General features: G+C 52.5%; 65 protein-coding genes, 9 tRNA genes and 1 pseudogene (1 of these 75 running past the window's edge). 11 read left to right on the top strand and 64 right to left on the bottom strand.

Going from position 1 to position 55,303, the window contains the following annotated elements; translation table 11 throughout:
* Positions 1–109: 109 nt before the first annotated feature.
* The 5 genes from dprA to CIG75_RS12130 all read right to left on the bottom strand — a co-directional run bounded on the left by dprA (position 110) and on the right by CIG75_RS12130 (position 3,972).
* Complete coding sequence (gene dprA / locus CIG75_RS12115; protein ID WP_094236903.1) at positions 110–1,222, bottom strand: DNA-processing protein DprA; 1,113 nt, start codon at positions 1,220–1,222, stop codon at positions 110–112.
* A gap of 73 nt (positions 1,223–1,295) precedes the next feature.
* A complete protein-coding gene (gene sucD / locus CIG75_RS12120; RefSeq protein WP_094236904.1) occupies positions 1,296–2,198 on the bottom strand; it encodes a succinate--CoA ligase subunit alpha in 903 nt (300 codons plus the stop codon).
* Positions 2,199–2,222: 24 nt separating this feature from the next.
* Entirely contained in the window at positions 2,223–3,380 is a 1,158-nt protein-coding gene (gene sucC, locus CIG75_RS12125) for an ADP-forming succinate--CoA ligase subunit beta (RefSeq protein ID WP_094236905.1), read from the bottom strand.
* Between the two features lie 113 nt (positions 3,381–3,493).
* Positions 3,494–3,658, bottom strand: a complete 165-nt coding sequence (locus tag CIG75_RS20745; RefSeq protein WP_157729530.1) for a DUF2197 domain-containing protein — start codon at positions 3,656–3,658, stop codon at positions 3,494–3,496.
* A 77-nt stretch (positions 3,659–3,735) separates the two neighbouring features.
* Entirely contained in the window at positions 3,736–3,972 is a 237-nt protein-coding gene (locus CIG75_RS12130; RefSeq protein ID WP_094236906.1) for a hypothetical protein, read from the bottom strand.
* Positions 3,973–4,130: 158 nt separating this feature from the next.
* Here CIG75_RS12130 and CIG75_RS12135 point away from each other — a divergent pair, with 158 nt between their 5' ends.
* Positions 4,131–4,619 (top strand): nitroreductase family protein, encoded by a 489-nt coding sequence (locus CIG75_RS12135; RefSeq protein WP_322348588.1) that lies wholly within the window; start codon positions 4,131–4,133, stop codon positions 4,617–4,619.
* Between the two features lie 67 nt (positions 4,620–4,686).
* Here the strand turns inward: CIG75_RS12135 and CIG75_RS12140 are convergent, their stop codons facing one another.
* Both CIG75_RS12140 and CIG75_RS12145 read right to left on the bottom strand, forming a co-directional pair.
* Positions 4,687–5,130, bottom strand: coding sequence for a hypothetical protein (locus CIG75_RS12140; protein ID WP_094236908.1), 444 nt, complete (start codon positions 5,128–5,130; stop codon positions 4,687–4,689).
* Between the two features lie 2 nt (positions 5,131–5,132).
* A complete protein-coding gene (locus tag CIG75_RS12145) occupies positions 5,133–6,362 on the bottom strand; it encodes an MFS transporter (protein ID WP_094236909.1) in 1,230 nt (409 codons plus the stop codon).
* A 68-nt stretch (positions 6,363–6,430) separates the two neighbouring features.
* Between CIG75_RS12145 and CIG75_RS12150 the strand changes: the two genes are divergently transcribed.
* From CIG75_RS12150 to CIG75_RS12160, 3 genes are read left to right on the top strand one after another with little or no spacing between them, the layout of a single operon-like run.
* Complete coding sequence (locus CIG75_RS12150; RefSeq protein WP_094236910.1) at positions 6,431–6,874, top strand: molybdopterin-dependent oxidoreductase; 444 nt, start codon at positions 6,431–6,433, stop codon at positions 6,872–6,874.
* 56 nt (positions 6,875–6,930) lie between these two features.
* Positions 6,931–7,272, top strand: coding sequence for a hypothetical protein (locus CIG75_RS12155; protein ID WP_094236911.1), 342 nt, complete (start codon positions 6,931–6,933; stop codon positions 7,270–7,272).
* Between the two features lie 48 nt (positions 7,273–7,320).
* Positions 7,321–7,740, top strand: a complete 420-nt coding sequence (locus CIG75_RS12160) for a hypothetical protein (RefSeq protein WP_094236912.1) — start codon at positions 7,321–7,323, stop codon at positions 7,738–7,740.
* A gap of 1 nt (position 7,741) precedes the next feature.
* Here CIG75_RS12160 and CIG75_RS12165 read toward each other — a convergent pair whose 3' ends face one another.
* The gene (locus CIG75_RS12165; RefSeq protein ID WP_094236913.1) at positions 7,742–7,957 is read right to left on the bottom strand and encodes a hypothetical protein; all 216 of its coding nucleotides are present in this window, start codon (positions 7,955–7,957) and stop codon (positions 7,742–7,744) included.
* A gap of 514 nt (positions 7,958–8,471) precedes the next feature.
* Between CIG75_RS12165 and CIG75_RS12170 the strand changes: the two are divergent.
* A pseudogene (locus CIG75_RS12170) lies at positions 8,472–9,961 on the top strand (YifB family Mg chelatase-like AAA ATPase).
* A gap of 51 nt (positions 9,962–10,012) precedes the next feature.
* Here CIG75_RS12170 and CIG75_RS12175 read toward each other — a convergent pair.
* The 12 genes from CIG75_RS12175 to CIG75_RS12235 form a co-directional block, all read right to left on the bottom strand.
* On the bottom strand, positions 10,013–10,408 hold the full coding sequence (locus CIG75_RS12175) for a hypothetical protein (protein ID WP_094236914.1): 396 nt from the start codon (positions 10,406–10,408) through the stop codon (positions 10,013–10,015).
* A 276-nt stretch (positions 10,409–10,684) separates the two neighbouring features.
* Positions 10,685–11,176 (bottom strand): hypothetical protein, encoded by a 492-nt coding sequence (locus CIG75_RS12180; RefSeq protein WP_094236915.1) that lies wholly within the window; start codon positions 11,174–11,176, stop codon positions 10,685–10,687.
* A 485-nt stretch (positions 11,177–11,661) separates the two neighbouring features.
* Complete coding sequence (locus CIG75_RS12190) at positions 11,662–11,895, bottom strand: YneF family protein (protein WP_094236917.1); 234 nt, start codon at positions 11,893–11,895, stop codon at positions 11,662–11,664.
* A gap of 58 nt (positions 11,896–11,953) precedes the next feature.
* The gene (locus CIG75_RS12195; RefSeq protein WP_094236918.1) at positions 11,954–12,322 is read right to left on the bottom strand and encodes a YraN family protein; all 369 of its coding nucleotides are present in this window, start codon (positions 12,320–12,322) and stop codon (positions 11,954–11,956) included.
* The gene (locus CIG75_RS12200; protein WP_094236919.1) at positions 12,322–12,597 is read right to left on the bottom strand and encodes an EscU/YscU/HrcU family type III secretion system export apparatus switch protein; all 276 of its coding nucleotides are present in this window, start codon (positions 12,595–12,597) and stop codon (positions 12,322–12,324) included. Before CIG75_RS12200 ends, CIG75_RS12195 begins: the two co-directional genes overlap by 1 nt.
* Positions 12,598–12,621: 24 nt before the next feature.
* Positions 12,622–14,640, bottom strand: coding sequence for a flagellar hook-length control protein FliK (locus CIG75_RS12205; protein WP_094236920.1), 2,019 nt, complete (start codon positions 14,638–14,640; stop codon positions 12,622–12,624).
* Positions 14,641–14,661: 21 nt separating this feature from the next.
* Positions 14,662–15,489, bottom strand: a complete 828-nt coding sequence (locus tag CIG75_RS12210; protein WP_094236921.1) for a ribonuclease HII — start codon at positions 15,487–15,489, stop codon at positions 14,662–14,664.
* A gap of 93 nt (positions 15,490–15,582) precedes the next feature.
* A complete protein-coding gene (gene ylqF, locus CIG75_RS12215; RefSeq protein WP_094236922.1) occupies positions 15,583–16,491 on the bottom strand; it encodes a ribosome biogenesis GTPase YlqF in 909 nt (302 codons plus the stop codon).
* 36 nt (positions 16,492–16,527) lie between these two features.
* Entirely contained in the window at positions 16,528–17,106 is a 579-nt protein-coding gene (gene lepB / locus CIG75_RS12220) for a signal peptidase I (protein WP_094236923.1), read from the bottom strand.
* A 79-nt stretch (positions 17,107–17,185) separates the two neighbouring features.
* Positions 17,186–17,533: a 50S ribosomal protein L19 gene (gene rplS, locus CIG75_RS12225; protein WP_094236924.1), complete on the bottom strand. Its 348-nt coding sequence runs from the start codon at positions 17,531–17,533 to the stop codon at positions 17,186–17,188.
* Positions 17,534–17,671: 138 nt separating this feature from the next.
* Positions 17,672–18,799, bottom strand: a complete 1,128-nt coding sequence (locus CIG75_RS12230; RefSeq protein ID WP_094236925.1) for a C40 family peptidase — start codon at positions 18,797–18,799, stop codon at positions 17,672–17,674.
* Between the two features lie 125 nt (positions 18,800–18,924).
* The gene (locus CIG75_RS12235) at positions 18,925–19,755 is read right to left on the bottom strand and encodes a deoxyribonuclease IV (protein ID WP_094236926.1); all 831 of its coding nucleotides are present in this window, start codon (positions 19,753–19,755) and stop codon (positions 18,925–18,927) included.
* A gap of 125 nt (positions 19,756–19,880) precedes the next feature.
* Between CIG75_RS12235 and CIG75_RS12240 the strand changes: the two genes are divergently transcribed.
* Positions 19,881–20,237 (top strand): L,D-transpeptidase, encoded by a 357-nt coding sequence (locus CIG75_RS12240; protein WP_094236927.1) that lies wholly within the window; start codon positions 19,881–19,883, stop codon positions 20,235–20,237.
* 49 nt (positions 20,238–20,286) lie between these two features.
* Here the strand turns inward: CIG75_RS12240 and CIG75_RS12245 are convergent.
* The 18 genes from CIG75_RS12245 to smc all read right to left on the bottom strand — a co-directional run bounded on the left by CIG75_RS12245 (position 20,287) and on the right by smc (position 30,317).
* A tRNA-Leu gene (locus CIG75_RS12245) sits at positions 20,287–20,372 on the bottom strand.
* Positions 20,373–20,393: 21 nt separating this feature from the next.
* Positions 20,394–20,467 (bottom strand) — tRNA-Cys (locus CIG75_RS12250).
* Positions 20,468–20,473: 6 nt separating this feature from the next.
* A tRNA-Gly gene (locus CIG75_RS12255) sits at positions 20,474–20,548 on the bottom strand.
* 200 nt (positions 20,549–20,748) lie between these two features.
* Positions 20,749–20,824 (bottom strand) — tRNA-Phe (locus CIG75_RS12260).
* 20 nt (positions 20,825–20,844) lie between these two features.
* Positions 20,845–20,921: transfer RNA gene (locus CIG75_RS12265), tRNA-Glu, on the bottom strand.
* 6 nt (positions 20,922–20,927) lie between these two features.
* A tRNA-Thr gene (locus CIG75_RS12270) sits at positions 20,928–21,003 on the bottom strand.
* Positions 21,004–21,008: 5 nt separating this feature from the next.
* Positions 21,009–21,084 (bottom strand) — tRNA-Asn (locus CIG75_RS12275).
* An 85-nt stretch (positions 21,085–21,169) separates the two neighbouring features.
* Positions 21,170–21,246: transfer RNA gene (locus tag CIG75_RS12285), tRNA-Leu, on the bottom strand.
* 3 nt (positions 21,247–21,249) lie between these two features.
* Positions 21,250–21,324 (bottom strand) — tRNA-Gln (locus CIG75_RS12290).
* Between the two features lie 258 nt (positions 21,325–21,582).
* Entirely contained in the window at positions 21,583–22,323 is a 741-nt protein-coding gene (gene trmD, locus CIG75_RS12295) for a tRNA (guanosine(37)-N1)-methyltransferase TrmD (RefSeq protein WP_094236928.1), read from the bottom strand.
* Between the two features lie 18 nt (positions 22,324–22,341).
* Positions 22,342–22,851, bottom strand: coding sequence for a ribosome maturation factor RimM (rimM, locus tag CIG75_RS12300; protein WP_094238430.1), 510 nt, complete (start codon positions 22,849–22,851; stop codon positions 22,342–22,344).
* A 14-nt stretch (positions 22,852–22,865) separates the two neighbouring features.
* Positions 22,866–23,285 carry a YlqD family protein gene (locus CIG75_RS12305; RefSeq protein WP_157729531.1) on the bottom strand — a complete coding sequence of 140 codons (420 nt, stop codon included), beginning with the start codon at positions 23,283–23,285 and terminating at the stop codon, positions 22,866–22,868.
* 78 nt (positions 23,286–23,363) lie between these two features.
* Positions 23,364–23,591 (bottom strand): KH domain-containing protein, encoded by a 228-nt coding sequence (locus tag CIG75_RS12310; protein WP_094236930.1) that lies wholly within the window; start codon positions 23,589–23,591, stop codon positions 23,364–23,366.
* Positions 23,592–23,614: 23 nt separating this feature from the next.
* On the bottom strand, positions 23,615–23,887 hold the full coding sequence (gene rpsP, locus CIG75_RS12315) for a 30S ribosomal protein S16 (RefSeq protein ID WP_094236931.1): 273 nt from the start codon (positions 23,885–23,887) through the stop codon (positions 23,615–23,617).
* A gap of 90 nt (positions 23,888–23,977) precedes the next feature.
* Positions 23,978–25,333: a signal recognition particle protein gene (gene ffh / locus CIG75_RS12320; protein WP_094236932.1), complete on the bottom strand. Its 1,356-nt coding sequence runs from the start codon at positions 25,331–25,333 to the stop codon at positions 23,978–23,980.
* 33 nt (positions 25,334–25,366) lie between these two features.
* Positions 25,367–25,678 carry a YlxM family DNA-binding protein gene (ylxM, locus tag CIG75_RS12325; protein ID WP_407701292.1) on the bottom strand — a complete coding sequence of 104 codons (312 nt, stop codon included), beginning with the start codon at positions 25,676–25,678 and terminating at the stop codon, positions 25,367–25,369.
* A 112-nt stretch (positions 25,679–25,790) separates the two neighbouring features.
* The gene (gene ftsY / locus CIG75_RS12330; RefSeq protein ID WP_094236934.1) at positions 25,791–26,726 is read right to left on the bottom strand and encodes a signal recognition particle-docking protein FtsY; all 936 of its coding nucleotides are present in this window, start codon (positions 26,724–26,726) and stop codon (positions 25,791–25,793) included.
* Between the two features lie 18 nt (positions 26,727–26,744).
* The gene (gene smc, locus CIG75_RS12335) at positions 26,745–30,317 is read right to left on the bottom strand and encodes a chromosome segregation protein SMC (RefSeq protein ID WP_094236935.1); all 3,573 of its coding nucleotides are present in this window, start codon (positions 30,315–30,317) and stop codon (positions 26,745–26,747) included.
* Between the two features lie 448 nt (positions 30,318–30,765).
* Here smc and CIG75_RS12340 point away from each other — a divergent pair, with 448 nt between their 5' ends.
* Entirely contained in the window at positions 30,766–31,467 is a 702-nt protein-coding gene (locus tag CIG75_RS12340) for a type II toxin-antitoxin system PemK/MazF family toxin (protein WP_094236936.1), read from the top strand.
* Positions 31,468–31,530: 63 nt separating this feature from the next.
* Here CIG75_RS12340 and rnc read toward each other — a convergent pair whose 3' ends face one another.
* The 10 genes from rnc to CIG75_RS12390 form a co-directional block, all read right to left on the bottom strand.
* Entirely contained in the window at positions 31,531–32,226 is a 696-nt protein-coding gene (rnc, locus tag CIG75_RS12345) for a ribonuclease III (RefSeq protein WP_094236937.1), read from the bottom strand.
* Positions 32,227–32,297: 71 nt separating this feature from the next.
* Positions 32,298–33,539 carry a beta-ketoacyl-ACP synthase II gene (fabF, locus tag CIG75_RS12350; protein WP_094236938.1) on the bottom strand — a complete coding sequence of 414 codons (1,242 nt, stop codon included), beginning with the start codon at positions 33,537–33,539 and terminating at the stop codon, positions 32,298–32,300.
* 102 nt (positions 33,540–33,641) lie between these two features.
* Complete coding sequence (gene acpP, locus CIG75_RS12355; RefSeq protein WP_094236939.1) at positions 33,642–33,878, bottom strand: acyl carrier protein; 237 nt, start codon at positions 33,876–33,878, stop codon at positions 33,642–33,644.
* A 33-nt stretch (positions 33,879–33,911) separates the two neighbouring features.
* Positions 33,912–34,652, bottom strand: a complete 741-nt coding sequence (gene fabG, locus CIG75_RS12360; RefSeq protein ID WP_094236940.1) for a 3-oxoacyl-[acyl-carrier-protein] reductase — start codon at positions 34,650–34,652, stop codon at positions 33,912–33,914.
* Positions 34,646–35,599 carry an ACP S-malonyltransferase gene (gene fabD / locus CIG75_RS12365; RefSeq protein WP_094236941.1) on the bottom strand — a complete coding sequence of 318 codons (954 nt, stop codon included), beginning with the start codon at positions 35,597–35,599 and terminating at the stop codon, positions 34,646–34,648. The genes fabG and fabD overlap by 7 nt, the downstream gene beginning before the upstream one ends.
* 29 nt (positions 35,600–35,628) lie before the next feature.
* On the bottom strand, positions 35,629–36,615 hold the full coding sequence (locus tag CIG75_RS12370) for a beta-ketoacyl-ACP synthase III (RefSeq protein WP_094236942.1): 987 nt from the start codon (positions 36,613–36,615) through the stop codon (positions 35,629–35,631).
* A complete protein-coding gene (gene plsX, locus CIG75_RS12375) occupies positions 36,612–37,616 on the bottom strand; it encodes a phosphate acyltransferase PlsX (protein ID WP_094236943.1) in 1,005 nt (334 codons plus the stop codon). Before plsX ends, CIG75_RS12370 begins: the two co-directional genes overlap by 4 nt.
* A 24-nt stretch (positions 37,617–37,640) precedes the next feature.
* Positions 37,641–38,192, bottom strand: coding sequence for a transcription factor FapR (gene fapR, locus CIG75_RS12380; RefSeq protein WP_094236944.1), 552 nt, complete (start codon positions 38,190–38,192; stop codon positions 37,641–37,643).
* A 177-nt stretch (positions 38,193–38,369) separates the two neighbouring features.
* The gene (gene rpmF / locus CIG75_RS12385) at positions 38,370–38,546 is read right to left on the bottom strand and encodes a 50S ribosomal protein L32 (protein ID WP_094236945.1); all 177 of its coding nucleotides are present in this window, start codon (positions 38,544–38,546) and stop codon (positions 38,370–38,372) included.
* Positions 38,547–38,581: 35 nt separating this feature from the next.
* Positions 38,582–39,109: a YceD family protein gene (locus tag CIG75_RS12390; protein WP_157729533.1), complete on the bottom strand. Its 528-nt coding sequence runs from the start codon at positions 39,107–39,109 to the stop codon at positions 38,582–38,584.
* Positions 39,110–39,220: 111 nt separating this feature from the next.
* On the opposite strand from CIG75_RS12390, the gene CIG75_RS12395 reads away from it, so the two are divergent.
* Complete coding sequence (locus CIG75_RS12395) at positions 39,221–40,444, top strand: nucleotidyltransferase (RefSeq protein ID WP_094236947.1); 1,224 nt, start codon at positions 39,221–39,223, stop codon at positions 40,442–40,444.
* 45 nt (positions 40,445–40,489) lie between these two features.
* On the opposite strand, the gene CIG75_RS12400 is transcribed toward CIG75_RS12395, so the two are convergent.
* The 4 genes from CIG75_RS12400 to rsmD all read right to left on the bottom strand — a co-directional run bounded on the left by CIG75_RS12400 (position 40,490) and on the right by rsmD (position 43,480).
* On the bottom strand, positions 40,490–41,563 hold the full coding sequence (locus tag CIG75_RS12400) for a SepM family pheromone-processing serine protease (RefSeq protein ID WP_094236948.1): 1,074 nt from the start codon (positions 41,561–41,563) through the stop codon (positions 40,490–40,492).
* Positions 41,547–42,356, bottom strand: coding sequence for a patatin-like phospholipase family protein (locus tag CIG75_RS12405; protein ID WP_094236949.1), 810 nt, complete (start codon positions 42,354–42,356; stop codon positions 41,547–41,549). Before CIG75_RS12405 ends, CIG75_RS12400 begins: the two co-directional genes overlap by 17 nt.
* A gap of 66 nt (positions 42,357–42,422) precedes the next feature.
* Positions 42,423–42,908 carry a pantetheine-phosphate adenylyltransferase gene (gene coaD, locus CIG75_RS12410; RefSeq protein WP_094236950.1) on the bottom strand — a complete coding sequence of 162 codons (486 nt, stop codon included), beginning with the start codon at positions 42,906–42,908 and terminating at the stop codon, positions 42,423–42,425.
* The gene (gene rsmD, locus CIG75_RS12415; RefSeq protein WP_094236951.1) at positions 42,905–43,480 is read right to left on the bottom strand and encodes a 16S rRNA (guanine(966)-N(2))-methyltransferase RsmD; all 576 of its coding nucleotides are present in this window, start codon (positions 43,478–43,480) and stop codon (positions 42,905–42,907) included. The genes coaD and rsmD overlap by 4 nt, the downstream gene beginning before the upstream one ends.
* Before the next feature lie 322 nt (positions 43,481–43,802).
* Between rsmD and CIG75_RS12420 the strand changes: the two genes are divergently transcribed.
* Positions 43,803–44,090 carry a hypothetical protein gene (locus tag CIG75_RS12420; protein WP_094236952.1) on the top strand — a complete coding sequence of 96 codons (288 nt, stop codon included), beginning with the start codon at positions 43,803–43,805 and terminating at the stop codon, positions 44,088–44,090.
* Between the two features lie 26 nt (positions 44,091–44,116).
* Positions 44,117–44,239 (top strand): hypothetical protein, encoded by a 123-nt coding sequence (locus tag CIG75_RS21450; RefSeq protein WP_265415032.1) that lies wholly within the window; start codon positions 44,117–44,119, stop codon positions 44,237–44,239.
* Between the two features lie 21 nt (positions 44,240–44,260).
* Here CIG75_RS21450 and CIG75_RS12425 read toward each other — a convergent pair whose 3' ends face one another.
* The 8 genes from CIG75_RS12425 to CIG75_RS12460 all read right to left on the bottom strand — a co-directional run bounded on the left by CIG75_RS12425 (position 44,261) and on the right by CIG75_RS12460 (position 51,386).
* Complete coding sequence (locus CIG75_RS12425) at positions 44,261–44,977, bottom strand: S-layer homology domain-containing protein (RefSeq protein WP_227874215.1); 717 nt, start codon at positions 44,975–44,977, stop codon at positions 44,261–44,263.
* A 42-nt stretch (positions 44,978–45,019) separates the two neighbouring features.
* Complete coding sequence (locus tag CIG75_RS12430; protein ID WP_227874216.1) at positions 45,020–45,226, bottom strand: aspartyl-phosphate phosphatase Spo0E family protein; 207 nt, start codon at positions 45,224–45,226, stop codon at positions 45,020–45,022.
* Positions 45,227–45,352: 126 nt separating this feature from the next.
* The gene (locus CIG75_RS12435) at positions 45,353–45,550 is read right to left on the bottom strand and encodes a small, acid-soluble spore protein, alpha/beta type (RefSeq protein WP_094236955.1); all 198 of its coding nucleotides are present in this window, start codon (positions 45,548–45,550) and stop codon (positions 45,353–45,355) included.
* A 57-nt stretch (positions 45,551–45,607) separates the two neighbouring features.
* A complete protein-coding gene (recG, locus tag CIG75_RS12440) occupies positions 45,608–47,665 on the bottom strand; it encodes an ATP-dependent DNA helicase RecG (protein ID WP_094236956.1) in 2,058 nt (685 codons plus the stop codon).
* Positions 47,662–48,552: an L-serine ammonia-lyase, iron-sulfur-dependent, subunit alpha gene (gene sdaAA, locus CIG75_RS12445; RefSeq protein ID WP_094236957.1), complete on the bottom strand. Its 891-nt coding sequence runs from the start codon at positions 48,550–48,552 to the stop codon at positions 47,662–47,664. Before sdaAA ends, recG begins: the two co-directional genes overlap by 4 nt.
* A gap of 12 nt (positions 48,553–48,564) precedes the next feature.
* Positions 48,565–49,236 (bottom strand): L-serine ammonia-lyase, iron-sulfur-dependent subunit beta, encoded by a 672-nt coding sequence (gene sdaAB / locus CIG75_RS12450; RefSeq protein ID WP_094236958.1) that lies wholly within the window; start codon positions 49,234–49,236, stop codon positions 48,565–48,567.
* 86 nt (positions 49,237–49,322) lie between these two features.
* Positions 49,323–51,002: a DAK2 domain-containing protein gene (locus CIG75_RS12455; protein ID WP_227874217.1), complete on the bottom strand. Its 1,680-nt coding sequence runs from the start codon at positions 51,000–51,002 to the stop codon at positions 49,323–49,325.
* A gap of 18 nt (positions 51,003–51,020) precedes the next feature.
* Entirely contained in the window at positions 51,021–51,386 is a 366-nt protein-coding gene (locus CIG75_RS12460) for an Asp23/Gls24 family envelope stress response protein (RefSeq protein WP_094236959.1), read from the bottom strand.
* Positions 51,387–51,874: 488 nt separating this feature from the next.
* Between CIG75_RS12460 and rpmB the strand changes: the two genes are divergently transcribed.
* A complete protein-coding gene (rpmB, locus tag CIG75_RS12465) occupies positions 51,875–52,066 on the top strand; it encodes a 50S ribosomal protein L28 (protein WP_087457747.1) in 192 nt (63 codons plus the stop codon).
* A 54-nt stretch (positions 52,067–52,120) separates the two neighbouring features.
* Here rpmB and spoVM read toward each other — a convergent pair whose 3' ends face one another.
* From spoVM to pknB, 4 genes are all read right to left on the bottom strand, one after another.
* Entirely contained in the window at positions 52,121–52,204 is an 84-nt protein-coding gene (gene spoVM, locus CIG75_RS12470) for a stage V sporulation protein SpoVM (RefSeq protein WP_157729682.1), read from the bottom strand.
* A 452-nt stretch (positions 52,205–52,656) separates the two neighbouring features.
* Entirely contained in the window at positions 52,657–53,307 is a 651-nt protein-coding gene (rpe, locus tag CIG75_RS12475) for a ribulose-phosphate 3-epimerase (protein WP_094238432.1), read from the bottom strand.
* 5 nt (positions 53,308–53,312) lie between these two features.
* Entirely contained in the window at positions 53,313–54,194 is an 882-nt protein-coding gene (gene rsgA / locus CIG75_RS12480; protein WP_094236961.1) for a ribosome small subunit-dependent GTPase A, read from the bottom strand.
* A 25-nt stretch (positions 54,195–54,219) separates the two neighbouring features.
* A protein-coding gene (gene pknB / locus CIG75_RS12485) for a Stk1 family PASTA domain-containing Ser/Thr kinase (protein ID WP_094236962.1) crosses the window boundary here: on the bottom strand, positions 54,220–55,303 show its 3' portion. The gene runs 893 nt beyond the window's last position; only the last 1,084 of its 1,977 coding nucleotides appear in the window; the start codon falls outside the window, past its right edge; its stop codon occupies positions 54,220–54,222.

The raw sequence follows: 55,303 nt of genomic DNA on the forward strand, positions 1-55,303 counted from the left end.
TTTTCTCGGGGTCCAATATGAACAGCAACCGGCTTCGAAAATGTGACAAACAACTGAATCGATGCGCTCACATCAAATCAAATCGATTGTCCCACCGCTTCAGGTGGGATTATTTTAGGATCGAAAGATAGCGGTTGCCAGGCAAAGCTGCAATTTTTCCTTGCAATTGCAAGCGAAGTAACGCGGTGTGGAGAGCGCCTTGGGGCATGCCAGTGCGGTGTAAAAGGACATCGAGATGAACTTCTTCGTGGCCGAGAATTTGTAGCAGGAGTTTGGCATCGGGGTCAAGAGTTTGTCGATCGGATGTTGAAGAGATGGTTGACGAGGTGATTGCACTGGAGGAAGCAGCACAGAGGAGTTCGTAGTCTTCGAGGATGTCCGAAGCCGCGAGGACAGGTTTCGCCCCGTGCTGGATCAGACGATTCGTACCGATGCTCATAGGGGAGGTGATCGGGCCTGGGACAGCGTATACGTCACGGCCTTGTTCAAGCGCTTGATCGGCGGTGATCAGCGATCCGCTCTTTTCTCCTGCTTCAATGACCAGTGTCGCTTGCGTGAGACCTGAGATGATGCGGTTGCGTATCGGGAAGTTTTGCGGCCGACCTGGAGTTAAGGGCGCCCATTCTGAGATGACCGCTCCGTGCCCATCAGCAATACGATGCGCTAAACGCATGTTTTCACGAGGATATATCTGTAAGAGTCCACTGCCAAGCACAGCGATCGTCTGACCGCCCGCTTTCAGCGTCGCGCCATGCGCCGCCGTATCGATACCCCTCGCTAGACCTGAGACGATCGTCAACCCGCTCTGCACCAACTCGGTCACAAGTTTTTCTGTGACGAGCCTACCGTATGCGCTCAACGTTCTTGCCCCTACTACAGCAAGCGCATGACTGCCCGTTTTTGGAAGGTTGCCCATGACGAACAGCCCTGCAGGCGGGTCGTACAAAGCGCGGAGCATTTCAGGATACTCAGCATCCATCTGGGAAATGTAGCGAATCCCATCCCGTTCAAACTGTTTGCGCATCGCCACTGGGTCAAATTGGGCTCGGGTCGATGCGAGTTCCCTCACGCTTTTGATTCGTACTCCTCCCTGTTGCAGCTCGCTTACATCAGCTTCCCAGACGCGCTGCCAACTGCCAAAATGATCGTGGAGTTTTCGAACGCTGACTGCGCCAACGCCTGGGCTGCACGACAACCAGAGCAATATATCTTCAGCACGCACAAACGTTCCCCCTTTCGGATAAAAAAGAGAGACTCGCTATGAGTCTCTCTTGCATGAATGGCTGATTCAAGCCTTATTTCACGGTCACTTTCTCAAGCATACCTTTTTCGTTGAGCAGTTCGACCATGGTGGAACCGAGATCGGACGGGGTCGGAGCAACTTTGATGCCGGCTGCTTCCATCGCGGCGATCTTTTCAGCTGCGGTGCCTTTACCACCAGAGATAATTGCGCCCGCATGGCCCATGCGCTTGCCCGGAGGTGCAGTTGCACCTGCGATGAAGCCCACAACCGGCTTGGTGCAGTTAGCTGCGATCCATTCAGCCGCTTCTTCTTCAGCGGTACCACCGATTTCACCGATCATGATGATCGCATCGGTATCTGGATCGTTTTGGAACAGTTCCAGCACGTCGATGAAGTTCGTTCCGTTGATCGGGTCGCCGCCGATACCGACTGCGGTAGATTGACCGATGTTCAGCGTGCTCAATTGGAACACCGCTTCATAGGTCAAGGTGCCGGAGCGAGAAACAACGCCCACGCGGCCCGGGGTGTGGATGTAGCCCGGCATGATGCCGATCTTGCACTCGCCCGGCGTGATGACGCCCGGGCAGTTCGGACCGATCAGGCGGGTGCGCTTTCCTTCCATAAAGCGGCGCACTTTGATCATGTCCAAAACCGGAATGCCTTCGGTGATGCAGATGACAAGATCGAGGTCAGCGTCAACCGCTTCCATGATCGAGTCAGCCGCAAAAGCCGGCGGAACGTAGACGACAGACACGTTTGCGCCAGTCGCATTTTTAGCATCCAACACGGTATCGAATACCGGAATGCCTTCGATTTCGGTGCCGCCCTTGCCCGGCGTTACACCTGCAACCATGTTCGTTCCATATTCAATCGCTTGCTTCGTATGGAAAAGGCCCGTTTTACCCGTGATGCCTTGGGTCATGACCTTCGTATCTTTGTTAATCAAGATAGACATTTGGGTTACCCTCCTCCGCTCGTATTACTTCACCAATGCGACGATCTTTTGAGCTGCGTCAGCCAAGCTGTCCGCCGCGACAATGTTCAGACCGGACTCGTTCAAGATCTTCTTACCAAGCTCAACGTTGGTGCCTTCAAGACGAACGACGAGCGGGTGGCTGAGACCGATTTCTTTAGCAGCTGCAATAACACCTTCTGCGATGGTGTCACACTTCATGATGCCGCCGAAAATGTTGACCAGAATCCCTTTGACGTTTTCGTCAGACAGGATGATTTTGAACGCAGCGGTAACTTTCTCAGTGGTCGCACCGCCCCCTACATCAAGGAAGTTCGCCGGGGTGCCGCCAAAGTGTTGGATGGTGTCCATCGTCGCCATCGCAAGACCTGCACCGTTTACCATGCAGCCGATGTTACCATCAAGTGCGATGTAGGTCAGGTCGAACTTGGAAGCCTCGATCTCTTTCGGATCTTCTTCTTCGAAGTCGCGCAGATCGAGGATGTCGCTGTGGCGGAACAGTGCGTTAGAATCGAAGTTCAACTTCGCATCCAATGCTACAACACGGCCATCGCCAGTGACGACCAGCGGGTTGATTTCAGCGATCGAGCAGTCGTTGTCAACAAATGCGTTGTAAAGCCCGGTCATGAATTTAACCGCTTGCTTGACCAGTTCTTTCGGAATGTTGATCGCGTACGCAAGCTTTTGCGCTTGGAACGGAGCCAGACCTACAGCCGGGTCGATCGCTTCTTTAAAGATCTTCTCCGGAGTCGCTGCTGCCACTTCTTCGATCTCGGTGCCGCCTTCTTCAGACGCCATCATGACGACGCGCTGTGTCGCACGGTCAACGACCAGACCGATGTAGTATTCTTTCTTGATGTCGGAGAGCTCCTCGATCAGAAGACGGTTCACCACTTTGCCTTCCGGACCTGTTTGGTGGGTGACGAGGGTCATGCCGAGAATTTGCTCTGCATATGTACGTACTTCATCAACGCTCTTGCCAAGCTTAACGCCGCCTGCCTTACCGCGACCGCCAGCGTGGATCTGTGCTTTTACTACAGCTTTGCCGCCCAGTTCTTCAGCGATCTGTGCTGCTTCATCTACCGTAAAGGCCACGCGGCCGTTCGGAACCGCGACGCCATACTTTTTCAAGACAGCTTTGCCTTGATACTCATGGATGTTCATTCCGCTTCCTCCTCCACTTGATTCGTGAAAAATGGTACATCGTCAAACAAAACTTCTATATTCGACCTATTTCGCGTGAATCCTGCAAGAAACGACAAAACGATGACAAATTCTTAGCGGAATTTCTGATCGCTCTCGTACTGTACCTTGCGTTCGCAAAGACCACAGATATAAGTGGTATTGCCTTCCTTGGCAGTTTGTAACTGCTCGGCAGACGTTGCGTCCGCTTCATGGGTCGTACCGCACAACGAACAGCGAAGCATATACTCCTGATTCATCTGACGTCACTCCTTTGAATTCGATACAGATGAGCCTAGTATGCTGCTCCTCATCCTCTGAGATGCTCGCACCTTGACTAGTTCAGTTTCTTGACAGGTTTATCGATCAGGCCGGACTTGTCGCTGGACCACTCATGGTCGTCCATGATGTCGAGGATGCGGGCGACCACTTCTGCGATCGTATCGCGTCCATACAGGTCATCGCCCAGTTCCTTCTCCATCGCGTCAATCTGCTCGGTGACAAACTTTTCATCAAGATACAGTTCGTCAACGACTTTCTTGATCACCATAGCGCGAACGGAAGCTTTATCCATCCCGCGTAGCCCCTTCCACACACATCTATCTTAGGATAATCCAACCTACTAGAAAATACAAACCTGATTCCACTGCTGAATTAAATTCGGAATACTAAAACTTCTGTATGACGGAATATACAAATAGAGATACTTTGGATACTTGGAAAGGGGAGTTTATGATGAATGTGACAGGCGCGATTCTTACACGGCGTACGATCAAACAATTTAAACCGGACCCCGTGCCGATGGAGAACGTGCTGGCGTGGCTATCGACAGCCGCCTATGCTCCGAACCACCGCATGACGGAGCCTTGGGAGGTCTATGTGGTCGGTCCCAGCACACGAGCAAACTTGAAACACAAGAATGATTTCGGCGGTGCACCGCTTTTGTTGGCGGTGGCATCAACACCCGCGAAAACGTCGGTCGATCGCGATGAACACCTGGTTGCGACCGCTTGCTTCATTCAAAATTTCATGCTGGCCGCGCACGCCGAAGGCGTCGGCACCGGCTGGTCATCGCTTGGCGCCTCACCTCGCGTGCGCGAATTGCTCGCCTTGCCACAGGGACAAGAGATCATCGGCTTCCTTCCCGTCGGGTATCCGCTGGAGGTACCAGAACCCAAGCTGCGTACACCAATTGAGCAAAAACTGCACGACTTGCCGTAACAAACGTTGTTCCCCTCCATACAAAAAGACAGCCGCGCCGATCTAGACGGGTGTCTTTTTGTGCTTACTATTTGATCTCGTTGATCGCGGCGTAGGTCCGGTCCGGTGCAGTATCGAGCAGATACCAGTTGCCTTGTAACTCAAAGCGATCCGCGTAGACGTTGATGCTGATCTTTTCGGTTCCTACGTCAAAAATGAATGTGACCATCGGCACTGTTTTCTGGACGAGACGTCCCTCCTCGGCAGGCAATGCTTTGCCTTCCTTTAACACCGGGACGAGGTTTGCCACTTTCGCCTTCGCGTCCGCGCCTTCGAATCTCCATGTCTTCGGCAGGTCTGATCCTGCCTTGGTAGTCATGACAAACTTTGTCGTTTGAAGCAGGTCGTCAAACGTGACCGCCTCCCCTACCGCCTGTTCCTGATGGGCCGGCTTCGGCTGCTCGGCAGTCATCGGCGCACATCCGGTCAACATCAGTCCTGCGCAAAGTCCCGCTGCGATCAATCGTTTCATTGCTATGCCCTCCGTTCTGTCGCTTCGCTCGTTGCCGTGCTATGGTCGGTGTCCTTGACGGCAAATTTCAACCACAACGCGTTACCTAGCATTGTACACGTTGCAATAAGAAAGAGCGAGCTAATCCCGAACACTCCTCCGATAAAACCGCCCACATTCGGCCCGCACAGATTCCCTAGAAACATGGCCGATGTGTTGTAACCGAACATTCGCCCCTGCACTTCGGTCGGCACCCGCGAACGGATCAAGGAATTGACTTGCGGCAACAGACCGCCAATACACATGCCAAGTCCGAAACGGCAGAGCATCAGTTGCCACGGTGAGGTGACGAACGCTTGCGGGATATAGAACAGAGCGGCTCCGCACATCGCGATCAGCAATACTTTTTTGTAGCCGATCCGATCGCCTAGCTTGCCAAGACGCGGTGAGAAAATGATGTTGGCAATCCCTGTACAAGCGGTGATCAACCCGGCGATCAGCGCAACGTTTTCTGCGCTCGGTGCAAGCTGTGACACATAGATCGACATCATCGGATCGACCATCATCATCGAAAATGAGATCAAAAACGAAACGATCAGCACCGGCCAGACCATCTTCAGATGACCGAGCATTTCAAAGTGCTTGCGCTCCCCTTTGATCTTTTTGGCAGCCGGTTCTGGTTTTTTGAACTCCTCTTTTACAAATACGGTCACGATGATCGTCGCGCAGATCAGCAGACCTGCGGTGAACCAAAATACACTTCGGAACCCTAAAAAATGGGCTAACACTCCGCCGACGAGCGGACCGATGATCTGGCCGGACACCGCACCGGTCTGTAACGTGCCGAGCGCATAACCGACATGCTCCTTTGGCGTGTTCGTCGCCATCAGCGCTATCGCTGCCGGGATAAATCCAGAGATGATCCCCATCGCCAAACGCAGTGAGAACAATTGCTCAACCGATGTGACAAACCCCATCAGCGCCATGACGATCGACATCCCCACCGCACTGCGCAACAACATCACCTTGCGTCCCGTCCGATCGGACAGCGCTCCCCAGATCGGTGCAAAGATCGCTGAGGTCATAAATGTGCCGGAGAAGACTAACCCTGCCCATCGCGTCAAATCCTGCGGATCGGTGATCCCCAGATCCCCAATGTACAAGGGCAAAAATGGCATGACCAAACTCATACCCATCATCACGGTAAAGTTAGCAAACCACAACACGACCAGGTTGCGTTTCCAAAGTTGCATGGACTTTCCTTCTTTCTATGATGTACAATCACCTCAGAAGACTACTTATAAAGGAGTGAAAATTTCAGATGGCAAAAGATGCATTTCAGGTAGTCATTCGCGGGCTTGTTACACACGAATTCGACTTGGAATATTCTGACTTTACCAGTGGGAAATTGGGTCCTCACCTTGAGGTTACTCCTATTGTACCAGCCTTCACAGGAAAAGCGACCCCAATTTCTTCGCTTCTCGAAATAATACAGCCGTCTGTCGATTATACACATGCCGTATTTCACGCAAGCGACGATTTCCAAGCGGTGCTTCCGAAAAATGAGTTGTACAGCGCCTTACTCTTGTTTCAACAAGAGGACAAACCTTTGAAAAAGGGGTTCCCTGTTCGCCTGTTGGTACCGGACGGTCACAGCGATTGCTTGAATGTCAAATCGGTCGTGAAGATCGAATTTATTAAAACTACAGCACAGCAGCCCGCAGAGTTTGGATTTAAAAACACCGTATCGCCTGAAGAATTGTAGCGCAAGGTATCTATTGGGAATACCTTATCGATACGCTTATGAAAAGAGGAGAGACGATGTATACGCTGGTGCTTGAATATAAGATCCGTAAATTTATCACCACCAAGATCCTCGCCAACAACGAGTACGCGGAGGACCAACTTGAAAAAGGTGATGGTTATTTGCACAAGTTGCTACAAGTTGTGCCAGCTTTTGTGGAAGGCGGGCAGATTCTTGGCAGCCGATTTTCGGAAGACGGTTCGCAGATCGTGGTACAGGCAGAACTTGCAGTCCCTGCGATTACAAAAGAAGCTGCACTGCGCTATTTCGAATCGTTTCGCAAGGAAATCCCCGATCAGGAATCGCTTTGTGTGATCGAAGTCAAAGAAGATACACCCCCGTCCAACGGGGATCTATGATACGCTAAAGGCACGATTTCAATTCTTTTCGTTAAGGGGGAACGCCCGATGAGCAAGGATACGCTCTGTTGTGGATTGACGATGGTTGCCGTCATGAGAAGTGTCTACTCCGAAGGCGGAGTATTGATCCATGACGTGCCGATGCTCGTCTGCCCTACCTGCCATCATCATCATCTCGCCCCCGAGTTGGAACTCGATTTCATCATGCTGGCACACCATGCGGAAACGGATGGTGTGAAGATCGCCTCACTACTCGAAGCGATCGGGGACGAAAAAGTCACACGCGTGCTCAATGCTTACCCAGAAGACGAGCGTTACCGAACGGGACGCCGCGTGCTGCCAGAGCAAGTCGACTCGCTGCTCGACATGATCAACATGGCCAAATCGCTTGGTGACGATGCATGGTATCGTGAACTGCTCGACACACTCAAGCAGTTCACAAGTTGGTCGCAAGTTCGGACACGCTAAGTTAGAGCACGGTAAATTCACCACAGATCTGACCATCGTGATAGGTTTTCAGATGATTACGAATGGTGATCATATCGTTTTCCTTCAAAAACTCGTCAAATTCGCTTTCTGACATCCTACATTCCAACACCGCGCTGTTTTTTGGGAAAAACTGATGCAGTGACTTGTCATGGTCGAGCTTGGCATACTGATCATGATAAAGCTGTACGGAGATCATCGAGACACCCCCTCCCCTCTAACTGGACACCTCTAGGATATGTAAATGCCGAGCATGCTAAACGCCCCCATCGTTTGCACGAACGGGGGCGCTTAACTCAACTTCTTATGGTCAACGGTAGCCATGACTCTCTCCTTGTTCGTCATCTGAAGCAACACCCTCGCATGACTCACAACGATTCTTCGACCGGCGGACTTCGTCTCCCTCGAAGAAACCTCCACATTCGAGGCACACAAATTCCAACCCCTTTCACCTCCTTCATCAAATCTCACTCACACCTTTATTATAAACCAATGTGTAAAAAAGAACAGTAAATCCAAGATCGTATTCATCATTTGTTGTGAATCATTGTTCCTTATTCTTGACGACCTTGCTCTATGATATGCAAAAAAAGCCAATCCTGAACTAAGTAAAATCAAATTCTGATCGAATGCTGTCTAAAAATGCGATCTGAGGAGGATTCTCTTTCATGTACGCACAAATGACCGGGCTTGCTTTATTCGGATTGCAAGGAATGATCGTGCAAGTTGAGGTCGATCTGGCCAACGGACTTCCCAACTTTGATCTGGTGGGGTTGCCAGACAGCTCCGTACGCGAGGCCAAAGACCGAGTACGGGCCGCATTACGAAACAGCGGCTTTGATTTTCCACTCCAGCGCATCACTGCCAATCTTGCCCCTGCTGGTTTGCGCAAAGAAGGCGCGGGCTATGATCTCAGTTTGGCGCTCGGCATCTTAGCCGCGGGCGGGATGATTCCCCAAGGCTTGCCCGATTCATTTGCAGCCGTCGGGGAACTCGCGCTTGATGGAACCTTACGTCCGGTGCATGGGATGTTATCGCTTGCTTTAGCCGCAAGAGAGCACGGCTTGAAAAAATTGCTGGTCGCGCAGAACAATGCGCGCGAAGCGGCGCTGGTCAGCGGTATTGAAGTGTATGGGGTCGCTTCGCTCCGTCAAGCCTACGAGTATGTAACTGGCAAACGAACTCTGGAACCGTATGTGGCAGAACCATCAGATCGTGGTCGTCAGGAAATCAGCGACAAAGAGGATTTTGCGGAGATCAAAGGCCAACCCCATGTGAAGAGAGCCTTGGAGATAGCGGCTGCTGGGTCTCACAATGTGCTTTTGATCGGCCCGCCTGGCAGTGGGAAAACGATGCTGATCCGCAGACTACCCTCGATCTTGCCACCGCTGACCGATGCCGAATCGTTGGAAGTGACACAAGTTTACAGCGTGTCGGGACTTTTGTCCCAGAACGGGCCGTTGCTTCGAACAAGGCCCTATCGCTCCCCCATCACACGATCTCCAACGGTGGTCTGATCGGTGGTGGAACGATTCCGAAGCCAGGCGAAGCGACGTTGGCTCACGGTGGGGTGTTGTTTTTGGACGAACTGCCCGAGTTTAAAAAATCGGTTTTGGAAGTCCTGCGACAACCGCTGGAAGATGCCAAAGTAACGATTGCTAGGTCGCAAGCCACTTATACATTTCCCAGTCGCTTCTTGCTGGCTGCGGCGATGAACCCCTGCCCGTGCGGTTATTTTGGGTCTGACTACAAGCCATGTACCTGCACACCTTTGCAAATCTCCCGCTACCGAAGCAAAATCTCCGGCCCGCTCCTCGATCGCATCGATCTGCACATCGAAGTGCCCCGTGTCAGATACCACGACCTCAAAAGCACTTCCCGCGAAGAAACGTCTGCCCTAATCCGCGACCGTGTCATTCGCGCACGCACTCGCCAACAAAATCGCCTGCCTGACCGCCCTATCCCTTGGAATGCCACCATGAATTCACGCGATCTTTCAACGTACTGCACGCTCAGCCCTGAAGCGGCTCAGTTGCTGGAAGACAGCTTTGAGCATCTTGGTCTATCGGCACGTGCCTATGATCGGATCTTAAAAGTGGCGCGCACGATTGCCGATCTGGAGGGGGTTGCAAATCTTGAGCTCTCTCATATCGCCGAAGCCATTCAGTATCGCAGCTTGGATCGCAAGTTTTGGGGTGATTGATCATTTCCGGGATCGGAATGAAGGCAGCCCGTTCCACAGAACGGGCTGCTCTTATTGAAATGGAATTCGATTGCGTTTACAAAAGGCGCGCACCGCCTCTTTTAGTTCCTTCACTTGTTCTTTTTTCAACGGCACCATCAATTGCTGCGGCTTGCCCTTATTGTCATACGCGAGGATCACCTGCTCTTCGATGACCACTTTTTGTATGTCACTAGAGCTGAACTGGCGTCGCTTGAACATGCTTTGCAGTTCGATCGTGTTGTGACCGACTTCGATGTATTGTTTACGCAGTAAAAACACGAGCAGCATCACCGCCAACACGCTAAAGCCAGCTGCGATCGACACTGTGAGCGGTTCCGTTTTTTGTAAAGCGTTGTTGATCCAAATGTACGGTGATACGGCCGCAATGGTAATAAACATCCAGTTGCGTTCCCCAACAAATTTCATAGCTCTTCTCCCCTGCTCCATAGATTGTCCTTCATCAGTATACCAAAAAAGTCCGCTTGTCAGAGGGCATACGATCATAAGACAACGATTTGCTTCGAGATCGTTGCACTCTATTTCTCAGATACGACCCAATATCGCCCTGCTGATTGCTGTCATAGTTGTGATCAACACAGCAAGATCGAAAAGCTGGCCCAATGCCAACCTTTCAACACGTTGATCGATAGTACCTAAAGATTTTCGATCAAGGATTGAGTAATGTTCGACACCCCACACCGATTAACGAGGCCAGCGCCGCGGTTTCCAACTCGGGAGCGATGTGGACAAGTGATTTGAGGAGATGGGAGAAGTCGGGATGCGGAGACGGCCCAGTATAAAACCAAAAACTCCGCTACCAATCGCCCACCAGACGGTGGGAGGCACGGAGTGGGTAGAAGGTGTGGAATCGATTTGAAGCTCCAGCGTGTTGGAAGTAGCACGGGTGATGTGTAGCGTGTTTCCATTTAGTTTGACTTCCGTGCTGCCTTGAGGTAGGAGTACAACCTGATCTCCCTGACGGAAGATAAGATTGCCAGACGAATCGAAACCACCGTACAGCCAGCCATCAAGAACTGACTGGCCGACCGTTACGGTTTCGCCTTCCCCTCCCCCGCCGAGCAGGGCGCAACTGCCGATGAAAAGGATGATCACAAGTAGCAAGGGTATCAACAACAGCCACGGTTGGCGACGGGTCCTGTAGCGAAATCTCCACAGAGGAGATCCCATTTTCATAGCGCTCACCTCCCTCTCCCTTCCATTGTATGCAGGAGGTGATCTGTCTATCTTTAGTTTGTCCTCCGCTACTGCCGTGAACCTGTATACCATCCGTACATAAGCTGATCACGAGCATACCTGAGAGGGGGTTTTCTTGATGTGCCGTTATCACGCTTCAAATTGTCGACCGTACGTCGGAAGAATGGTGCAAATTCAAACACGCAACGGTTTCCACCGCGGCATGGTGGACCGTGTGTCCAACAAGGGGATCTATCTACGGCCGGTCGGTCTCGCCTCCGGGGAGAAGGAGTCCTCTTTTCAAACACTTGACTCCGGTACTTCCGCACTACAAGCCGACCACGTTTTTTATGGGGGCGGGTTTGGCTATCGGTATAACCCGGCAGTATTTTTAGTCCCGTTTTTGTCGATTCTTGCACTATCGAGCCTGCTGTTCTGGTAGACATGAAAAAAGAGAGGGCTACTCGGCCCTCTCTTTTTGCGTATTATTTCTTCTTTTTCGACGACTTATTGTTGTTCGCAGACTGCATGCGCTTGGAAACTTGCATCAACTGCTTTTGGTTGAGATTCATGCCCATGGAACGTGCCATCGATTGGATCTCCTTGTCTGACATCTGCATGTTCTGCATTTTGTTCTTCAGGTAGTAAACACCGCCGAGGGCGCCAAGAACCAAGCCTAACACAAAGGTACCGATTGCAATAAGAGTGGGAACTAGCATGAGTATGTATCCTCCTACGTCTTTCTTTCTCACCCATGATACCATAAGCAACATGATTTTAAAAAGCGTTTCGTAGGTGGCGAATTTGCAAGATTTGCTCGGAATCTCGCTGGAGATAGACGACGATGACATCGAAACGAAAGCGTTTGTATCGAAATTGTTCTGTGGAGAGGTAGTGGACGGCGAGTTGGCGGACTTGGCGCTGCTTGCGCCAATCGACCGATTCTTCGGCAGTGCCGAATCGAGTGAATGTCGTGCGGGTGCGAACTTCGAGGAAGAGGAGTGTATCGCCTTCAGCGGCGATAATATCAAGTTCGCCCGCTTGGCATCGCCAATTGCGGGCGATCAAGTGATAGCCTTGCTGTGTCAGCCAGTCACTGGCAATCTGTTCACCGAGATCACCAATTTGTTTTCGGGAGCGAACCATCAGTCTCGCTCCCTTTTGTCAAGACGTTGAACAAAAGCCAGGACTTCTGCCACCACTTGATAGAGATCGACTGGAATCTCTTTCCCAATGTCGAAGGCAAGCAGCGTTTCCACAAGCGCGCGGTCTTCATGCAAAGGCACATCATTCTCAGAAGCTACCGATAGGATTTGCTCGGCAACCGCCCCACGCCCGCTCGCGACGATGCGAGGCGCAGAATCTTTATTTTGATCATAGTGGATCGCGACCGCCTTTTTGGTGGTCGTTGGTTCGGTCATGATTCCGCCTCCTCTCGTTTGCGCTTATATTTTGAGGTCAAATTGCTTGTGAGTGAGGATCGGTGGCAAGAGAGGTTGGTGCTCCCCCGGTTCTCGTTGTTTTTTGTCCTCGACTTTGCACACCCCGAGGTGGAAGCCAACTTTTTGCATGGCATTGCGGAGGTCTCGTTGATCGGACGGTGTGAGCGTCAGGCTGGCGTAGTTTTCGGAAAGAAAACGGACTCCGACCACTTTGTCTACAATGTGCAGATGGATGTCCAGTTCTCCCAAGTTGGGCATGTCTAAACGAAACAGCACATAGCAATTGGCCGCATCGATCGCTTTTTGACCGGGACCTTTACGTGCCATTACGTGTAGTTCGACCGTTTGTTCATCTTTACCATGGCGAATCGGGACGGCTGCAAATTGGTAAAGCAGGTCGGTACGGTCACTGCCCGCCATTTGCATCATTTGCTGGCCTGTCACATGTTTCAACAACGTGCTCACGTCTTGCAACAGAAAACCGAGTCCTGCCGCATCCAATTCGGCCGAAGTAGCTTGGCTGAGCAGCAAAGCGTGTTTTAAACTGGTGCCTTGCTCGGAAGCCATTTTCAGCGCCTGCTGGAACGCATTTTTGATCTGAGCAGGATCACTGTCTGCTGGAAGTCTGCGCAATGCATGGGCAAGTTGTTCCTCGAAGTTCAGCCCGAGCTGCTTGGCTTTATCGGCCAAATGTGCTGCCGTTGGGGCAGCGTCGTCTGGACTGTTTAACAGCTGGTCAGTTACATGCAAAAGCTGTTCCAGATTGGCACGGGTCGAGGCAGAGAGGGCATGACTACCTGGATGTGCTATGCTGACTGCGCGACTATTTTCCGGGAAATGATTCACCACTTCCCCGTTCTGCAGTGCCGTTTGGGTCATTACACGCTCTGCTTGCGGAACTGCGCCAGACGTTTGATTTGGCAGTTGCGCCACAGCTGATGTGGTCGTGTTGGTTATGCCTGTAGACAGAAGCGTACCAATTTGCGTCTGCAGGGCACTCGTTGCCGTGGTTCCTGTTTGGGTAGCCGATTGGTTCGCACCTGTTTGTAGAGAAGTTGCACCGCCAGTACGTACATCGGTGTTCGATGGAACAGTGGGCGCACCTGTTCCGGCAGACATCGAGTTGCCCACTGGAATTTTGGCTGACGTCGCCGTTTGTTGCCCATCGGTTGAATTAGAAACGGCAGTAGATCCCGTCTGAGCAGTGGCCGTTTTTAGCATGACCGATTCAGGCTGCCCTGTCATCGCTGTAGCTGTCGGAGATGCGGTTTGCCCTGAAGCAGCGCCCGGCCCAGCAGTCTCTCCACCGATCTGGACTGGACCTGCTGGCGTCTGTCCGCCCCATTGACTCGCAGTGCGGATCGATGCCCCCACTTGCGTTGTGGTGCCTGCCCCTTTGCCAGCTAACGAATCCGCTTCTGGTAGCAGGGCAAGCAGTGTGCTTTGAATTTTGGTGAGCAACTCATGTAGCTTAGGTCCATTTTCTAGGGTGTGCATCGCTTCAAACGAACTAGGAAGGATTGGGATGCCCAATTCGGCCATTTTTCCAAGCGTCGCGATGTGCGATGGCGTAACCTGCGGCAAACTGCGCAACACGGCCAGCGCCGCACGAACCGTATCCGGCTTCAAAGGGACACCTCGATTGACAAACTCTTGAACCAGTGCCTTTGACTCCTCTGTGTCTGGCAAGTTCAGCATCCGAACAAGACCTGAGATGTCGAGTTGTTTTCCTCCTTCGCCCCCACGGATGGGTTGCCCAACCACTTTCAATTCCATCGCACCTTGCTTCTGCTCTCCCGTCACCAGCAAGTCCACCTGATCGCCCGGCTTTACGCTGGCATCGAGGCGAGCACGGAGGGTTTTGCCCTCGATTTGCAGGAGCACCTCATCTTTTCCAGTGTGCTGCATCAGCGTAGCCCGCACCACACTGCCCACTTTCAACTCTAATTTGCCGTCTAATTCCTTTGCTCCTTGCAATGTAGAAAGGACAACCTGACCCACTTGTCCGGCTTGAATTCGCATGTCAAACCCACCCTTCTGACCTTACAGGTCTGCAAAATCGAACAGTGTTCCTTGCAAAAGTTTCTGCACTGGCGCAAACGAAGTGCGATGAATCGGACATGGGCCGTGCATTTCTAAAGCTTGCATATGCTCCGGCGAAGAGTATCCTTTGTGCCGCTCAAATCCATACTGCGGGTACTCTTTTCCATATGCCTCCATGCAACGGTCCCGCGTCACTTTTGCCAGAATGGAGGCCGCAGCGATCGAAAAGGAATTCGCATCTCCTTTTACAATCGCCTGATAGGGCAGTGCAACCCCCGGGATTTTCAAATAGTCGGTCAAAAGGTAGTCGGGAACCCGATCAAATTGCTGCTCCATTTGGCGTAGCGCTCGACGTGCCGCCTCGAACGTTCCTTGTAGAATATTGTGCTTGTCGATATACTCCGTATCCACGACGCCGATCCCATATGCAACCGACTTGGTACAAATGAGATCGAACAATTGATTTCGCGTCTCTTCCGCCACTTGTTTCGAGTCATTGAGACCTTGTAGTTCGATCCCAGGTGGCAAGATTACTGCGGCCGCCACAACCGGCCCCGCTAACGGGCCGCGACCCGCTTCGTCAATACCCGCCACAGCATGATACCCTTGTTGCTTAGCCGCCCGTTCATACTTCCACATCCCATCGCGCCAAGCAGCGTACGCTGCTGCTTTCTCCCGTTCGCGCACATAGGATTCGATCAGTTTGCGGACGCCACTTCGCGAGTCGGTCCGCAATTGCTGTTCCTGCCTGCTATTCGGCACCGTGCCTTGCAGCCAGTCGCGAATCTCCCCGACTGTCCAAGCGCCAAAATCCAGCTTGCTTTTCATCCGAAGAACCCCTTTCCCTTACTCCTTTCGCCGTTCCTCCTGCGTTTCCTGTCCCTGACAGAAAAAACCACCGTGAATTCACGGTGGCTGTTCTTATTCTTCGGTTGTATTCACAATCGGGGCTGCATCCAGTTCCGCACGCTCATCCTCTGCGAAATCGCTCGGGCTTTCCAAGGAAATTCGCCCGAACTGACCGCCACGAAACTCGCGAATCATCAGTTTCCAAGTCGCGAGCATATCTACGACATTGCCTGCGCGCAGGAAACCACGTTTGCGCCCGATCGCTTCCAACGCCTCACGCGGATCGGTAGGTAACTCGTCTAGGCCAAAGCGAGACTCTAGGACCCCTTTGTAGCGCTTGCTCATCACTTCGACGATGAAAATCGCGACCGGCTCCGTGTCAAGAATCTCTTCTTTGATCGCACCAGTTGCTGCCAAGCGCAATCCGACTTCTGGGTCCTCAAATTTAGGCCAAAGAATCCCCGGCGTATCGAGCAGTTCAAAGTCTTTGCCGACCTTGATCCACTGCTGCGCTTGCGTCACGCCCGGACGGTCACCCGTCTTCGCGATCGACTTTTTCGCCATCCGGTTGATCAATGATGATTTGCCGACGTTTGGAATGCCCAAGATCATCGCCCGAGCCGCACGCGGACGGATGCCTTTTTTCTTCATCGCTTCGACCTTCGGTTCGAACAGGCGCTTGGCTTCATTTGCCGCTTTGGGCAGCCCTTCACCTTTCAGTGCATTGATCGATACGCAGGCAAGCCCTTGATTTTGGAAATAATTTATCCATTGGTCGGTGATGCGAGGGTCGGCCAAGTCGGCCTTATTCAGCAGAACCAAGCGCGGCTTGTTCTGCACAATCTCGTTCATCATCGGGTTGCGACTCGATAAAGGCAGCCGCGCATCGACAAGTTCCATCACGATATCGACCAACTTCAACTTCTCGGTTACTTCCCGGCGAGCCTTGGCCATATGGCCGGGGAACCATTGAATCGTCATCTCTCTGTTAGCCCCTTTTAAGCTATTCTATGACCCTTAGATGCCACGGAAGTGGTCAAATGGCCACCATACAAATTCGGCTCTGCCAATCACCGCATCGTACGGCACATAGCCTACCGCAGGGTCGCGGCTGTCTTTTGAATAGTTGCGGTTATCTCCGAGCACAAAGATCGTACCATCTGGCACTTGGAAAACACCGTTGTTGGTTGCGGTCGGTTCCGCAATATAATTTTCTTTTAGTTCTTCGCCGTTGCGGAATACTTTATAATCCCGAATTTCAATCGTATCGCCAGGCAGGCCGATAACGCGCTTAATGAAGTCTTTCGTTGGATCGGCCGGATATTCGAAGACAACGATGTCGTTATACTCTGGTTTATGTAAGTAATAGACCATCTTGTTGACAACAAGACGTTCTTTGTCTTCTAACGTCGGTACCATCGATTGACCATCGACCATAAAGATCGCAAAAGCGAATTGGCGAATGAGAAGCGCAAGCAACAAAGCAATTAATAGTGATTTACCCCATTCCCATGCTTCCCGACCCCAACCTTTTTTCGGTTTTTCTTGTTCTGTAGTGTCTTGGTGCGCTTCGTTTTGAGGGTTCAATTCACTCATTACAGTGCCTCCCAGCCATGCTTCTTATACGATAAAAGACAAAGAAGGGACTTGTTGTTCAACAAGTCCCTGTACTTTGTTAGCGGATTTCGCGAATACGAGCTGCTTTACCTGTGAGGTTGCGCAGGTAGTACAGTTTCGCACGACGAACGCGGCCACGACGGGTCACTTCGATCTTGTCAACCTTCGGAGTGTGAAGCGGGAACGTACGCTCAACGCCAACGCCGTAAGAAATCTTACGAACGGTGTACGTTGCGCTGATACCGCCACCACGACGTCTGATTACAACGCCTTCGAAGACCTGGATACGCTCGCGGTTACCCTCTTTTACTTTAACGTGGACACGCACGGTGTCGCCCGCTTTGAATTGAGGAATGTCCTGGCGGATCTGTTCAGCAGTGATTGCTGCAAGCAATACTTGGTTCATGAGTAGACCTCCTCCCTACAGGCGTTCGTAACGTGGGCTGTCTAATGAGCACCAGAAAGAGGACCGCCTTGATAACAAAAGAAAGTATAGCATAGATGTCGGGAGGATGACAAGCACTTCTCCTTGATCGTGTGCTGGCTATTGAAGGACGCGCTTCGCATACAGATAATTGGTTGTCCAATAAGAGGACGATATTTTGGAGATGGTCACACCTGTCTTCGGCACGGTATGCAGCATTTGACCGTTTCCGATGTACATGGAGACATGACCGACACGACCGTCCGAATAGCGACCTGGGTATTTAAAGAACATCAGATCACCTGGCTTCAGTTCCGATTTGGATACGCGGGTGCCTACGCTCGACTGCTGACGCGAATCGCGTGGCAATGTGACGCCATTCTGTTTATAGATATACTGTAAAAATGATGAGCAGTCCATGCGCCGCGGAGCTTCCGAAGGCTTAGCCCCGAACTTATACGGGACACCCATGTACTTTTTGCCGGTGTTGATGATCGCCTGTGCCTTCGCAGATGCATTGGATGACTGCACCGGTGTCGCGGTTGCATTCTGACCCGGAGCAGGAGCAGGTGCCGATTGACGAGCGGGCTCCATCTCCCGAGTCTGGTACTCTGGCGGAACGCGGAGCATCTGCCCTGGCGTGAGCGAATCGCTCTTCAAATTGTTAGCAGCCCGTACAGCTGAGATCGTGGTGTGATGGGCCTGTGCCACTTCCCACAGCGTATCGCCTTTTTGCACTCTGTATTGGCGGGCTGGCAGTTGCACTTGGATCGAACCATTCTCCACTTTGAACCACGTGTACGTGTTAAAAACTGCGCCGACAGAGCCTAGAGACAAATAGGCGGTGCCATTGATCAACTTCGGCGGATCGACATGCACATGCTCGTCCCCTTTTACGGCCGAAGTCCCGCCGATCGTCACTTTTACGGTGACCGAACCATCGGTGGCGGTGTAGGATTTGGTGTTGTAGTTGTAGCGGATGTCATGATAGTCGAGGATGCGCGCCATGTCCTTAAATGGCACATAGTACATGCCACCGACGATGACCGGATCGATCCCCGCTTTCATCACACCGTTGACCGCCACACCTGCGCGGTTGACCGGCTTGTGAGCGGCGGTCGTCACCGCTTGTACCGTATGGCCTCCTTGGACGGGAGAAGCCTGCGCATCGACCAGTGCCGGGAGCGGCATCAAAGCAAAAGCGGCTGCGAGCATCAGACTGAGTTTTTTTCTCGAACGAATTGTCATCTTCTCTTCACCTCAATCTGTAAGATTCGACCCCATGAAGCTAGTGTTTGGCGCAGGCGAATCGAAGAATCGAAGCAATAGGTGGAAGAAAAGGCAAAGGACCTGTCAAAAGACAGGTCCCCGTATCAGTTTGCGCTCGATCCGCGTAAAAAGGCGATTTCTTCTTTGTACTTTCCTTCCGGCGTTTCCAAAATGCAGGGCTTTCCTAGCGCCAGTTCATGATGCACGATACGCTTGAGCGCTTCACCGCCGATCGAGCCTTCTCCAATGTTCGCATGACGGTCTTTGCGCGAGTCGAACGGCGTTTTGCTATCGTTGATATGCCAAACTTTGATGCGATCACGACCGACGATGTCGTCAAACTTTTGCATGACGCCTTCAAAATTGTTCACAATGTCATAGCCGGAGGAGTAAAGATGGCAGGTATCCAAACAGACACCGAGCTTGTCCTGATGTTTGACAAGCGAAATAATCTCCGCCAACTCTTCAAAATTTGACCCGAGTTTCGACCCGTCACCTGCCATGCCTTCCAGACAGACGAAAAGATTTTCTTCCCCGGTCAAGATTTCATTCAAACCTTCGGCGATCCGTTTGATGCCGTATTCGACACCAGCCCCGGTGTGCGCACCCGGATGGAACACGATATATCGGATGCCAAGGTATTCGGTGCGGCGAATATCTTCACGCAGCAACTCCACACCATAAGTCCAAGTCTCTTCTTTATTGGAAGCGAGATTGATCAGATACGGTGCATGCACGACAGGATCGGCCAAGTTGTGCTCCTTCATCATTTCATACGCTTTCTCGCGATTAAAATTCTCGATCGGCCGCGCATTGCCGCCGCGGTTCGAACGCGTGTAGATCATATAGGTGTCCGCTTCATAGCTGATCGACTCTTCGACCGCCTTGAGCATTCCGGTTTTCGCAATCGAAACGTTCGCCCCAAGTCTCATCATGTTCATCCGCCCTCTCTGATTCCACCATATCATCGATATTTTTACAGTAGGAAGTGTAGCATACGTTCCCCGCTTAGGCAAACGTGCATACCCTGACAAAGACAGATTGAAATGGAGGGATGGCGATGGCGGTCTCGATCCGAGTATCGCTGCACAAACGCAGGCTCGACCTGCTGGATCACACAAAGGTGATCAAAAGCTACCCAGTCGGTGTTGGCAAAATGGCGACTCGAACCCCGTTTGGCAACTATAAGATCATCAGCAAAGCGCCCAATCCAGGCCGTCGTCCAGGCGGCCCGATCACTGTGTATGGCACCTACTGGATGGGCCTGTCGAGAAAAGGGTACGGGATTCACGGCACCAACCGCCCGGCATCGATCGGGAAATACGTCTCAAAAGGCTGCATTCGGATGTTTAACAAGGATGTCGAGGATTTAGCCAAACGAGTGTCGATCGGAACAGAAGTGAAAATTGTACCCTAAAGCAAAAAGCACCTCTCCAAAAGAGAGGTGCTTATCATTTATGTATGTTTGGTGCGAGTAGCCGGACTCGAACCGGCACGGGGTTGCCCCCGACAGATTTTAAGTCTGTTGTGTCTGCCATTCCACCACACTCGCATGGGGAATTTTTAAAATAATTGGAGGTGGCACCCGGATTTGAACCGGGGGTCAAGGATTTGCAGTCCCACGCCTTACCACTTGGCTATGCCACCTCATTATGGAGCGGAAGACGGGATTCGAACCCGCGACCCTCGCCTTGGCAAGGCGATGCTCTACCCCTGAGCCACTTCCGCATACAGGATGTATGCGTCCCGCGATGCGACAGGACGTCGCGATTTTAGCGGGGCTACCTCCGTCCCGCGTTGCAACAGGACGTTGCGATCTAAGCGGGGCTACCTCCGTCCCGCGATGCGACAGGACGTTACGAACAGGATGTTCAGTATCCAACGTTGCGACAGGACGTCGCGCCCTTAGTTGGACTTCCTTTGAAAAATGGTGGCTCGGGACGGAATCGAACCGCCGACACGAGGATTTTCAGTCCTCTGCTCTACCGACTGAGCTACCGAGCCTTGTGTAGCAAGAAAAGAAATGGTGACTCGTACGGGATTCGAACCCGTGAATGCCGCCTTGAAAGGGCGGTGAGTTAAGCCGCTTCTCCAACGAGCCATGCGATGGTGCCTTTTACCGGAATCGAACCGATGACCTCATCCTTACCATGGATGCGCTCTACCTACTGAGCTAAAAAGGCGTATCTGGCTCCCCGAACAGGACTCGAACCTGTGACCATCCGATTAACAGTCGGGCGCTCTACCAACTGAGCTATCGAGGAACAATGGTGGAGATAAGCGGATTCGAACCGCTGACCCCCTGCTTGCAAGGCAGGTGCTCTACCAACTGAGCTATACCCCATTAAGTGGTGCCGAAGGTGGGACTCGAACCCACAAAATCACGATTTTGAGTCGTGCACGTATGCCAATTCCATCACTTCGGCAGATGGCTGGGGAGGAAGGGATCGAACCTTCGCATGACGGAGTCAAAGTCCGTTGCCTTACCGCTTGGCGACTCCCCAAGAAACGTATGTCGTATCAGCGACGAGATTCAATATATCATAGATTAATTCGAGCGTCAACATCTTTTTTCAAAACCGCTCAGCGGCGGCGACAGGTACAATCCTATCATCGAACGACCGATCTTTCAAACCTGAGCATCGAGAGAAACGAGCCAAATTCGGCAGTTGTTCGAGCAAATCTTTTACTTTCTCACGCGCACAACCATTTCAACCTGCCACTCAAAAAAACAACCCTGCTCAACAAAAGCAGGGTTGCCTCTATTTCAAACCTTCTTCCCGCTTGATCTCAGCTAGCAACTTGTGATCCTGCTCGCTCAATTCAAGACGTTCCATCAGGTCTGGACGGCGGAGCAACGTGCGCCTCAGCGACTCTTTGCGCCGCCAGATCTCGATGTTGCCATGATGCCCCGACAATAAGATGTCTGGCACCTTCCAGCCCCGAAATTCGGCTGGTCGCGTGTAGTGCGGGTATTCGAGCAACGGCTCGCGAAAGGAATCTAAGACAGCCGATGTATCATTGCCTAGAACCCCAGGCAAAAGCCGAACGATCGAATCGACGATCACCATCGCTGGTAGTTCTCCACCGGTCAGCACATAGTCACCGATCGAGATCTCATCGGTGATCAGGTGTTGACGAATACGCTCGTCGTACCCTTCATAATGGCCGCTGACGATAATCAAATGTTCTTCTTGCGCGAGTTCCAATGCTTTGCTCTGGCTGTAGACTTCCCCCTGCGGACAGGTCAAGATCACCCGCGGTCGCTTGCCTTCTTGCACAAGCGACTCGACGGCCGAAAAGATCGGTTCCGGTTTCAGCACCATTCCGCCGCCCCCGCCATAAGGCGTGTCATCGACAGTGTTGTGCTTATTGGTTGAGTAGTCCCGGAAATCGATCAAGTTGATTTCCACCGCATGCTGCGTCCTGGCCCGTCCGATGATGCTGGTGCCGACAACGCCTTCAAACATCTCAGGGAAGATCGTCACGATGTCTATACGCACTCGCATTCGCCTCCAACGTTAGTCGAGCAAACCCGGAATGATGTGGACGAGGATCTTTTTGTTTTGCACATCCACATCGAGCACACAATCCGGGATCACTGGCAACAGGATGTCCTTCCCCTTCGACGGCTTGACCACATACACGTCGTTCGCTCCCGGCTGTAACACCTCTTTGAGCGTGCCAAGGACGACACCTTCGTCTGTTACCACTTCACAACCGACCAACTGATAGATGTAGTATGTATGTTCAGGGAGTTCCATCAAGTCCGTTTCGAAAACTTTTAGCTCTCCACCCTTGTACTTTTCTACATCATTAATATTATGATGCCCTTCGAAGGTCAGTAAGATAAACTGTTTGTGCTTGCGGGTGGAAGCAATCGTTAGTTCAATCGGCTTCGGCTGATTTGGGTGTACCAGGAACAGCTTGGCCCCTACTTTAAAACGCACATCTTCAAAATCGGTACGTGACAGTACCCGAACTTCACCTCGAACCCCTTGCGTATTCACTAGATGTCCGACGAGGATCATGTTCTTTTGCTGACTCAAGCGCCATCACCTGCTCGACGAATTTCGGCCACGACGCCATCTTTCAGCACGATTTCGGTGCCGTTGACAATATCTTCCCAAACATCGCCGACGCGTACTTCTGCATGGGTATCAATCTGGCCGCCTGGGATTTCGGAACCGATCGGGCTTTGCTGGATTTGCACCAGTTGCTGCATCATTTGCTCACGACGTTCCATGCGCATGCCAACTTCTTGGTTGATGCGGGCTTGTACAGCGTTCATCGCTTGTGGGCCGTTCTTCTCCGCATCTTGCAAAGCTTTGCGAGATTGAAAATCGATCTGATCCAGTTCACGCTGGATTCCTTGAATCGCTTGATTGATTTCGCCCGTGATCTGCGCTTTCGTTTCTTCGGTCAACACAATCTTTACCTGTACTGGAACTCGCAAGTTTAACACGTTAATTCACACTCCTTAGTGATTTACAGTTATTATACCACAAAAAGGCTGGGAGTCATGAGCCTCCCAGCCTTTTGTTTACACGATTTCAATCGTGACGCGCTTCTGCTCTTGCAAAGCCGCAGCCGACACCACAGCGCGGAGCGACTTTGCAACCCGTCCTTGTTTGCCGATAATTTTCCCCATATCAAATGGAGCTACCGATAATTCAAGCACGATTGCTTTTTCGGTCACAATCTCAGTTACCCGAACTTCCTCTGGGTGATCCACAAGTGCTTTGGCGATCGTTTCAACCAACTGCTTCACAGCAAACCCTCCTGAAAGAGAGATTACTTGCCAGCTTTTGCTTCGTGGACTTTCTTGAGGATGCCGGTTTTCGAGAAGAGGTTTTTCACAGTGTCGGACGGTTGTGCACCGTCGTTCAGCCACTTGATAGCCTTCTCTTCGTCGATGTTGATTTGTGCCGGTTGAGTAACCGGGTTATAGGTACCGATCTCCTCGATGAAACGACCATCGCGCGGAGAGCGGGAATCAGCTACGACTACACGGTAGAACGGAGCTTTCTTTTGACCCATACGTTTCAGACGAATCTTAACTGCCATTGTATATTCACCTCCATCACAAAATCCAATCTTATCATAAATCTCGTTCCGATGGAACGAAAAGATTTACCGTTAGTAAAAAATCCGGGACTAGGGCATGAACGGGAGTTTTAAGCCCTTGCCTTTCTTCCCTTTTTTCATCTTCTTGGCCATTCCGGAGAACTGTTTCATCATCTTCTGCATTTCCTCAAACTGCTTGAGCAAACGGTTGACATCCTGTACGGACGTTCCGCTGCCTGTAGCGATGCGTTTGCGGCGCGAGGAGTCGATCACTTTCGGCTCGATGCGTTCGATCGGTGTCATCGAACGAATGATCGCTTCGACACGTCCGATCTGCTTATCATCGACGTTCGCATTTTGCAAGCCTTTCATCGCCTTGTTCATCCCAGGCATCATCCCAAGCAATTGATCAAGCGGCCCCAATTGTTTGACCTGTTGCAGTTGATCGAGGAAGTCATCGAGCGTAAAGTCTGCATTGCGCAGTTTGCGCTCCATCTCCATCGCTTTGTCCTTGTCGATGTTCTGTTGCGCCTTCTCGATCAAGGTGAGCACATCACCCATCCCAAGAATCCGCGATGCCATGCGATCCGGATGGAACGGCTCGATCGCGTCGATCTTCTCACCGATACCCGCAAATTTGATCGGGATGCCAGTGACCGCACGAATGGACAAGGCAGCACCACCACGGGTGTCACCGTCGAGTTTGGTCAGAATAGCGCCTGTCACGGTGAGCTGGTTGTGGAAGCTCTCCGCAACGTTGACCGCATCTTGACCGGTCATCGCATCTACCACAAGCAAAATCTCATCGGGGTTGACTTCGTTTTTCACACGCTGCAGTTCGTCCATCAACTGTTCATCGATGTGCAAACGGCCGGCGGTGTCGATCAACACGTAGTCATGGCCGTGAATCGTTGCATGGTGCAACGCTTGTTTGGCGATCTCCACCGGGGAGACTTGATCACCTAAGGAAAAGACCTCAGCATCGAGCTGTTCACCCAATACCTGTAACTGCTTGATCGCTGCCGGCCGATAGATGTCTCCGGCGACGAGAAGCGGTTTTTTGCGGTCTTTTTGCAGAAGTCGCGCCAACTTACCGACGTGGGTGGTTTTACCCGCACCTTGCAGACCGACCATCATGATGACAGTTGGCGGCTTGGTGACGGCGAGCTTCGCCTGCTCGCCACCCATCAAGGCGGTTAATTCTTCGTTGACGATCTTGATGACATGTTGACCCGGAGTCAGGCTTTGCAGGACTTCCTGTCCGACTGCACGCTCGCGCACTTTTTCAACGAAGTCCTTGACGACCTTAAAGTTGACGTCCGCTTCGAGCAAGGCCAGCCGCACTTCCCGCATGGCTTCTTTGACGTCCGATTCGCCCAGTTTCCCTTTGCCGCGCAGGCGGTTAAAGGTGTCCTGCAATCGGTTCGCTAATCCTTCGAAGACCATTGCCATCCTCCTTCGATCCGGAGTTACCTCCGGTTATTCGGCGATCAGTTCATCGAGCAGCAAAGCAAGTTGTGAGAATTTGTCCTCCTCCAGACCATCGATCAGCTCCATGATCTGCTGATGAACGGCTGTGCGGTGTAGAAAACGCTCGACAAGGCACAGCTTGGCCTCGTATTCGAGGAGCTGCGCACTTGCGCGCTTGAGGTTATCATGAACCGCCTGACGACTGATCTCAAACTGCTCGGCAATCTCAGCAAGCGACAGATCATCCAAGTAGTACAGTTCGACAAATTGCCGTTGCTTTTCGGTGAGCATAGCACCATAAAAGTCGTACAACAGGTTCATCTGGGTGGTCTTTTCTAACAAATGAGACACCCCCTGCCTGTCAAGTCGAGAACCTTTACAGACGATATATTACTGAAAAGACAACGGCTTGTCAACTATCTTAGAAAAAATCTTACTCTTGCGGCTTATCGTCGCTCTTCGCAAACAAAGCGTCGATAAATTCCTGCGATTCAAACGGCTGCAGATCATCCATTTTTTCGCCCAAACCGACCAGTTTGACCGGAATTGACAACTCTTTGCGAATGGCGATAACAATCCCGCCTTTCGCCGTCCCGTCCAACTTGGTCAGAACAAGTCCGGTAACACCGGTCGATTCACCGAACAGTTTGGCTTGCTGCAGGGCGTTCTGACCGGTCGTTGCGTCGAGCACTAACAAGGTCTCATGCGGCGCATCTGGCACTTCGCGCTTGATCACGCGGTAGACCTTGTTCAGTTCATCCATCAGGTTGGTCTTGTTCTGCAGGCGGCCTGCCGTGTCGCAAAGCAACACGTCTGCCCCGCGCGCACGTGCGGCCTGAATCCCGTCATAGATGACCGCAGCCGGGTCGGAGCCCGCCTGTTGCTTGATCACGTCTACGCCTGCGCGCTGGCCCCAGACTTCCAACTGTTCGATCGCCCCAGCCCGGAACGTGTCCCCTGCTGCCAGCACCACTTTTTTGCCTTCCGACTTGAACTTGTGGGCGAGCTTGCCGATCGTCGTCGTCTTGCCGACACCGTTGACGCCAACAAAAAGGATGATCGTCAGCCCTTCGCGCGACATGTGCAATTCATTGCTCTGCTCGCCCATCAACGAGATCAGAATGTCTTTGAGTACCGGGCGCAGCTCTTCCGCTTCGGTCAGCTTGCGTTTTTTCACTTCGTTGCGCAGTTCGTCCATGATGTCCATGACGGTGTTGACACCCACATCGGCCATGATCAACGCTTCTTCAAGCTCTTCATAGAACTCCTCATCGATCTTACGGCCAAAGGAGATAAGCGATTCGACTTTGCCCATCAAGGCATCGCGCGTTTTGGCTAGCCCTTCTTTAAATTTGCTGAAAAATCCCATGATGATCCAACTCCTTCTCTATACTGCTTCGATCTCGTTTTCGACGAGGCGCACGGAGACGACTTTGGAGATGCCCGACTCTTGCATCGTGATTCCGTACAGGACATCTGCGCCTTCCATCGTGCCTTTGCGATGCGTGATGACGATAAACTGCGTCTGTTTGGAAAACTCGCGCAGGTACTGGGAATAACGGGTCACATTCGCATCATCTAGCGCCGCTTCGACCTCATCGAGGACGCAAAACGGCACCGGTTTGACGCGGAGGATGGCAAAGAGCAACGCCAAGGCTGTCAATGCCCGTTCACCGCCGGAGAGCAGGTTGAGGTTTTGCAACTTTTTGCCCGGTGGCTGAGCCAACACATCGATACCTGTGCTGAGCATCGATTCAGGGTCGGTCAACGTCAAATCGGCCCGGCCACCGCCAAAGAGCGCAACAAATACATCGGCAAAATGCGAGCGGATCGCTTCGAACGTCTCTTGGAAGCGTTTGGACATCTCTTGGTTGATCTCTCCGATCACTTCATACAGTTGCTCCACCGCTTTGACCAGATCGTCGCGCTGCTCGGTCAAAAAGTTTAATCGATCCTGCATGCGGGCATACTCTTCGATCGCGCCATAGTTCACATCCCCCAGCGCCTCGATCTCGCGACGCAAGGTGTACACGCGCTGTCGGGTCGCCTCGATCTCCTCTGGCATCGGATAGCGCTCTTTGGCCAGTTCGTAGGAGATGTGGTACTCTTCGGCCAACTTGGTCAGCGCGTTGTTCAGTTCGACGTCGAGACGATTGACCTTGACCTCGTTGGTGTGAACCTTTTGCTCGATCTGTTTGAGCAAAATGCGGGCCTCGCGCAACTGCTGCTCCAACGTGCCCGCTTTACCTGACAGATCGGCCTTATTCTGCCGCAGTACGTCGAGTTTGTCCTCTGCTGCCCGGCGGTGTCCTTCGAAGTTGGTGAGCAGGGAAACAGCGCTCTCCAGCTCTTTTTTGATCTCCTGAAGGCGAAGACCTGCTTCATTCAGCTCCTCGTCTTTGCCTGTTGCTTCTGCCTGCAATTCTTGCAGGCGGCCTTGAAGACGTTCCAGATTGGCAAGCACGCCATGATGCTCCTGTTCGACGGTGGCGAGTCTGACCTTAAACTCGGTCACCTCTTCGTTGGCATCATTCATCGCCGACTGCTGCGCTTTCATCGCATGTTGCTTCTCATCGACCGTCTGCTGCAAGGCAACCACTTCGGCATCGAGATGCTGCAGTTCGCTTTGCACCCGCTCTTTTTTGCCCGCGTTGTCTTTTTCCTCGATGCGGTATTGTTCAAGTTCCAAGCGGACGAGTTCAAGACGCTCTTCCACGCCATCGAGTTGAATCTTCAGTTCGCGCAGTTGCGAATCTTGGCGGTAAAGCGTCTCCCTATGGTTTTCAACCTGCCCGGTCAGCTTGTGCAGATCAGCTTTATCTGTTACCAATTCTTGCTCTTTTTTTGCCAACACAGCCTCGGCATCCGCGATCTTTTTCTCCATCGCTGCGATCTTTGATTCCATCTCTTCGATCTCACGGGTACGACCAAGCAGCGAGGTGCCTTTTTTCTGTACGGAACCCCCGCTCATCGAGCCGCCTGCGTTGACAACATCGCCATCCAACGTGACAACTCGCACTCGATATTGCAACAAGCGTGCAAGTGCGTTGGCATCGGCGATCGTTTTCGCGACGACGACCGAGCCAAGCAGGTAATCGACGATGTTGCGATACGAGTCAGGGGCGGTGACCAGTTCTGAAGCGATGCCTACATAGCCGCTGTGCCCTTCGACAGCCATACGTTCCGAACGGCCGAGGTTGCGGCCTTTCATCACGTCACGAGGCATGAAGGTCGCCCTTCCTCCGCCCGACTGCTTCAGAAACGAAATGGCATCACGACCAGCTTTTTCATTCGCGACGACCACGTTTTGCATCGCCCCGCCAAGCGCCGTTTCCATCGCCTGTTCCAGTTCGCGCGGCACCTGCACCAGTTCAGCCACTGCGCCGTCAATCCCGCTGACACGCCCTTTTTGCGCCGCTTGTAGAATGTTGCGCACCCCAACTTGATACCCTCCGTGTTGCGACTCCATATCGCGCAACAACTCATATCGTGAACGCGCGGACGCATGTTCGGTCTGCCAGGTGCGCAGAATGCCAATGCGCTTCTCTTGGTCTTGGGTTTCGGTCTGGATTTTATTGCTCAGCAGTTGAACCCGTTCAGCTGTGCTTCGCTCCTGGGTCGCTTCTGCTTCCCGCGCCTGTTGCACATCCTCGATCGTTTCACAAAACGCCTGGGCTCGACCTTTCAGATCGGTCTCTTCCTCGCATTGCCGAACGATGCGCCGTCCAAGCCCTTCCAGCATCGATTCGAGGTTCTTCAATTCATTGCGCTTGGAGGCGCTGTCATTGAGCCGTTCGATCAAGTCGGTTTTCAGGCGCTCCACTTCCGATTCGCTGCCAACCTTGTCCAAAATGCCTTTCGCCAGATTGAGCTTTTGCTCAAGCTCTCGACGCAACGTCTGGATTGTAGCCGCAAGACCGGATGCCTTGTCCCTTTCCGCACGATGCAGTTCGCGGGTTGTCTCCTGTTCGCGGTTCAGCTTGCTCAACGCATTTTCGATGTCCTGAATCGTGACAAGCAGATTGCGCTCACGCTCGAGCAACACTTCGCGGCGTCCTTCCGCCTTTTCAAACTCTTGCACCACTTCGACAAGCGCTGCCTGTGCTTTTTCGAGCTCCACTTCGATGCGGCTAAGTTCCCAGCGAATTTTCTCTGTATCGGCTTCCTGCCGACTGACGAGCGCCGAGCGATCGAGATGCTCCGCTTCGAGCTGTTTTCCGTCCGCCATGCCCTGCGACCATTTGCCATGCAGATCCTCGATCTCGTGAACATAGAGGGCCACTTCATAGCGCTCAAGCTGTTTTTTAAACGCTTTTGCTTGTTGGGCCACTTCTGCCTGTTCTGCCATCGGACCGATCTGTACGTCCAACTCCCCGACCACATCGCCGATGCGGATCAGGTTGGCCGTGGTCTCGTCGAGCTTTTTCTCCGCTTCTTTCTTGCGGCTTTTATATTTGACGATTCCCGCCGCCTCTTCGAAAATCAGGCGTCGGTCTTCCGATTTGTTGGATAAAATTTCATCGATCCGGCCTTGTCCGATCACCGAATATGCCTCTTTACCGAGACCTGTATCCATGAACAGTTCGGTGATGTCTTTCAATCGGCAAGACTGCTTGTTGATCATATATTCTGAGTCACCCGAACGGTACACCCGCCGCGTGACGACCACTTCGTTAAACTCCAAGTCGAGCTCGTGCTGACTGTTATCGAGCGTCAGGGACACTTCGCAATAGTTGACTGGCTTGCGGGAATCAGAACCGGCAAAGATGACATCTTCCATCTTGGCCCCGCGCAGACTCTTGGCGCTCTGCTCCCCGAGCACCCAGCGGATCGCATCGGAGACGTTCGACTTACCGCTGCCGTTGGGACCGACAACGGCGGTGACGCCCGGAACAAATTCAAGTTCGGTTCGATCGGCGAACGACTTGAATCCGATCGCTTCTATTCGCTTCAGATACAACCCATTTCCCCTCCGTGATGAATCGACTTTCAACCGTTCTATTTTACCATACACTTTTTGTTTGTGGAGCGTTGACCAAACTTCATCGCCTATTCATACCAGCTCAATACTCCTGCGATAGGATAAACATGTAAAGTTTAACAACTCAATTGAGGAGGCGCAATCGCCATGAAACGGGTGATCGTCAAATTGCTCAAGTTGACCGCTTTACATCCGGTCGATGTTCAGTTCGAAAAATACCGTGCCAGCTCTTTGCAGTCCGTTCAGTAGGTTCGAGCAGAAGGCAAACCGAATCATCCCCTTCCCTCTTTTCTACCGCCGCTCCCCCTATAAGCGGCGGCTATTTTTTTGCAAATTCATCTTGACGGGTTAAACGATAATGTGGAAAAATGGTTTTCGTTACACCTCTCCGCTTTTCCCCCACAACATTGCCACGTAAGGAGCCCCTATGATGATCAACAAAAAGCAGTTGCTGGAGTTTTACCGCTCCCACCCCGACAGTTCCGCCCGTCTACAAGGTCTGTTCCCAGAAATGATGAAAGCGGTGGGCCGTTTGATCCTGTACCTTAACGAATCGCCCTTGCGGCGCAGCATCCCACTGGTGCTGTGGAGCGAATTTTGGCTGGAACGATCGCAATATGCGGAGAATCACACCCGCTACAAGCGCGGGCGCATCGTCTATGCCGACCTAGGAGCCTTTAACATCGGTTCGGAAACCTCGTACCGCCACCCCTGCCTCATCCTCTACGAAGGACGCAACTGGGCGTTCGTCGCCCCGATGACCTCCAAAAAGTACGGTGACCCCGTCACCCTCCACTTTGATCTCCCGACGCATTACCCGTTTGATACCCCCTCTACCTTGCAGCTTGACGCCGTCAAAGTGATCGACAAGCGGCGCATCCTCGGATACTTTTTCTCCAAAAGCCATCATGATCGATTCCTCAGCCCCGAAGAAATGGATAGGCTGGAGCCGATCATTCTCGACAAAAAAGACCTAGACGCCGTTGACGAGCTGATTGCCCGCTATTTTGCGCCAGGTCTTTATCGTGAAATGCAAAAATATCGTTGTGAGATCGAACAGCTCGCTCTGGAAAACGAAGCGCTCCACCGCGAGATCACACGGTTGCGGGAAGCACAGTCCCTCTCATAAGGCTTCCTCCGGCGACCAAGTCACTCGCTCGGTTTCTGCCCTGATCACTACAGGAAGCCTTGCTCAGATTTTGCCGAGCATTAACATCGTCATCTGTGCTGCTCGCTGCTCCGCTTCTTTCTTGGATCGCCCGACACCTTCTCCCATCGACCTGGTGTCCAGCATCGCCATCGCCACAAATTCGCGATTGTGTGCCGGGCCTCGCTCTTCAAGAATCTGATACGAGAGTTGCCCAAGCCCTTCGCGCTGCACATACTCTTGCAACGACGTCTTGTAGTCTTGCAAAAGTGGAGTGCCGACGCTTTGCAGCTCCGGGAACACATACTTGTGCAAGAAATCTTTTACCGCTTGCAAACCTTGGTCGAGATAGTAGGCCCCTACAAACGCTTCAAAGACGTCGGCGAGCAAGGCTGGACGCTTGCGCCCGCCAGAGATCTCCTCCCCGCGACCAAGCCGAATGTAGCGATCAAATTCCAGCTTCGTGGCAAACCTCACCAAGGACGGTTCACAGACAATCGCCGCACGCAGCCGCGTCAGTTCCCCCTCTGGAAGCTTGGTGTATTTGAGGAATAGGTATTCGCTGACCAAAAGTTCGAGTACAGCATCCCCGAGAAATTCCAGTCGCTCATTGTCCTGCCCGCCTTCTGTTCTGTGTTCGTTCCTATAGGAGGCGTGCGTAAAGGACTGCTTGAGCAGTCTTTTGTTGCTGAATTGAATATCGAGTTGTTGTAGCAATTGTTCAAAGGAGCCACCCGTCACGTTTTTCACCTGCCTGTAGAAAAGGAGATACCCTGGCAACTTGGGGTGTCAAATTGCCAGGGAGAAAGACATCAGTCTCTATATTTTTTAAAGATGATCGACGCATTATGCCCGCCAAAGCCAAGAGAGTTGGACATGACATATTCGACGTCAGCCTTGCGCGCTTCGTTCGGCACATAATCGAGGTCACAGCCTTCGCCAGGCTCTTCGAGGTTGATCGTCGGCGGCAAAATGCTATCGGTCAGCGCACGAACGCACGCCACTGCTTCAATCGCTCCAGCCGCACCCAGCAGATGTCCGGTCATCGACTTGGTAGATGACATCGCCAGTTTATAGGCGTGTTCTCCAAATGTGCTTTTCACCGCTAGCGTTTCGAAGAAGTCATTAAGTTCGGTCGAGGTACCGTGCGCGTTGATATAACCAACAGCGCTCGGTTCGATCTCAGCATCGCGAAGCGCTTCTTTCATCGCGCGCGCTGCCCCTTCACCTTCGGGGGCTGGTGCTGTGATATGATGGGCGTCACCGCTCATGCCGTAGCCGACAACTTCGGCCAGAATCGTTGCTCCGCGCTTTTTCGCGTGCTCCAGCTCTTCGAGCACCAGCACGCCGCTGCCTTCGCCAAGTACAAATCCATCGCGATCTTTGTCAAACGGGCGACTCGCTTTTTCCGGCGTGTCATTATATTTGGTTGCCATCGCCTTGGCCGAGTTGAAACCCGCAACGGTCAGCGGCAAGATCGCCGCTTCTGAACCGCCGGTGATCATCACATCGGCCGCACCGCGCTCGATGATCTTAGACGCATCACCGATGGCATTGGTTCCGGTCGCACATGCGGAGATCGGCGAGGAGTTCGGCCCTTTGGCGCCCAGAATAATCGAGACCTGACCCGAGGCCATATCGCCGATCATCATCGGTACAAAGAACGGGGAAACACGACGCGGCCCTTTTTCGACCAGCGTGGAGTGCTGTTCGCAGAGAGTTTCCAATCCGCCGATCCCAGAACCTATGTAAACACCAATGCGTCCCGCATTTTCCGGTGTAATCTTTAGATCTGCATGCTGCATCGCCTGTTTAGCCGATGCGACAGCGTATTGGACGAAGCGGTCCATACGACGCGCTTCTTTTTTATCGATAAAGTCTTCCGGATTGAAATCGACCTGACCGGCAATCGTGGTGGCAAAACCGGTGTTGTCAAAACGGTCGATGGTCCGGATTCCCGATTTTCCTGCGATCAAGTTATTCCAGAAAGTATCTACGTCATTCCCAACCGGGGTGATAACTCCCATACCGGTGATCACTACACGTCGTTTCACGCAGATTCACCTTCTCTTTTTTAGAGTTAGCCTTTCATAGAGAAAAGAGAAGCCCCGTGGCGGAATACGTCGCGGGACTTCCCCACTCCAGTAAGTACGTCCTTACTTATTCGAAGAGATGTAGCTGACTACGTCACCTACGGTGTTGATCTTCTCTGCGTCTTCATCAGAGATTTCCATATCGAACTCATCTTCGAGTTCCATCACCAACTCAACAACATCAAGAGAGTCGGCACCAAGGTCTTCTTTGAAAGAGGCTTCAAGTTTAACTTGATCTTCCTCGACACCCAGTCGGTCTACGATGATGGTTTTTACTTTTGCATAGATTTCTTCAGACATACTGTTCACCTCCTCTCAAAGTATACTACCATGTTACATGACCATGCCGCCATCCACATTCATAATTTGACCTGTGATGTACGATGCTTGATCAGAAGCCAAGAAGCTGACAAGGTTTGCAATATCTTCAGGCTGTCCCATTCTGCCGAGCGGGATCGCCTCAAACAGTTTGCTCTTGATTTCATCTCCGAGCTTGTCGGTCATCTCCGTTTCGATATAGCCCGGAGCGATCGCATTCACTGTGATGTTGCGCGAAGCAAGCTCTTTCGCGTTCGATTTTGTCAGACCGATCACGCCCGCTTTGGCGGACACATAGTTCGCCTGACCGGGATTGCCGATCTGACCGACAACAGAGGTGATGTTGATGATACGGCCAATACGCTGTTTCATCATCGGGCGCGACGCCGCTTTTGTACAATTGAACACGCCTTTTAGATTCGTGTTGATCACCGCGTCCCACTCATCCTCTTTCATCCGGATGAGCAGATTGTCGCGGGTGATCCCGGCGTTGTTGACGAGCACATCGAGGCGGCCAAACGTTTCCATGGTTACCGCCACCATCTTTTCAGCATCGTCATAGGAAGCGACATCACCTTGTACAGCGATCGCTTCGCCGCCCAAGCTTTTGATCGCCTCTACCGTTTCTTCAGCGGCGGCTTGGCTTCCTGCATAGTTGACCACAACTTTTGCGCCTTGCTTCGCTAATTCCAGACAAATCGCACGACCAATCCCGCGCGAACCGCCTGTGACCAGCGCGATTTTCCCGGTTAACATGTAGCAGTTTCCCCCTTCAGCGTTGTCACAGTCGCAACGTATGTATCCGGGTTGTTGATCAAAAGACCTGTTGCGGTCTTATCGATGCGCTTGAGCAGACCGGTGAGCACTTTGCCCGGGCCGATCTCAACGAACGTCTCAACTCCCAGATCGTTTCGCATCGTCAGCACGCTATCTTCCCACAACACCGACGATGATACTTGACGAGTCAGCGCCTCGCGAATCTGAGTAGCTGTCTGCACCGGACGCGCGGTGACGTTGGCGACGACCGGGATGGACGCATCTTGAATCTCAATGCGCTCCAACACTTCGGCCAAACGGTCAGCAGCCGGTTGCATCAGCGAGGAGTGGAACGGACCGCTTACGACAAGCGGCGTGACTTTGCCTTTGTTTTCTTTCAACACACGACCTGCTTCCTCCACCGCTTCCGCCTTACCCGAGATCACCACTTGACCGGGAGAGTTGACGTTGGCAAGCTCGACCGGGCCGTGCGATTTCGACACTTCAAGGCAGATGGCGGTGATCGTTTCACGATCAGCACCCATCACGGCGCTCATCGCCCCAAGCCCAGCCGGAACCGCTTCATCCATAAATTTACCGCGGGCATGCACGACGCGCACCGCATCTTCAAAACGGATCGCACCCGCTGCAACCAGCGCCGAATATTCACCGAGCGAATGCCCCGCCGTAGCTGCTGGCGCAAAACCTTCACGCTTCAGCACTTCCAAGAACGCGATGCTCGTCGTCAGGATCGCTGGTTGGGTGTAGTACGTCAAGCGCAGCGTTTCTTCCGGTCCATTCCAGATGATCTCCGACAAGGAGAAGCCAAGCGCTTCATCGGCGCGCTTGAACACTTCTGCAGCTTCAGGATATTGCTCTGCCATCTCTTTACCCATGCCGACGACTTGTGCACCTTGACCGGGGAACAAAAAGGCAAGTTTGCTCATCTTGATGTCTTCACTCCTTCAACGATTCTCTACCAGCGCAGCACCGTGGCGCCCCACGTCAAACCAGCACCGAAGCCGACGAGTACCAACGTGTCGCCCTCTTTGATCTTGCCTGCGCGCACCGCTTCATCCAACGCGACCGGAATCGAAGCTGACGACATGTTCCCATAGCGGTCGAGGTTGACGTAAACCTTCTCCTCCGACAGATCGAGACGTTTGATCGCCGCGTCGATGATGCGCGTATTGGCTTGATGCGGGATCAGGAAATCGATGTCCGTTTTATCAAGTCCTGCTTTCTTCAAGGCCGCTTCGGAAGCGGCACCTAAAATGCGCACAGCAAACTTAAACACTTCGTTGCCTGCCATCGAGATGAAGTGCTTGCGCGCCAGTACCGTCTCTTGCGTCGCCGGATTGCGGGAGCCACCCGCTTCCTGCTTCAATAGATTGCCGCCCGAACCGTCAGCTCCCAGTTCGAAGGAGAGGAAGCCGCGACCTTCGGTCGTCGGCCCAAGCACCACAGCGCCTGCACCGTCGCCAAACAGTACACAGGTGCTACGGTCTTCAAAATCCATAATCCGCGACAAAGTTTCGACACCGATGACAAGCACGTGCTTGTGCATCCCCGTCTCGATCATCGGGACCGCGCAGGACAGCCCATACAAAAAGCCGCTGCATCCTGCTGAAAGATCGAACGCCGCCGCCTTGGTTGCGCCGAGGCGATCCTGCACGAGGCAGGCCGTCGCCGGAAACATCATATCGGGCGTCACGGTGGCACAGATGATCATGTCGATCTGTTCAGGGGTGATACCAGCAGCCTCGATCGCCCGTTGCCCGGCCAGCAGAGCCAGATCGGACGATGCGGTCTGCTCGTCAGCAAAACGTCGTTCCCGAATCCCTGTGCGGGTGCGAATCCATTCATCGTTCGTGTCTACTCGTTTTGCCATGTCATCGTTTGTGACCACTTGGTCGGGAACTGCTGAACCTGTACCCAGAATGCCAACAGGAATTTTGCTCATGCTTTCTCTTCCCCTCCTGCCGAAAGATCGGTGCGGATCTTGCCGAGCACATCCCCTTTCAGGAATGCTCTCGCTTGGTGAATCGCCATACGGAAGGCGCGGGCATTTGAGGAGCCATGCGCCTTGATCACCGCGCCGTCGATGCCAAGTAGCGGAGCTCCGCCATATTCGGCGTAATCAAACTTCTTTTTGAAAGCGGAAAGCCCTGATTTTAGGGCCAGTGCCGCCAATTTGGTCAACGCGCTTTTGTAGAAGATTTTCTTCAACTCGCCGAAAATACCCAGCCCAAAGCCTTCAATTAATTTGAGCATGTTGTTGCCGGTGAATCCGTCTGCAACCAACACGTCGCATTTGTCGTTCATCGCCTCGCGGGCTTCGATATTTCCGACAAAATGGAACGGACCTGCTTCGAGCAGCGGGTACGCTTCTTTGCGCAATTTATCGCCTTTACCAGGCTCAGCCCCGATGTTGAGCAGGCCGATGCGCGGCTTCTCCTGTTCCAGCACGATCTGCGCATATGCATTAGCCATCAACGCGTACTGGTAGAGGTGATTGGCTTCTGCATCCATGTTCGCCCCTACATCGAGCGTCAACATGCTGTTTCCGCCCATCGTCGGCCAAATCGAGGCCAGCGCCGGACGCTCGATGCCTTTGACCCGACCGACGATCAACAAACCTGCCGTCATCAGCGCACCGGTGTTGCCAGCCGAAACCATGCCGTCTGCCAATCCGTCCTTAACCATCCGCGCGGCAACCACCATCGAAGAATCCTTCTTGCGGCGCACCGCTTTCACCGGCTCGTCTTCCGCTTCGATCTTTTCAGTGGTATGTACAATTTCAATATTGGTAGGGAGGTTCGCTCCCGCACACTGCTTAATCTGTCCTTCATCGCCGACCAAAATCAGCGTGACATCAGGATAGGCACGCGCCGCATCAAGCGAACCTGCTACAATCTCTTGCGGTGCGTTATCGCCGCCCATGGCGTCAATCGCAATTCTCACAGGTCTCTCCCCCGTTCCTAGTCCTTACATTTTGAAGACGACAAACTGCCCGTCAAACACGATGTCATCTCGAACTTTTGTCGTCACTTCCACACGCGCACGTTCGCCACGCAGTTCCTTGACCACCGCTTTGCAAACCAAGCGCTCGCCGAGCTTGACCGGACGCTTGTAACGCACATCTGCCGATCCTGTCAACACCGTTTCGGCGTCGATGATGCCTACAGCCAGCGAATTGGCCTGTGCAAAAAGATGATGTCCGCGGGCGATCTTGGTCCGGCTGAACACATGCTCCGGTCCGATCTCCATAATCGAGATGGCCAAGGAGTTCAGATCAAGTTCGATCAGTTCCCCGATCACCTCTGTACTCTCCAAAGATCGCACTTCTGTATAGTTCTGTTCAGCAACCGCTTTGATTCGTTCACGCAGTTCCGGGATGCCAAGAGCAAGTCGATCGAGGCGAATCGTCTGCACGCTTACCTCAAAGCGGTCGGCTAACTCTTCATCTGTCAAAAAAGGCTCCAAGTCGATCACTGCCGTCAACTCAAGTTGCCGCTGTCTTTTATTTCGCGTTGCCATGTCTTCTTGAATCCCCCTAGCCATGAGGAGATGTCTGCGATGTTTACTCGCTCTTAGTACCTAGTGCTATAACAAGTATATAAAAAAAGGACGGCTTCCACAACTCATTTTTTCGTCCATTTTTCGACAACGAAAAAAGCAAGCGCCAAAATGCGGCACTTGCCTTTATGGGCGTAATTATTCAGCCTCTACAACGGTGCGGCCTTTGTAGGAGCCGCAGTTTTTGCAGATGCGATGAGCCAGTTTCATTTCGTGACACTGCGGGCAAGCAACCATACCCGGGATGGAGATCTTGAAGTGGGTGCGACGCATGCGCTTGCGTGTCTTCGAGGTACGTCTTTGCGGTACTGCCATTTGGATCCACCTCCTTAACAGAGAAAAAAGAAAACTTAAGAATCTTTTTCAAAAAATTTAGCTAGATCTGCCAACCGAGGATCGATTCGTTCTGTCTGACAGGAACAGCTCTCCTCATTGAGGTTGACGCCGCATTGCGGGCACAATCCAGCGCAATCTTGATTGCAAAGTGGACGATACGGCAGAGCGAGATTGATCGCCTGCTCGAGATAAGGTACAAGTTCGATCTGTTCACCGACGACCAAGTTGCGGTCATCATTGTAATCAGTACCTTCCTCTGCGGAAAGCTTGTCCTCCGTCACCTGCATAAAATGCTCATCAAATTGTACATGCAGATCCTCGGTAAAATCGTGCAAACAGCGTGAGCAACGATATGTGGCCTCGCTTTGCAGCAAACCCTGCAACAGTCCGACACCCGATGCTTCCGTTCCGTTCAGAGAGACACGTACCGGTTCCAGCTTGATCAATTGACGATTTTCTTTGACGAGGTTCGGCAGTTCAATCGATTCTTGCAATGTAACTCCTTCGGATCGCTCTCGCAATTCACGCCAACTCAGTTTCAACGATATCACCTCGTAAGCAACAGAGTTCATTATATCTAGTGATTGGCAAATTGTCAATAAAGTTCATGCTTGCTATAATGACCAATATTACGGCAGTTGGGAGGTGTTCCCATGAGAGTTACCGGCGTAGTCGTCGAGTACAACCCGATGCACAACGGACATCTTTATCATCTCGAACAAGCAAAGCTCGTTACAGACGCAGATGCGATCGTCGCCGTGATGAGCGGTCACTTTTTACAGCGCGGAGAACCGGCACTGGTCAACAAATGGGCACGCACAAAAATGGCACTGCAACAAGGCGTCGATCTGGTGCTGGAACTTCCGGTCGCCTATTCCGCACAAAGCGCCTCACTGTTCGCACTCGGCTCAGTTGCTGTGCTCGATCGGCTCGGAGTGGTTGACACGGTCTGCTTTGGCAGCGAGAGCGGCGATATTCACTCGCTGCAAGCTCTCAGTTCTATCTTAGTAGAAGAACCTCCACTTTTCAAAACCTTTTTGCGAGAAGAACTGCAAAAAGGACATTCCTATCCGCGCGCAGCCTCCGATGCACTGGCCCGTTACGCCTCGCAAGACACGGCCATCCCCTCTGAGTTGGCCCACATGCCAAACAATATGCTCGGTCTGGAATATCTGGCTGCTCTGCGCAAGTTGAACAGCAGCATCGCGCCTGCTACGATCACGCGCATCGCAGCCGGATACAACCAGGAGACGGTGACACACCCGTCGATCGCTTCGGCGACCGCAATTCGCAAAGCAACCTTCGAAACGGGCATCGATACGGCTGAAAACTTACTGCCTGTCTGTTCCTTCTCCGTGCTGCAAGAAGAGTTTGCAGCTGGGCGCGGCCCAGTCTCATGGGAAAACTATCGCCAAGCGCTCTTCACGCTGCTCCATCGTGCCACTCCGGACGCTCTGGCGGCGTTTGTCGGTGTCGATGAAGGATTGGAACATCGGCTGTTAGAAGCCGCCTTGCAGACCGAAACGGTGCACGAGTTGATCTTGCACACCAAGACGAAGCGTTACACGTGGACGAAAATCCAGCGCGCGCTCACATCGATCCTGCTCGGGCTGACACGCCAAGAACAGGCCGCTCTGAACGTCTTACAAGGCCCACCCTATATCCGCGTACTCGGCTTTACCAAACGGGGACAAACACTACTAAAAGCTGCATCCTCGCGGGCCAGTGTTCCTATTCTGACCAAATTGCCGAAGGAAAAACCGAACATGCTTGCGCTTGATCTACGGGCCACGCGGCTGTACGCACAGGGTTATCCCACCCACCAACAAGGAGCCGAACTTTGGGACATCACACGCCCCGTGCTCATTCAAAACTAAAACAAAACGTCTCCCCGTTCTTTCGGAGAGACGTTTTTACGTATTTTACGACTTAGGCTCGATTCCTTTTAAATAATCGATCGCTTCCTGCAACGTTGCGACCGGCACCACCTTCATCTTCAACTCAAGTTTTTTCACTTCATCGGCCGCTTCAAAAGCGTTGGTGTCATATTCTGGATCAAGGTCTGCCGGAGCAAAAAAGATTTCCGCTCCTTCATCGTTGGCTGCGACGATCTTATGACGGATGCCGCCGATCTGACCGACTGCACCTTCCATCGAGATCGTCCCGGTACCAGCAATGCGGTGTCCCTTCGTGATATCTTCCGGAATGAGCTGGTTGTAGATCTCAAGTGAGAACATCAGCCCGGCCGATGGACCGCCGATATCTGCCGCATCGATCTTGACCTTGCGCTCAGTTTCGATGCGCGTCTCATTTTCCAATTGCAAGCCGAGCCCGATGCGCTCGACAGGACCCGTTTTCGTATTGACGGTAAACGAGACCACTTCCAACGTTTCCTTGCGCTCTTTCCCGTCGCGAGTGAAGCGAACCTCAACTTTGTCGCCAGCCTTTTTGTTCTTCTGGATAAAGTCGGACATCTCTTCTACTTTGTGAAACTCATGACCGTCAATCGCGTGCAAGATATCACCGATTTGGAGGGTGCCTTTCGCCTTTGAACCCGTTAGAAACGAGCGTAAAAACACACCTTCATACTTCACTTGCACCTTTTCGTTCGCAGCGGTCAGCCCTGCCACAATCGCATTGTGCTGGGAGCTCTCCATCATATGGTCGAGCAGGCGAGAATATTCCTCATCGCTCATCTCGCCACGCACTTCTGTTTCCTTCTTCACTTCTGTGTGCGGCGCAAGGTAGCCATAGCCCAGGTAGTAGATGTTGTTCGCTTTGACCGAAGCCACCGTGGTCAGCATCAAAGCGCCTTTTTCCATTTTGTCGCCGCCTTCAACTGTGACCATCGGCGCCAGCTCTTCGGCGCTGCCAGGTTGATAGATATAGTACGGCGTCGGGATGAAAAACGAGATGGCGATCAAAGCTGTGATCACGGCGCCTCGGATGTTACTCTTTCCGAAAAAACGGCTGCTTTCTTTATGCTTCTGTCCCATCCGTGTACGCTCCCCCTTGCCATTCCTCGATCGTCCTCTGAATCAGATCAGCGACGCGCTCCGCCGCATCTCGTCCATGTGCGATCACCTCGTCGATGTTCGTAAACGCAGTGGATGAAATGTGCCCCACATCGGGACGAATGATCACATCAGCATTTAACATACGGGTGCGCAAAATCTCTCGCTCCATGATCTCGATCGACTGAAAGATCACATCGAAAATCCCTTTGACTTCAGTCTCCCGATCATACAGTCCGACATCGACGGCGATCACGATGTCTGCCCCCATCTCACGCGCCACATTGATCGGCACCCGGTCGATGACTCCACCATCGACCAACACACGCCCTTGGTAGCGGTGCGGCATAAAGATGCCCGGTATCGAAATCGACCCTCGCACCGCATGGTAGATCGGACCTTCGCGGAAAACGACCCGTTCCCCCTTCTCGATGTCGGTCGTGACAACGGCGAGCGGAATTTTTAGATCTTCCAGATTCATATCTTTTGTCAAAAAGCGGACCATCTCCATGATCCGCGTACCATTGACAAAGCCCATCTTTGGCACAACAGTAAAATCGATCCAGTGCCTGCGCTTTAAATTGATAGCCAGAGACTCCATATAGCGGGTGTCCATCCCGGAGCAATAGAAGGAACCGACCAGGGAGCCCATCGAGCTCCCTGCAATCATGTCGATCTCGATCCCCATCTTTTCCAACACCTGCAGGACTCCGATATGCGCAAAGCCGCGCGCACCGCCCGCTCCAAGCGCCAATCCGATTCGTGGTCTGCGCACCAGGCTCTCCCTCCCTGTGCAGGTAATGTTAAGTCGTTTCTGCCTCTTTGTTTCTTATGTATGACTTCAGCTCTGGTTGCTGAATTTTTCTCGCATCGCGAGTTCGACGTGCTTCGGCACAAAATCGGCGATCGGTCCGCCATGACGTGCAATCTCTTTGACGATCGAGGAGCTGAGGTACGAGTAATTGTGATTGGTGGGGATGAACAGCGTTTCGGCCGCTTCATACATGTGACGGTTGAGCGAGGCCATCTGCAGTTCGCTCTCAAAGTCTGATACGGCGCGGAGTCCCTTGATGATCACGCTTGCCCCCTGATCGCGGGCATACTCGACGAGCAGCCCTGGAAAGCTGTCCACTTCGACGTTTGGCAGATGTTTCACCGCGTTTCGGATCAGTTCTTTGCGCTCCTCGCTTGTGAACAGCGGATTTTTATGCGGGTTGACCATGACAGCGATGATCACTTTGTCAAATACTTTGGCACCGCGCTCTGCGATGTCGAGATGCCCCAAGGTAACCGGGTCGAAAGAACCCGGGTAGATAGCCACTCTCATTCTTTTGTCTCCGTTTCTGTAACGATCTCGTAAAAACTGATCGCGATCTCGCCATATTCGGCCAATCGCCAGCGTATTGCCCTGCCGTACGCATCCGGCAATTCCACATCGGCATGGTGCTCTGCGATGATGTACGCTCGGTCGTTTAGCAGCTGCAACGCTTGCATTTTGGTGATCAACTCTTCATACAGTTGCACCTGTTTATAGGGTGGATCGAGGAAAACCAGATCAAACTGCAACCCGCGACCAGCGAGTTGATCGAGCGCACGGCGGGCGTCATTTTTGTAAATCTCCGCTCGAGACGTCAAACCCAAGCTGGTTACGTTTTCCCGCACGGTCGCCATCGCTTTGTGGTCGGTGTCAAGAAATATTGCTTTCTCGATGCCGCGAGATAATGCTTCGATTCCCAGTCCTCCACTGCCGGCGAACAGATCCAGCGCCCAGCCGCCGTCAAAATAGGGACCGATGATGTTGAACATCGACTCTTTTACTTTATCGGTTGTGGGCCTCGTATTGTTACCGGGCACTGCTTTTAGTCGTCTGCCTTTACAGTCGCCTGAGATGACGCGCATGGTGACTTCACTCCTCCACCCCTACTTTACCATAAAAGACCACCTCTGAGCCAATCCCCTCCTTGCCCGATTAAAAATTTATCCGCGATGTATAACTGGCCTGTTGAGCGGCAAAGATAACAACTAGCAACGGCGAGAGCTGTTGCAGGCAACCGCGGAGAAGACTTAGGTTTCCCCATAAGCCTCTTCCTCCGGTTTCTCCTCTCCCAGTGCTTGCCGTGCAAACGGTGAGCGAAAACCCGCGTATACCCGGACGCGGGTCTTTCTTTTTTCCAGACATTCTTGACGCTTCGCAAGGCATGCTACTAGAGAGGAGCGACGCATGTTGACGATGATCTCACAATTGCACATCAAATCGCTTGAACAATCTCTGTACCGCCTGCAACTGGCAAGCTTCGAGTTAGAAGGCGTGACCAACCTCCTGCTCCAAGGGCCCTCTGAGATGCGTCGGCATGGTCTGCGCCTGCAACAGGTGCTGACTCGGTATCGAGAGGAACTGCAACGAATCGAATATGTGACCGAGCAAGGTGATCGGCCGCCAAAGTCCCGTGAGCTGTTGGAGATCGGTCTTAACGTGCAAGAAGCGATCAATGAAATCAGCCAAATCTGAGTCTAGGAGACCAGGAGGTGAGCGGAATGAAGTTCGAATTGACCGCGGCACAAGTTGCCATTTTCGCTTCGCTGATCTTTGTCGGTATCATCTTGTTCCAATTTTTTATCATGATCATCATGCCGCCCAAAGACAAACATCGCCCCTAAGCAGCAAGAAAAGCTGAGGGGCTATTCCCTCAGCTTTTCTCTCAATTTGGTCAAGATGACCGCCAGTTCCGCACGCGTCAGTGGTTGCTTCGGGCGGTAGGAGCCGTCTTCATATCCTTGCACCAGCCCAAGTTCGGCCGCCTGTTTGATCAGCTGCTTTGCCCATAGTACCTCATCCAAATCGGTAAATGGTTCTCCTGCAACAGGTGAAGGTGTGGGCGGCTGGACGATCGGTTCAGGCGTTTTTACCTGAAGCATCTCCTGCCACAATCTGAGAATCTGTTGACCATAGTTGGTGCCAGGCACAGCCCATCTCCCGTTTAACTGTTCCCACGTTGGTGCCACGCCGCGCAGTTTTGCGCTCTCCAAGATCCCAAAGCGCGGGTCCACCACTTTGAATCCAGCGGGGAGCGGCGCGCTGGTCGCATAGCCATAGAGATGCTGAATCTGCGCTTCAATGCCAAATGCGGGCGTGGCAAAAGTTGCGCCCTGCACATCAGCACTCACGCTGCCAAGCCCTGCAAAATTGTTCTGAACAGGCCGGACCGTGCCGGTAAACCTCCAATATCCGGTCTCATGAATCGATTGGGCAAAGGCGATGTCTCCACGCACTCCATATCGCAACCCGATGTCCAGATAGAGCTCTGAGTAATCGGGCGCTTCCGGGTTGACAGTGCGCAAAAAAAGGCGCATCTGACTTGCCGTCACCTGCGCCATTCCCATAATTGATGTGGCCATACGATCTCCACCCTCCTCAAGCGTTCGCATCCATAAGCAGGATCACATGTCGGCGTGTCCGGACTCCCTGCCAATCCCCACGGAAGGCTGTCTTTGTTTTCGCTCCCCGCTCTGCACTTCTACAATCAGCATATCAAGTTCCTGACTGATGCGTAGCACGTTCGGATGCAGAAAATCACCTCGGTAACTATCCACCGTTTCGAGCAGCTTTTGCCTTAGTGTCTCGATCTGCAGAGAGATACTGTTCATCGCCATACACCCGTACCTTTCTACTGGCTGTTTCCTTTATCATACGAAGCTTGAGAAGAATACTTGCTACAATCGCTCACTTTTTCATACATACAATATAAAACAATTTTCCGATTTATGTAAGAGTTACTTTTTGAATTGCAGATCGGCCAGTTCAATCATCCGTTTCGAGACAGCGTCGGAAATCAATTCACCGTTCCACCGCTTGGGCGCTTTTTCGTACACCGAACTGCCCAGACCGATTTCTCTGGCGATCTCGTAACGAAAGGTCTGCATCGCCTGTGCGCCACCAAGCACGATGGTCTTCTTGTTGTTTTTGCTCATCCTAACTCCCCCCTTTCTTGGAAGTTAGGATGAGCCGAAGCGGGGGTGATTATCCTTTCAGTCTCCCGCGCGCTGTAACAGCACCTTTTCTTGTTTGAGAAAATCGACCAACTGTGCGTAGCTTGGCAACGTCCAAAAATCGGGTGTACGGATGCAGGTTTGCACTTCATCACGGGCGACTTGCATGATTTTGGCATCCTGAAGCAAATCACCGATCTTAAAGTCGGGAATGCCGCTTTGCCTGACGCCAAAAAATTCACCGGGGCCCCGCAGTTCCAAATCTTTTTCGGCTAGCACAAATCCGTTCTGCGTCGCAACCATCGCTTTCATCCGTTCTTGGCCCGCTTCTGTGTCCGGCTTGGACATCAAAATGCAAGAAGAGGCATGCTCACCTCGCCCGACCCGTCCCCGCAATTGGTGGAGCTGAGCGAGACCGAAACGTTCGGCGTTGTAGACCATCATCACGGTCGCGTTAGGAACGTTGACCCCGACTTCGATGACGGTGGTGGAGACAAGCACTTGAATGTCTTGGTCAATAAAGCGGCGCATCACTTCTTCTTTGTCTGTCGGACGCAACTTGCCGTGCATCAGACCGACTTCGAAACCGGCAAACCAGTCCTTGAGCATTTCATACAGGTCGGTCGCATTGACCACACCCTCCACCTTATCCGACTCTTCGACGAGCGGACAGACGATGTACGCTTGACGTCCTTTGGCCAACTCGCTTCGGATGAAGCGCAGCGACCGATCTTCCTTGTCAGGCGTGATCCAGTAGGTTTGGATCGGTTTGCGGCCAGCAGGTAGTTCGTCCACCAACGAAACATCAAGATCGCCAAAAACAGACATGGCCAGCGTGCGCGGGATCGGTGTCGCCGACATGAACAATACATCGGGCGCATGCCCTTTTTGTCGAAAAATCGAGCGCTGCTCAACCCCGAACCGATGTTGTTCGTCCGTGACAACGACGGAGAGCGAGCGAAAGCGCACCCCTTCTTCGAGCAGGGCGTGTGTGCCGATAATCACCTGTGCGGCTCCGCTTTCGATCGCCGCCAACACTTCACGACGCTCTTTTTCCTTTTGGGAACCGACGAGCAATACGCTTTGCACGCCAAGCGGTTCGAGCAGTTCCACAGCGGAGCGAAAATGCTGTTCCGCCAAGATTTCGGTCGGGACGAGGATCGCCCCTTGATGGCCGGACCGAACCGCGACAAAAGCGGCCAAAAAGGCGAGAATCGTCTTCCCAGAACCTACATCCCCTTGCACGAGGCGGTTCATCGGCATTTTGCTCTTCATGTCTTGCAAGATTTCAACCGCCACCCGCTTTTGTGCTCCTGTCATCTCAAAGGGCAGGCGACCGATAAATCGCTCCACTTCTTCATCTGTTGCCACGTGCACCACGCCCGGCTGCTCATGGCGATGAATCCAGCGAAATGCCTGTAATTTTAACTGGAAGAGGAAAAACTCTTCAAAGATCAGCCGCCTGCGTGCTTGATGCAGAGTGTCGCTATTTTTCGGGAAATGGATTTCCTGAATGGCATCAAGCCGATCGATCAAACGGTACTTTTGACGCAAAGCGATCGGGAGCAGCTCCGGTATCTTCTCGCCATACGTTTTCACGGCCTGGGCGATCAAGTTACGTAAAATTTTCGGCGTGATGTCCGCCTTCACGTTATAAACCGGGACGATGCGGTTGCTGTGCACCGTTTCCCCGGAGACGACAAAGTCATGAGTGGCAACCGTAATCGAGCGGCGGTTGGCATCATATTTTCCGGTGACCGTCATTTTGCGGCCAGGCTTCAACTGGTCTTTGACATAGGGCTGATTGAACCAGACAGCATGCAGGCGGCGAAAGTCTTCGGTCACGATCGGTACGATCGTCGTCGAAGCGCGTTTCCCTCTGTATTTGAGACCGGCCGCGCCGTCGATCGTAACGCGTACCGTGACCCGTGCTCCGTGTTCTAGTTCACGGCCAGGCTGCGCATTGCGATCTTCATAGCGAAATGGGTAGTAGCTGAGCAGATCAAACAGCGTGAAAATACCAAGAAGCCCCAGCGTCTTTAGTCGCTGGGGGCCAACTCCTGGCAAAACGCTGACCGGAGCAGTTCCCAAGGTCACGCTTCGTTCAACTCATTTCCGTAAATCTGCCTTTCGAGCTTGCGCGCCGTCGGTGTGTCAGCCAAACCGCCCATCGCCGTCTCGCGCAGTTCGACCGGCATGACTTTCCCGATGTTGTACATCGCCATGATCACTTCATCCGGTGGAATCACGCTGCGTACGCCAGCCAGTGCCATATCAGCACCTGCCAGTGCCAATACCGAACCAAACCCATTTCGAATGATGCAAGGGATTTCAACCAAACCTGCCACCGGATCACAGACGAGGCCGAGCAAATTTTTCAAGGCCAGACCTGCCGCTTGGATCGCTTCGGACGGGGTTCCCCCCGCCAGTTCTACCGCTGCCGCTGCTGCCATCGCAGTCGCGGAGCCGACTTCTGCCTGACAACCGCCACCCGCGCCTGAGATCGAGGCGTTATTGGCAACGACGTAGCCGACCGCAGCTGCGGTGAACATTCCGAGTACCAACTGCTCTTTTTCAAGTCCCAGAGAGCCGCGCAAAGAGGAGAGGACGCCAGGCAAGATACCACAGGAGCCCGCAGTCGGAGTCGCGACGACGAGGCCCATCGCCGCGTTGACTTCGGAGGTGGACAGCGCCATCGCCATCGCTTCGGTCGCTTGCTTGCCGAGTAACGTCTTCCCTTTTTGTGCGTATTCATACACGCGCTTTGCATCGCCTCCGGTCAAACCGGAGAACGACCGGATGTCTTCTTTCAATCCGCGCTCTACCGATGCCATCATGACATCGAACGATTCTGTCATGTGCGCGATCACTTTCTCCCGCGTCTCACCCGTCTCGGTCACATGCTCTTCGATCATAATTTCATAGATCGGCTTGTTTTCCTTTTCGGCCAGTTCCACCAGCTCTGCTAATACTTTAAATCTCACGATGCACTCCTCCTAGGAAGGGTTGATGATCGCTACCTCTTGCACCGCTTCCAATGCTGCAATTTCTTGTACCGCGACTTCATTCGGCCTCTCGTCGGTGCCGATCACCATCAGCGCATCTCGGCCCCGCCCGCGACGGGCAACTTCCATCGCAGAAATATTCAGCCGGTATTTTGACAAAATTGCGGTAACTGCTGCCACAACGCCAAACTGATCTGTGTGCGGAATGACGAGGGTCGGATAGCTTGCTGTGATTTTAACCTTAAATTGATTGATCTCCAGAATCTCGATGGCACCTCCGCCGATCGAACAGCCCAACATCTCCAACTGGCGTGCGCCTTTGTTCAGCTTGATGTGCACCGTGTTCGGATGCAAGTCTGTGTTCGGTTTCCCCATGATGAATGCGACATTCATTCCTGTCGCCTGCGCCAGATGCAGCGAACGGGGAATGCGCGGGTCGTGCGTTTCAAAATCTAGCAGCCCGGCTACCAATGCGACATCGGTGCCATGACCTTTGTAGGTCTTGGCAAAGGAACCGAAAAGCGTGATCTCCACTCGATCCGGCTGTTCCCCAAAGATCCCGCGCGCGCTTCGGCCAAGCCGTGCAGCACCAGCGGTGTGCGAGCTTGACGGACCGATCATCACAGGTCCGATAATGTCAAACGAATGGCGAAAAGAAGACATAAGGACTCTCCTCCCTGCCCGTATAAAAACGTCCTGCCGAAAAGTACGACAGGACGGGTTCATTCAGGGCTGACGCGATCTTTCAATTACTCTACAGAGAAAATATAGGAGTAGAGCGGTTGACCACCAGAATGCAGTTCAAACTCACAGTGATCAAATTGATTTTGTGCCTCTTCGAGCAATTTCCCCGCCTGCTCGATGGTCACATCTTCACCAAAGAAGACGGTTACGACTTCGCTGTCCTCATCTATCATTTTCTCAAGCAACTCGATTGCCGTCAAATCCAATTCTTTACCAAGTGTGACAACTTTCCCTTCTTGCATGCCCATGAAATCGCCTTCTTTGATTTCGAGGTCTTGGTAGTTGGAATCGCGCACCGCTTGGGTGATCTGGCCCGATTTCACTCGAGAGATGCCACCGCGCATGTTCTCCACGTTCGCTGTAAGATCAGCGCCCGCATCGAACGAAATCGCTGCTGCAATCCCTTGCGGAATCGATTTTGTCGGAATGACCGTCACTTGATCACCGAGCACCGTCTTCGCCTGTTCCGCAGCCATGATGATATTCGAGTTGTTCGGCAGAATGAATACATGTTCTGCGTGAAGCGCTTTCACGGAGTTCACAATATCTTCCGTGCTCGGATTCATCGTTTGACCACCTTGGATGATGCCTTCTGCACCTAAAGACTTGAACACTTCGGTCAAGCCGTCGCCAACCGTCACAGTAACGATCGCATATTGCTTTTTCGGAGCTTCCGATTTCGCAAGGTTTGCCGCTCCGGTATTTGCGACAGTTGTATCTCCTGCATCCATTTTCAAGTCGTGATGCTGTTCGGTCATGTTGTCAATCTTGATACGAGTCAATTCACCATATTCCATCGCTTTGTTCAACACGTTGCCTGGCTGAAGAGCATGGATATGGATCTTGACGATATCATCGGCCGCCACGACGAGCAGCGAGTCGCCAAGCGGAATCAAGGCATCGCGAACTGCCAGTTCTGTCGCTTTTTCATCATCGGCCGCTTCAGACAGACGGATGATAAACTCCGTACAATATCCATATTCAGTCTCACCGTCACCGTGTGCAGCCGCAGGTGTCATCACTTTCGCTGGTGCTTGTCCAACCGGAGTCGTATCGATCGCAACGCTTTCACCTTTGATCGCCGCAAGCCAGCCGCGGTAGATGCAAACCAGACCTTGACCGCCCGAATCGACGACGCCCGCCTGACGAAGTACCGGTAACAGATCGGGCGTGCGTTCCAATGAACGCTCCGCTTCGGAAAGCACCGCTTCCATGACCGATTGAATCGTTGCATGTTTGGCTTTTGCAGCCTGTTGCGCCGCTTGAGCCGCATCTTTCGATACGGTGAGAATCGTGCCTTCCACTGGCTTTACCACCGCAGAATAAGCAGTGGTCACACCATTCTGAAATGCTTCAGCAAAGTCTTTCGGATCGACTTCTGTCTTTTTCGCCACACCTTTGGCAAAGCCGCGGAACAGCTGTGACAAAATGACGCCCGAGTTGCCGCGAGCCCCCATGAGCAGCCCTGTCGATACCGCTTCTGCCACACGGTACAGCGGCGCGTCTATGTATCGCTTTAATTCATTGACACCGGATGTCATCGACAAACTCATGTTCGTTCCTGTGTCACCGTCTGGCACCGGAAATACATTCAGCGCGTTTACCCGGTCCTTACTCTGTTCCAAGCTCGTATGTCCTTGTAAGACCATTTGCACGAACAAAGATCCGTTTAAGACCTGCATCATGTAAATGGAAACCTCCTTTTACCTCTCCACGGTCACGCGAACGCCTTGGACGATCACATTGACCTGTTCTACTTTCAGACCCAAATTGTGCTCAAGTGTGTATTTCACCTTATCCATGACATTGTGTGCGACTTCCGAAATTCTTGTTCCGTAGCTTACGATAATATACATATCTACGACCACATCGTCATTCTGAATACGAACATCGACCCCTCGGGCCATATTTTCCCGACCGAGCAGTTCACTGATGCTGTCTTTGACCTGTTTGCGAGACGCCATGCCGACGAGACCGTAGCAATCCAGAGCTGAATACCCCGCTACTGTGGCAATCACGTTCTCATCGAAGGTAATCGTTCCAAGTTCGTTGCGAATGTCTTTTGGCATGATGACACACACCTCCTGTAAATCTCGAACGTAGCACCAACAGTTTACTACAGACCACCCTAGAAAGTAAACTGAGGGTTCTACTGGAATATACAAATAAAATAAAAATTATTTATGAGCCAAGCAGATCCTGCGCACGTGAGCAACTCGGATCAGCAGATGAATGCGGCCTGCCCAATTGGCTACCCGGTTCGCAATTCAGATCAGATCCTGTTCGCCAATCCCAAGCGACATGGGCCGCGTACCATCGTGAACCGATCCATCTTGCGCTCAACGCCGCCCCTTTCCACTTCCCAGTCGCTTTGCTCTCACATGTGAAAAATTACATAATTAGACTGAAAACAGCTCCGACAACTGGTGTCAGTGCATTTCTGACCATTGATGCTTGCAAAGTTGGACAACCGTATGATAAGATGATTGAGTATTTGCGACCTATCGCTCTTTATGCGATCTGTCTCGGGACTATGTTGTTAAGGAGGTGCACGCTCGTGGCAAAACGTTGCGAAATCTGTGGGAAAGACCCGAAGACCGGGAACCAAGTTTCTCACTCCCATATCTTGACTAAACGTCGTTGGCTCCCGAACATTCAAAAAGTTCGTGCGAACGTAAACGGTTCTGTAAAACGTATCAATGTTTGCACCCGCTGCCTGAAGGCTGGCAAAGTAAAGCGCGCGATCTAATCGTCGTCTTTTATAAGCAAATAAAAAAGCACCTCTCGAGGTGCTTTTTTATTTTTATTTCTCCCTCTGAAATGCATTCAACATCGCTTTGACGATTCCGCCGAGGAAGCGAGGCAACTTTATCGTGTAAAAGCGCAAAGTGACCCCTCCTTGCTTGTAGTAGATTCAAGATGCAGCCGTTACAAAAAAAGTCAGTTCTTGAATAGGACCCACCCGATCCAGATCATGAAAAGACCAATCAGGGATACCCACATCTCAGGCGGGAGGAAACGTGCAGTGAGATAGAGACCAAACGACGCGACTGCGATCCCCACTCCTCGCTTCGCCCCCATTTTCAAACTGCGCCTGCGGTATCCAATCAATGCTGAGCCACCCTCTCCTCGCCCACATGGACGTTCGCCCATGTTTGACGGTACGGTATCATATATATTCGTATAAGTCCTTTTTGTGCAACGAAAAACGGTCACCCACCGCCTGTCGTTACACAGCATAGGAGTGACCGTTTGACCGCCCTCCGATAGTACATCCTATGCCGTAGCAAAGGCTTTAGACGTGAGGACGGGCGTAATTTTTCGTTGTCTTGTGTCCGATTACCCGCGAATCTGACGGATCGCTTCTGCACGATCTGGCGCGTTGTAGACAGCATTTCCCGCTACTAAGACGTTGGCTCCAGCCTCGCGAACCAGTCGTGCCGTTTCGGCATTCACACCGCCATCCACTTCGATTTCGACGTGATGCAGATCCATCGCATCCAGCTTGCGCCGCACTTCACTGATTTTTGACAGAACATTCGGAATGAATTTTTGTCCGCCAAAACCTGGGTTTACGGTCATCAATAGCACCATATCCAACTCGCTCAACACATGTTCGATCAAAGAGACCGGCGTATGCGGATTGAGTGCGACCGACGCTTTTGCTCCCAACGAACGGATCAGTTGCAACGAGCGGTGGAGATGCTTGGTCGCCTCCACGTGAACGGAGATGATATCTGCTCCTGCCCGCACAAAGTTGGGGATGTATTGATCGGGATTCTCAATCATCAGATGCACATCGAGCGGCAACTGCGTATGCGGCTTGATCGCTTCGACGACCAGCGGGCCGATCGTGATGTTCGGCACAAAATGTCCGTCCATCACATCGACATGAATCAGATCCGCTCCTACCTTTTCCACCGAACGAATTTCCTCGCCAAGCTTTGCAAAATCGGCCGAAAGGATCGACGGCGCCACTTTAATCTCCATGATCATTAGTACCTCCGTTCTTTCGCTTCCTTTACTTCTCCCAGAAATTCTAAGTAATGCGCATAGCGAGCTGAGCTCATCGTACCTGCTTCCGCTCCGGCCCGCACCGCGCAGCCATCTTCGCTTGCATGCAAGCAGCCGCGGTATTTGCAGTCGTGGGAAAGCTCCCAGATATCACGGAAACACTGTGCCAAAATCGGCGGTTCCATCCCCGCAAACTCCAGCGTCGCAAACCCTGGCGTATCGATGACAAAAGTCCCCTCAAAGATGCGAAAAATCTCCGAGTGCCGAGTCGTATGCTTGCCCCGTCCCAGCTTTTGTGAAATTTCACCGATCGTTAAATTCAGCCCTGGAGCTAACGTGTTGAGCAGTGTGGACTTGCCAACGCCAGAGTTGCCCGCTAGCCCCGACAATTTGCCGGCCAGAAGGTCGTGTACTTGCTCCACACCTTCTCCTGTAGCGGTCGAAACCCAAGCCGCCTGGTACCCCATCTCGCGGTACGGTTGCAAAAAGCGGTCCGCATCCTGCTTGTCTTGCAAAAGATCTACTTTGGTCAGCACGATCACAGCAGACAAGCTCTCTCGCTCCACCTGCACCAACATACGGTCGAGCAGCTTCGGATTGAAGTCGGGCTCTCTAACCGAAAATGTCAACACGCACTGATCAAGGTTAGCTAAAGGGGGACGAACGAGCTCATTTTTGCGTGGCAACAGCTCTTCGACCACGCCTTCCTGCCCACCGATCGCCGTATAGACGACACGATCTCCAACCAGCGGGTTGAGTCCCTGTTTCTTGAAGACACCGCGCGCCCGACATTGGCGCACGACATCTCCATCCTGCACGTAATAAAACCCGGAGATTGCTTTGGTAATGATCCCTTCTGGCATATGTTCCTCCTTCAGGAATTCGCGATCACTGCTCACCATAGGGGATAGGAATCGTCTTTTCTTCCTTGCCGTCGATATACACTTTGATGGAAGCGATCTCCCCTGGTTTGACGATCACTTCCACATGGAAGGACTTAGTCGCTTCAATCGTCTCATCGACCACCACCGCGCTGCCTTGCGCGTCGCTGCGGACGATCTTAACTTTTTTCTTTTGGTCCTCTTCCACAGGTACCTGCACATCGTACGTTTTCTTTTTCGGTTCCTCTTTCACGCCCTGTGAGACGACAAGAGAGATCGTCTCGCCCTTCGCGAGCTCTGTGCCCGGCGTATAGGATGGAGAGGTACCGATCACTTTGCCCGCTCCTACATCATTGGAGTGTTGCGAGATCACTTCCCCGATTTTAAAGCCGGCTGCGGTCAGTTTCGCTTTGGCTTCGTCCAATTTCAATCCGGATACCTGTGGCACTTTCGCTTTTTCGATCGCTTTGGCAACGGTCAGCACGATCTTCGTCTCTTTGTCGATCGTCACTCCAGAAGCTGGATTTTGCGACAATACGGTACCCACCGCCGTCTCTTTCTCTTCACGCTCTTCGAAAGTGACGTTACTGGTGTTGATCCCCGCCTGTTTTAACTTTTCCAGCGCCTTGTCTTTGCTAAGATCGGTGATCGCAGGCATTTGCATCCGTTCCGGGCCTTTCGAAACGGTCAACGTCACTTCGCGGTTGGCCTTGATCGTTTTGCCACCATATTGGTCTTGGCTGATGACCGTTCCGGCTGGGTGTTCGTCGCTAGATTCCTCTTCTTTGTTGATGTTATTAATATCAAGCCCCGCATTGAGCAAGGCTTTCACCGCCTCGTCGTACGATTTCCCGACGACTTCCGGCATCGTCACATCTTTTTCTCCCATGTAATTGGTGACGAGCGTGTAAGCGGTGACCGCCCCCACCCCCAGCAGAAGAAACACTGCGAACAGCCAGATGACCGGGCGCCAGAAGTTCTTTTTCTTCTTACCGCCCTCGTTGCCATCGGTGACAGGCAGTTTCCCATCTTCAGGTGCAGAAACGCTGTCTTCCGTTGGCGACGTGTGACCAGGCGACGCCGTTTTCGCA

Origin of the sequence: Tumebacillus algifaecis, from assembly GCF_002243515.1 — a bacterium.
Taxonomy (GTDB): Bacteria; Bacillota; Bacilli; order Tumebacillales; family Tumebacillaceae; genus Tumebacillus_A; species Tumebacillus_A algifaecis.

Coding starts and splice junctions, on each gene's coding strand:
- CIG75_RS12435 (WP_094236955.1), bottom strand. CDS start 45,550: ATGAGCAAAAACAACAAGAAGACCATCGTGCTTGGTGGCGCACAGGCG.
- ffh (WP_094236932.1), bottom strand. CDS start 25,333: ATGGTCTTCGAAGGATTAGCGAACCGATTGCAGGACACCTTTAACCGC.
- rsgA (WP_094236961.1), bottom strand. CDS start 54,194: ATGCCAGAAGGGATCATTACCAAAGCAATCTCCGGGTTTTATTACGTG.
- CIG75_RS20745 (WP_157729530.1), bottom strand. CDS start 3,658: ATGAATCAGGAGTATATGCTTCGCTGTTCGTTGTGCGGTACGACCCAT.
- CIG75_RS12200 (WP_094236919.1), bottom strand. CDS start 12,597: ATGACCGAACCAACGACCACCAAAAAGGCGGTCGCGATCCACTATGAT.
- CIG75_RS12155 (WP_094236911.1), top strand. CDS start 6,931: ATGTATACGCTGGTGCTTGAATATAAGATCCGTAAATTTATCACCACC.
- CIG75_RS12370 (WP_094236942.1), bottom strand. CDS start 36,615: ATGAGCAAAATTCCTGTTGGCATTCTGGGTACAGGTTCAGCAGTTCCC.
- CIG75_RS12400 (WP_094236948.1), bottom strand. CDS start 41,563: ATGGGACAGAAGCATAAAGAAAGCAGCCGTTTTTTCGGAAAGAGTAAC.
- CIG75_RS12240 (WP_094236927.1), top strand. CDS start 19,881: ATGGCGGTCTCGATCCGAGTATCGCTGCACAAACGCAGGCTCGACCTG.
- CIG75_RS12175 (WP_094236914.1), bottom strand. CDS start 10,408: ATGAAATTTGTTGGGGAACGCAACTGGATGTTTATTACCATTGCGGCC.
- ftsY (WP_094236934.1), bottom strand. CDS start 26,726: ATGGGATTTTTCAGCAAATTTAAAGAAGGGCTAGCCAAAACGCGCGAT.
- lepB (WP_094236923.1), bottom strand. CDS start 17,106: ATGAGTGAATTGAACCCTCAAAACGAAGCGCACCAAGACACTACAGAA.
- CIG75_RS12130 (WP_094236906.1), bottom strand. CDS start 3,972: ATGGATAAAGCTTCCGTTCGCGCTATGGTGATCAAGAAAGTCGTTGAC.
- CIG75_RS12395 (WP_094236947.1), top strand. CDS start 39,221: ATGAGAGTTACCGGCGTAGTCGTCGAGTACAACCCGATGCACAACGGA.
- CIG75_RS12425 (WP_227874215.1), bottom strand. CDS start 44,977: ATGGCCACATCAATTATGGGAATGGCGCAGGTGACGGCAAGTCAGATG.
- acpP (WP_094236939.1), bottom strand. CDS start 33,878: ATGTCTGAAGAAATCTATGCAAAAGTAAAAACCATCATCGTAGACCGA.
- CIG75_RS12205 (WP_094236920.1), bottom strand. CDS start 14,640: ATGCGAATTCAAGCCGGACAAGTGGGTCAGGTTGTCCTTTCTACATTG.
- CIG75_RS12210 (WP_094236921.1), bottom strand. CDS start 15,489: ATGAAAAGCAAGCTGGATTTTGGCGCTTGGACAGTCGGGGAGATTCGC.
- CIG75_RS12140 (WP_094236908.1), bottom strand. CDS start 5,130: ATGAAACGATTGATCGCAGCGGGACTTTGCGCAGGACTGATGTTGACC.
- CIG75_RS12420 (WP_094236952.1), top strand. CDS start 43,803: ATGTTGACGATGATCTCACAATTGCACATCAAATCGCTTGAACAATCT.
- CIG75_RS12135 (WP_322348588.1), top strand. CDS start 4,131: ATGATGAATGTGACAGGCGCGATTCTTACACGGCGTACGATCAAACAA.
- CIG75_RS12230 (WP_094236925.1), bottom strand. CDS start 18,799: ATGACAATTCGTTCGAGAAAAAAACTCAGTCTGATGCTCGCAGCCGCT.
- CIG75_RS12340 (WP_094236936.1), top strand. CDS start 30,766: ATGATGATCAACAAAAAGCAGTTGCTGGAGTTTTACCGCTCCCACCCC.
- sucC (WP_094236905.1), bottom strand. CDS start 3,380: ATGAACATCCATGAGTATCAAGGCAAAGCTGTCTTGAAAAAGTATGGC.
- CIG75_RS12430 (WP_227874216.1), bottom strand. CDS start 45,226: ATGAACAGTATCTCTCTGCAGATCGAGACACTAAGGCAAAAGCTGCTC.
- CIG75_RS12455 (WP_227874217.1), bottom strand. CDS start 51,002: ATGATGCAGGTCTTAAACGGATCTTTGTTCGTGCAAATGGTCTTACAA.
- sdaAB (WP_094236958.1), bottom strand. CDS start 49,236: ATGTCTTCTTTTCGCCATTCGTTTGACATTATCGGACCTGTGATGATC.
- rimM (WP_094238430.1), bottom strand. CDS start 22,851: ATGATCCTCGTCGGACATCTAGTGAATACGCAAGGGGTTCGAGGTGAA.
- rpe (WP_094238432.1), bottom strand. CDS start 53,307: ATGGAGATTAAAGTGGCGCCGTCGATCCTTTCGGCCGATTTTGCAAAG.
- rpsP (WP_094236931.1), bottom strand. CDS start 23,887: ATGGCAGTTAAGATTCGTCTGAAACGTATGGGTCAAAAGAAAGCTCCG.
- rplS (WP_094236924.1), bottom strand. CDS start 17,533: ATGAACCAAGTATTGCTTGCAGCAATCACTGCTGAACAGATCCGCCAG.
- CIG75_RS12160 (WP_094236912.1), top strand. CDS start 7,321: ATGAGCAAGGATACGCTCTGTTGTGGATTGACGATGGTTGCCGTCATG.
- fabG (WP_094236940.1), bottom strand. CDS start 34,652: ATGTTAACCGGGAAAATCGCGCTGGTCACAGGCGGTTCGCGCGGGATT.
- sucD (WP_094236904.1), bottom strand. CDS start 2,198: ATGTCTATCTTGATTAACAAAGATACGAAGGTCATGACCCAAGGCATC.
- CIG75_RS12145 (WP_094236909.1), bottom strand. CDS start 6,362: ATGCAACTTTGGAAACGCAACCTGGTCGTGTTGTGGTTTGCTAACTTT.
- ylqF (WP_094236922.1), bottom strand. CDS start 16,491: ATGACGATTCAATGGTTCCCCGGCCATATGGCCAAGGCTCGCCGGGAA.
- coaD (WP_094236950.1), bottom strand. CDS start 42,908: ATGAGAGTGGCTATCTACCCGGGTTCTTTCGACCCGGTTACCTTGGGG.
- CIG75_RS12190 (WP_094236917.1), bottom strand. CDS start 11,895: ATGCTAGTTCCCACTCTTATTGCAATCGGTACCTTTGTGTTAGGCTTG.
- CIG75_RS12165 (WP_094236913.1), bottom strand. CDS start 7,957: ATGATCTCCGTACAGCTTTATCATGATCAGTATGCCAAGCTCGACCAT.
- rpmF (WP_094236945.1), bottom strand. CDS start 38,546: ATGGCAGTACCGCAAAGACGTACCTCGAAGACACGCAAGCGCATGCGT.
- fabD (WP_094236941.1), bottom strand. CDS start 35,599: ATGAGCAAACTTGCCTTTTTGTTCCCCGGTCAAGGTGCACAAGTCGTC.
- CIG75_RS12460 (WP_094236959.1), bottom strand. CDS start 51,386: ATGCCAAAAGACATTCGCAACGAACTTGGAACGATTACCTTCGATGAG.
- CIG75_RS12195 (WP_094236918.1), bottom strand. CDS start 12,322: ATGGTTCGCTCCCGAAAACAAATTGGTGATCTCGGTGAACAGATTGCC.
- ylxM (WP_407701292.1), bottom strand. CDS start 25,678: ATGAACCTGTTGTACGACTTTTATGGTGCTATGCTCACCGAAAAGCAA.
- CIG75_RS21450 (WP_265415032.1), top strand. CDS start 44,117: ATGAAGTTCGAATTGACCGCGGCACAAGTTGCCATTTTCGCTTCGCTG.
- CIG75_RS12235 (WP_094236926.1), bottom strand. CDS start 19,755: ATGATGAGACTTGGGGCGAACGTTTCGATTGCGAAAACCGGAATGCTC.
- CIG75_RS12150 (WP_094236910.1), top strand. CDS start 6,431: ATGGCAAAAGATGCATTTCAGGTAGTCATTCGCGGGCTTGTTACACAC.
- fapR (WP_094236944.1), bottom strand. CDS start 38,192: ATGGCAACGCGAAATAAAAGACAGCGGCAACTTGAGTTGACGGCAGTG.
- CIG75_RS12180 (WP_094236915.1), bottom strand. CDS start 11,176: ATGAAAATGGGATCTCCTCTGTGGAGATTTCGCTACAGGACCCGTCGC.
- rsmD (WP_094236951.1), bottom strand. CDS start 43,480: ATGCGCGTCATCTCAGGCGACTGTAAAGGCAGACGACTAAAAGCAGTG.